We start from the raw sequence: 57,671 nt of genomic DNA, 5'->3' as shown, positions 1-57,671 counted from the left end.
CAACACCGTCAAATTCACCCTGACTCGCCGTGAAGCACCGTTCCTGGCGGACGTTGCCATGGCCTTCTCCTCGATCTACTCGGCCGAATACGCCGATCAACTGCTCAAGAGCAACAAGCTAGAAGGCCTGAACAGCCAGCCGATCGGCACCGGCCCGTTTGTATTCCAGCGCTACGCCAAGGATGCACAGGTGCGTTTCAAGGCCAACCCGGATTACTTCCGTGGCAAACCGCCAGCGGACACCCTGATTCTGGCCATCGCCACCGACAACAACGTGCGCCTGCAAAAGCTCAAGGCCAACGAGTGTCAGGTCGCGCTGTACCCCAAGCCAGATGACATTCCGAGCATCAAGAACGACGCGAACCTGAAGGTCGACGAGCTGAACGCGATGACCACCTCCTACATCGCGATGAACACCACCCACAAGTACATGAGCGACGTGCGGGTGCGTAAGGCCATCGACATCGCCTTCGACAAGGAAGCCTACGTCAACGCGTTGTTCGGCAAGGGCAATGCCACGGTCGGGGTCAACCCGTACCCGGACACCCTGCTGGGCTACAACAAAACCTTGAAGAATCCGGCCCACGATCTGGACAAGGCACGTGCCTTGCTTAAGGAAGCAGGCGTCCCGGGCGGCACGGTGCTGACCCTGTTCACGCGCAACGGTGGCGGTCCAACCAACCCGAACCCGATGCTGGGCGCGCAGATGATGCAGTCGGATTTGGCGAAAGTCGGCATTAAGTTAGATATTCGCGTCATGGAATGGGGCGAAATGCTCAAACGTGCCAAAAACGGCGAGCACGACATGGTGTCGGCGGGCTGGGCAGGCGACAATGGCGACCCTGATAACTTCCTGACGCCGAACCTCAGCTGCGAAGCCGCCAAAAACGGCGAAAACTACGCCCGCTGGTGCAATGAGAAGTTCCAGACCCTGATCGATCAGGCACGGGAAAAAACCGACCCGGCCGAACGTGCTGCGCTCTATGAGCAGGCACAAGTGATCTTCAATCAGGATCAGCCATGGATCAGCATGGCGCACACCAAGATGTTCACCGCAATGCGCAAGAACGTTGAGGGTTATCACATTAGCCCTCTGACCACTAATAACTTCGCCACCACCCAGGTGAAGTAGAAGAAGAATCCGGCGGGTTCGCAACAATGAACCCCGCCGGAACACGCCTAACCGGCAGATGAGGTACACGAGAAGATGTTTAGTTTTATCGCTCGCCGAGTGGGGTTACTGATACCCACCTTCTTCGGCATCACCTTGCTGACCTTCGCACTGATTCGCCTGATTCCGGGCGACCCGGTCGAAGTCATGATGGGTGAACGCCGGGTCGATCCGGAAATGCACGCCCAAGCCATGGAACGTCTTGGCCTGAACAAGCCCCTTTATGCGCAATACATCGATTACGTCGGCAAGCTCGCCCATGGCGACCTCGGCGAATCGCTGCGGACGCGCACGAGCGTGTGGACCGAATTCACTTCGCTGTTCCCGGCGACGCTGGAACTGTCGATTGCGGCGCTGATATTCGCTGGCATCATCGGGCTTCTGGCCGGTGTCATCGCGGCCTTGCGACGAGGGTCCCTGTTCGATCATGGAGTGATGGGTATCTCCCTGGCGGGGTACTCGATGCCGATCTTCTGGTGGGGCCTGATCCTGATCATGTTCTTCTCGGTATCGCTGGGCTGGACCCCGGTATCGGGACGTATCGACCTGCTGTACGACATTCCGCCGAAAACCGGCTTCATGCTGATCGACACCCTGCTCAGCGATGAAGAAGGCTCGTTCATCGACGCCCTGCGTCACCTGATCCTGCCGGCCATCGTGCTGGGCACCATTCCGCTGGCGGTGATCGCCCGGATGACCCGCTCCTCGATGCTCGAAGTGCTGCGCGAAGACTACGTGCGTACGGCCCGCGCCAAAGGCCTGTCGCCTGCCCGCGTGGTGTTCGTCCACGGCCTGCGCAACGCGCTGATCCCTGTTCTGACCGTGTTCGGCCTGCAAGTGGGCACGCTGCTCGCCGGTGCAGTGCTGACCGAAACGATCTTCTCCTGGCCGGGTATCGGCAAATGGTTGATCGAAGCCATTGGCGCCCGTGACTACCCTGTCGTGCAGAACGGCATCCTGTTAATCGCCTGCCTGGTGATTCTGGTCAACTTCGTGGTGGACATCCTCTACGGCTTTGCCAACCCACGCATTCGTCACCAGCGCTGAGATCACTTTTTATGAGCACACCTACTCCCGTAGTAGCAGTCGATCAAAGCCTGCTCTACCCGTCCGTTTACAAAGAGTTCTGGCAGCATTTCTCAAAGAACAAAGGCGCCGTCGCGGGCCTGGCGTTCATGCTGCTGATCGTTTTCTGCGCCCTGTTCGCGCCCTGGGTGGCCCCTCACGATCCGAGCGAGCAATACCGTGACTTCCTGCTGACCCCACCGGTCTGGCTGGAAGGTGGTCAATGGCGATTCCTGCTGGGCACCGATGAACTGGGTCGCGACCTGCTGTCGCGTCTGATTCAGGGTTCGCGCCTGTCGCTGCTGATCGGTCTGTCGTCGGTGGTGATGTCGCTGATTCCGGGGATCCTCATGGGCCTGCTGGCCGGTTTCTTCCCGAGAATCCTCGGCCCGACCATCATGCGCCTGATGGACATCATGCTCGCCCTGCCATCGCTGCTGCTGGCTGTTGCCATTGTCGCGATCCTCGGCCCTGGCCTGATCAACACCGTGATCGCCATCGCCATCGTTTCGCTGCCGTCCTACGTGCGTCTGACCCGTGCTGCTGTCATGGGTGAGCTGAACCGCGACTACGTGACCGCTGCCCGTTTGGCTGGCGCGACCCTGCCGCGCCTGATGTTCATCACCGTGCTGCCGAACTGCATGGCACCGCTGATCGTTCAGGCGACCTTGAGTTTTTCCTCGGCGATTCTCGACGCTGCGGCGTTGGGCTTCCTCGGTCTGGGTGTACAACCGCCAACGCCTGAGTGGGGCACCATGCTCGCTTCGGCCCGCGACTACATCGAACGCGCCTGGTGGGTGGTGAGCCTTCCGGGTCTGACCATTTTGCTCAGCGTGCTGGCAATCAACCTGATGGGCGACGGTCTGCGCGATGCGCTGGACCCGAAACTCAAGAACGCCGCCTGAGGACGTCCGAATGCCACTTTTAGAAATCAAAAACCTCAACGTTCGCTTCGGTGACGCGACCGCGACCCCGGTCGTCGACGGCCTGGACCTGGCCGTGGACAAGGGCGAAGTGTTGGCCATTGTGGGCGAATCCGGCTCGGGCAAATCCGTGACCATGATGGCGCTGATGGGCCTGATCGATCACCCCGGCATCGTCACCGCCGACTCCCTGATTTTCGACGGCAAGGACATGCTCAAGTTGAGCCCGCGCCAGCGTCGGCAGATCGTCGGCAAAGACCTGTCGATGGTCTTCCAGGACCCGATGACCGCGCTGAACCCCAGCTACACCGTGGGTTTCCAGATCGAGGAAGTGCTGCGCGCCCACCTCGGTATGACGGGCCGCGCTGCGCGCCAACGTGCGCTGGAGCTGCTGCAAAAGGTTGAAATCCCGGGCGCCGCACAGCGTCTGGAGGCTTACCCGCACCAACTCTCGGGCGGTATGAGTCAACGTGTCGCGATTGCCATGGCGATTGCCGGGGAACCGAAACTGCTGATCGCCGACGAACCGACCACTGCGCTCGACGTGACCATTCAGGCCCAGATCATGGACCTGTTGCTGGCTCTGCAAAAAGAGCAGGACATGGGCCTGGTGCTCATTACTCACGACCTCGCCGTTGTGGCCGAAACCGCGCAGCGTGTGTGCGTGATGTATGCAGGGCAAGCGGTGGAAGTCGGTCAGGTGCCTGGTCTGTTCGACGTGCCTGCGCACCCGTACAGCGAAGCCCTGCTGGCCGCGATTCCCGAACACAGCATGGGCGCCGCGCGCCTCTCGACGCTGCCGGGCATCGTCCCTGGCCGTTACGACCGTCCGAGCGGCTGCCTGCTGTCGCCGCGCTGCCCGTACGTTCAAGAGACCTGCCGCCAACAGCGCCCTGCGCTGGACCCTAAAGCCAACAGCCTCGCCCGCTGCTTCTACCCGCTGAATCAGGAGGTGGCGTAATGAGCGAAATCGTATTGACCGCCCGTGACCTCACCCGTCACTACGATGTATCCCAGGGTTTCTTCAAACCCCACGCCACCGTGCGCGCCCTCAACGGCGTGTCGTTCGAACTGGAAGCCGGCAAGACGCTGGCGGTGGTCGGTGAATCCGGCTGCGGCAAATCCACCCTCGCCCGCGCCCTGACGCTGATCGAAGAGCCTTCATCGGGCTCGTTGAAAATCGCCGGGCAGGAAGTCAACGGCGCGACCAAGGAGCAACGCAAGCAACTGCGCAAAGACGTGCAGATGGTGTTCCAAAGCCCGTACGCCTCGCTGAACCCACGCCAGAAAATCGGCGATCAACTGGGCGAGCCGCTGCTGATCAACACCAAGCTGTCGGCGGCCGAACGCCGCGAGAAAGTGCAGGCGATGATGAAGCAGGTCGGTCTGCGCCCTGAGCATTACCAGCGCTACCCGCACATGTTCTCGGGCGGTCAACGTCAGCGTATCGCCCTGGCGCGCGCGATGATGCTGCAACCGAAAGTGCTGGTGGCAGACGAACCGACGTCAGCGCTGGACGTGTCGATTCAGGCACAAGTGCTGAACCTGTTCATGGATTTGCAGCAGGAATTCAACACCGGTTACGTGTTCATCTCCCACAACCTCGCGGTGGTGCGGCATGTGGCGGACACGGTGCTGGTGATGTACTTGGGTCGTCCTGCCGAGATGGGGCCGAAGGAGGAGATTTATAACCGCCCTCTGCACCCGTACACTCAGGCGCTGTTATCGGCGACTCCGACAATTCACCCGGACCCGCTGAAGCCGAAGATCAAGATCGTCGGCGAACTGCCCAACCCGCTCAACCCGCCATCAGGCTGCGCCTTCCACAAGCGCTGCCCGTACGCGACCGAACGCTGCAGCACCGAAGTTCCGGAACTGCGCACCGTGGATAACCGTCAAGTGGCTTGCCACTATGCGGAACAGTTCGTGGCGTGATCGACGCCTGAACTGAAAAGCCCCGCTTCGGCGGGGCTTTTTTGTGGCTGCTTGGCACTCATCCTCGATACGCACACCGGGCCCACAGGAGATTCAGCTGAGCCCCCATTTTCTCGTCAGCGCCACTGTCCCTGTGGGAGCGAATTTATTCGCGAAAGATGCTTTGAACGCTGGAGATGTGTCGGATGTACTCGCCCCTCGTCGGATGCTGCCCAGAATGAATTCGCTCCCACAGGAGATCCAAGGCGCACGGAAAATCTCTGTACGCCATCCACCCTCTGAAAACCGCTACCCCCCCTAGTAAACGTCCCGGCGATAGCGCCCCTGTTCGATCAGCGCCTGAACCGCCTGCTCTCCCAACAACGCCTTCAACGTCTCATCCACGCCCGTCGCCATGCCTTCCAGACTGCCGCAAATGTAAATCGCGGCGCCCTCGGCCAGCCAGACGCGCAGCTCGTCGGCGGCTTCCCGCAGGCGATCCTGCACGTAGACCTTCTGCGCCTGATCACGGGAAAACGCCAGGTCCAGCCGCGCCAGATCACCCGACGCCAGCCAGCCGTTCAGCTCGTCGCCACAATGGAAATCGTGAGCCAGATGACGCTCGCCAAACAGCAGCCAGTTGCGCGGTTCGCCTTGGGCAATGCGGGCCTTGAGCAAACTGCGCAGCCCCGCCAGCCCTGTTCCGTTGCCGATCAGAATCATGGGGACCGACTCGGCTGGCAAGTGGAAACCACTGTTGCGACGGACCCGCAGACTGATCGCATCACCGACGGCCGCGTGCTCGGTGAGCCAGCCGGAACCCAAGCCAAGGCTGCCGTCAGAATGAATCTCTTGACGAACGATCAGTTGCAGTGAGCCCTCTTCGGGGATCGACGCAATCGAGTATTCGCGCATGGCCAACGGCACCAGCGCGTCGACCAGCGCCTGCGCGTGCAGTCCGACCAAATGGCTGCGGTTGGCAGGCAACTGACGGCTGCTCAACGCCTGCGCCAGCGTTTCATTCAAACCATCGACCGTGACCGGCGTGTCCGCCGCGATGCCCAACCCGGCCAGAAATCGCTCGACCGCCAAGGGTGCGTTGCGTGGCAACACTTCGATCAGATCACCGGCCTGCCACCGCGTGTCGGAAGCTGAAATCAGACCGAGCAGAAACACCTTCGAACCAACGCTGCCAGGGTTCAGCCAATCCCGTTGCGCCAGCACCCAATTTTCGTACTCCGGCGCTGTCCACGCGTTGGCCGGTGTCGAGCCGGTCAGCTCTCCCAACTGTTGCTGCCAATGTTGCAGGGCCGCGCTGTCGCCGCTATCCACCTCAACGGGGGCAAACAACGTGTTGCCGCCACGTTCGGTCAACCAGTCGTGCAGGCGCTGAGCGAACCCGCAGAAATGTTGATATTGACGATCCCCCAATCCCAGGACTGCGTAGTTGAGGTTTTCCAGGTTCAGCGGGCGACCCAACAACTTGCGCTCGAACCCCCGTGCGCTGTCTGGCGCCTCCCCGTCGCCGAACGTACTGACCACGAACAAGGCGTTGCGACTTTGATTCAGGTCCTGCTCCGTCACGTCTGCGAGACGCTGGACGCGTACCGGCAAACCCGCCGACTGCAATTGCCCCGCCGTCTGCCACGCCAATTGCTCGGCGAAACCGCTCTGGCTGGCGAAGCCAATCAGCCACGCCGGGCCTTGACTGCCATAAGCGCCAGGTGTCGATACACCGACCTCGCCCCGAGCATTGCGGATGTCACGCTTCTTGCGACGTCGGTCGAGATACAACAACCAGCCGGTGATGAAAAACAGCGGCATCATCAGCGCAGCAAGAGTGATGACGAGGCGCCCGGTCAGGCCCCAGTAACTGCCCGTGTGCAGCGCATAGTTGCTCACCAACAGCTGCGCGCCATAGCCCTTGTCGGTGTAGCGCGTGTTGGCTTTCAGTTGGCCGGTTACCGGGTCAAGGGTGATCTGGTTCAGCGCACGCGGATGCGGCGCTGTTTTGAGAAGGTAGAAGACCGTTGCCATCTGACCCGGCGCCTGAGGCATGCGCAGGTTGTAAGTCTTCAGGTCCGGGCCAGCCGCTTTTTGGATCGTGTCCCACATGGCAGCGTAGTCCGGCGCCGGAGCATCGACAGGTGTCGCGTCTTTCGGGCCCGGCCCAGGTCGCGGCCCTCCCCCGCCACGGCGCTGTTCGCCGGCCACGGGAGGGTCGCCGATGAGTGTGTTCAGGCCATTGCTGACCCAGTCGTAGGACCAGTTGAGGCCCGTGATTGCCAGCAGCAGGTAAACAATCAGGCACCAGGTGCCGAACACCGAGTGCAAGTCCCAATTGAAACTGCGCCCCTTCTTAGCCCAGTCCAGCGTCAGCCAGACGCGCCAGTTCAACGCTTGGCGAGGCCAACGCAGGTACAAGCCGGACAGGCAGAAGAACAGCAGGATCAGTGTGCACGCGGCGGTGACTTGCTTGCCGTATTCACCGGCGGCCAGGAAGCGGTGCAGATTGAGGATGAAACCGAAGAAATCCTGACCGACCGCGTCTTCCTTGAACGCGCCGGTGAAGGGGTCGAAGTTGTGCATCACACCACGACGTTCGCCGGGGGCGGGTTTGAACCAGACCTGAGCGACCCGATTGCCCTCGGTTTCGATACGAAACATCGAGACCGTGTCATGGCCCTGTGCTTCGACCTTGCTGACCATCTCGGCCAGCGACAGGCGATGTTCGCCCGGCTGAACGAACAGCGTGTCGGGATTGAGCGCATCGATGATTTCCTCTTGAAAGGAATACAGCGCCCCGGTGATGCCCATCAGAGCCAACACCAGGCCCGCCGTGATTCCGAAGAACCAATGCACTTGAAACAGGACCTTCTTCAACACCCTCAATCACCTCGATAACCCGCTGCAACGCGCATTATGCGCACAAACGGAATGCATTCTCATGCGTGGCTGATTCTTTGTTCGGTTTCAGACTCGACACAAAATCTGTTTTTGATTCCGCCCGCAGACCGCACGCTCTGTTTTTGACTCTGGCCGTAGGCCGTAGGAGCTGGCTTGCCTGCGATCTGGCGCGCAGCGGCAGTAAAACCAGAGTCCTCGATCTGTCAGATGCAACGGGTTAGCAGGGTTTACTGCTGCTGCGCAGCAGATCGCAGGCAAGCCAGCTCCTACGGCCTGCGGCCAGAATCAGAAGCACAACCATGCTCTTCACACAAAAGCCCCACCCGCCAAAGGCAGGTGGGGCTTCTCGATTCCGCTTCTTTATCAGAAGTGGAAGTTGGCGCTCATCAGTGCTGTACGACCCGCCGCCATGTGCGCGTAGTGCGTCGTGAACACCTGATCGTAGTAACGCTTGTCGGTCAGGTTCTGCACGTTCAGCTGCAGATCAACGTTCTTGGTCAGGGCGTAAGTCGCCATGGCGTCGTAGCGCCAGTAGGACGGAACCTCGACCGAATTGGCTTCGTTGCCAAAGCGCGAATCCACGAAGGTCGCACCCGCGCCGACGGTCAGCTTCGGAACCAGTTCATACGTGGACCAGAAGTTGAAGTTGTTACGCGGCGTGCTCGGCATGTGATTGCCTTCGTCAGCCTTGTTGGTGGCCTTGACGATTTCGCTCTCCATGTAGGTGTAGCCGCCGTAGACCTTCCACTTGCGGGTGATGTTGCCGGCGTAGGTCAGCTCGAGGCCATCGACACGTTGCTCACCATCGAGCACCTGGAAAGTGGCGTTGTCAGGATCGGTGATTCGGGCGTTGGTTTTCTCGGTGCGAAACAGAGCGGCGGTCAGCGACAGGTTGTCGTCGAAGAAGTCCCACTTGGTGCCGATCTCGTAGTTGCGGTTCTTTTCCGGATCGAGATCAGTGTTGTTGGCAGCGAGTTCCAGACCGCCGTTACCGCTGGTTTCACCCGACGGGTTGCTGGAGGTCGACCAGGCGGCGTAGACGCTGCCGTTCGGCAACGGCTTGTACGTCAGGCCGACCTGGTAGTTCCAGAGCTGGCTGGTGTTTTCGCGCTTGAACGTCCCGGCCACCGTGCCACGACCACCCGTGCTGTAGCCGCTGGACTTGACCTCATAGTCGTCGTAGCGCAGCCCAAGGTTGAGCGACCATTGATCGTTGAACTTCAGCGTATCGAACACATAAGCGGCGCTGGTCTTGGTGTCTGTGTCGGTGAACGCCTGGCTGTCGGTAATGGTGCCGTTCCACGCGTCTTTAGGGCTTGGGTCATACAGGCTGGTGCAGTCGCCAGACCTCAACAACGCCGCATTGCACGTCGATCCGATAGTGCCTCCCGTCGCGCTCAATACGTTATAAGCGCGGTTGTGGGTGTCCTGGTACGAGAACTCGACGCCTGTCACCAAACTGTGCTCAACAAAACCGGTGCTGAATTTCGCTTGCAGGTCGGTCTGGTTGACGAAGCCACTGGACGTCGAGTTACGGCTCTTCGCCGAGCGCGACACCAGGCCATTGGCGACGTTGCCGCGGCTGTCATCGGGGTTGGTGACGATGTAATCCAGAGTCGAACGCGACATCCGGAAGCTGTTGGACAGGGTCAGGTTGTCGTTCAGGTCATGCTCGACCCGGAACGTACCGCTGTCATTGACGCTCTTGCGGTAATCGCGTCCGGTGAGGCCGTAGAAATTGTTCTCGTTGACGTGCGCCGGCTTGTCGACGACGTACTTGCTGCGCCCAGTCGTGCTGGTCAACGGGATGCCGTAGTCAGGCATGTCATCGGTGGACAAATGGTAGTAGTCAACCTTGACGCGCGTATCAGTGCCCAGGCCGAACGCGAAGGACGGCGCGAACCCCCAGCGGCTGACATCGACGTCGTTACGGCCAGCGACATTGGCGTCATGCTTCATGAGGTTCAGGCGTACCGCCGAGGTGTCGGTCATCTGCTGGTTGACGTCCAGCGTGTAGCGTTGGGTCTGATCCGAGCCAAAGGTGTAGCCGCCGTTGTAGGCATTGCCCAGATGCGCACCTTTGGTGATCAGGTTCAGGCTGCCGCCCGTGGAACCTGCACCCGTGAACGCAGAGCCCGGCCCCTTGCTGATCTCGACGGATTCGACGTTGAAGATCTCGCGGCTTTGGGCCGCCACGTCGCGCATTCCGTCGATGAACACATCACTCTCAGCGTTGAAACCGCGAATGATCGGGCGGTCGGCGTTCGGGTTGCCGCCTTCGCCAGCACCGAACGTAATGCCTGGGGTGGTGCGCAGGGCGTCCGCCAGGCTGGTGGCGGCGGTGTCGCGAATCACTTGCTGCGGGATGACCGTGACGCTCTTTGGCGTGTCGCGCAAAGGCGCGGTGTACTTCTTGGACGTCGACTCCTCGGTCTTGTACGCCGTGTCGACCGCCTCGCCATCGATCGTAGTGGCACCCAGATTCAGCGCTTTATCCGAAGTGGCTTCAGCAGCGTGTACCCACTGACTGGCAGACATGGCAGCGATAGCGACGCCCACAGCGCTTGCGATTGAGCGCTGCGCATGTGCGGATGACGGTTGTGATTGGCGCGACATTTTCCTTCCCCAAGGAATGTTGAGGCCGCGGAATATAGTTGGGAATCATTTGTATTCGCATAAAACTTACAATCTTTACAATTTAGCTTTACGGATTTACGTCGCTCATACGTCTTCGCGCGCTTGCAGGGTTTTACACAGCCAATAAGAATCACTACCATTCGCTACCTTTTTCTGTTCCCGAGTCCCTTCGCCATGCTTCTACACATTCCCGCCCTGTTCACCCGCGAGGAAGTGCTGCGCATCCGCGAAGCCCTGGAGCAGACCGAATGGGCGGACGGCAAGATCACGGCAGGTCACCAGTCGGCCAAGGCCAAGCACAATCTGCAATTGCCTGAAGGTCATCCGCTGGCCAAGGAAATCGGCGCCGCGATGCTTGAGCGGCTGTGGCAGAACCCGCTGTTCATGTCCGCCGCCCTGCCCCATAAAGTGTTTCCCCCATTGGTGAACTGCTACATCGGCGGGGGCAGCTTCGACTTTCACATCGACAATTCCGTGCGTCAGGCCAAAGGCAGCATCGAGCGCGTGCGCACTGATCTGTCGTCGACGCTGTTCTTCAGCGACCCCGACGACTATGACGGCGGCGAACTGGTGATTCAGGACACGTTCGGCACCCGCTCGGTCAAACTGCCTGCGGGCGACATGCTGCTCTACCCCGCCACCAGCCTGCACAAAGTCAACGCCGTGACACGGGGCGCTCGCTACGCATCGTTTTTCTGGACCCAAAGCCTGGTGCGCGACGACGGTCATCGCACGTTGTTGTTCGAAATGGACACGGCCATGCAACAGCTCAGTCGTGACGTGCCCGATCACCCGTCATTGATTCAACTCACAGGCACCTACCACAACCTGCTGCGCCAATGGGTCGAGGTCTGACATGAGCTGGACACTGCGACGGGAAGACGTGCTGAGCGGCCAACAACTGCGTGACATGCTTCAGGAAAACCCTGCAAGCGCAGCGCGGGCAATCCTGATTGCGGCTCAGGAGAACATGGTCGATGCCCAAGCGCTGCTAGGCCAGATCCTGCTGGACGGCACCGGCATCGAACAGGACGCGGCGCTGGCCCTGACCTGGTTTCAGATCGCCTCGCGCAACGGTCACGCGATGGCCACCAACATGGCCGGACGTTGCCACGAGCACGGCTGGGGCTGCGAACCCGATGCCACCAAGGCTGCCGAGTATTACCGGCAAGCCGCAGAAGTCGAACTGGATTGGGGCTTTTATAACTACGGCAACCTGCTGGCAACCGGCCGGGGCGTCAACAAGGATCAGGCCCGCGCGCTGGCGTGTTACCGCAAGGCTGCGCGCATGGGTCACGCCAAATCAATGAACCTGTTGGGCCGCTATCTCGAAGAAGGCGTGAGTTGTGAACAGGACGTGCAGGCCGCGCACGACTGGTATCGCCGCTCGGCAGAGGCTGGTGATTTTCGTGGGCAGTTCAGCCATGCCGCCGTGCTCGCCGATCATGGGCGAATCGAAGAAGCGGTCGTTTGGCTAAGAACAGCCCTTCAAATAGGCAACCTCAACTACTTGCGCGTGAGCCGCAAGACGCTGCTGCAAGCGTGGCACCCGGAGGTTCGCGCCTTGGCACTGGATTACCACCAACGTGCGGCAGAGATGGGCAATCAGGAAGACGCGGCGGAATATCGTGCACTTTTAAACGATTGTGGGGGAAATGTGTAACTCGGTTTGCCTGAATGAAATTTCAAAACACCTGCAATCACATCTTCCCCCCCTGATTTAATTGGGCGAGCTCGACTCTCTCTTTCACAATCCTGAATTGTCCTACAGGCACAGACTATTTTTCCGCTTTGACCTCTTCAAAAGCACAACTTAATCTCCTTCTCGTGCAGACACATTAACCAATCTGCATCTGAAGCATTTATTAACTTCAGAAAAGTAACGCGACATCATTAAAGGACTAATGATATGTCTCAATTCACAGAAAACCTTGCGACCGACGCAGCAAACGATCCTGCGAGACTGTTTGGCTCATCGGTAGCGACCCCGCAAAACGATGCCCGAGACACCGGGCTGATCCTGACCAAAGAGCAGGTCAAAAACCTCAAGAAATACGAGATTGCCGGCCTGGCACTCCCCACCGTTCTGAAAGACGTCATTGCCTATCTGGGTTACGAAAGGGGCGCGGGCCGTGGCCTGGAGGCTGCTGACTTTCAGCAGACGTTCAAAGTCATCAACGGCCACGCCCGACTGTGGAATCCTCTGCGCACAGACCTGCTGACCGTTAACACCAAACTCGTGGTGTTCGCCGGGTCCATTCAGGTCTATGGCGCAAGCATGCAAGAGGTCTTCGACGACATAAAGGCACTGGGTCTGATCGAAAAATACAACATCAAGACACTTGAAGATCTGCGCAAAGTCGAACTTGAGCTGGGCAAAAAATTCCCGGGCATTGAGGCCGAAGATCGCAATGACCTGGGTTATTACCTGGACCAAATTCTCAATAAAGTGAAAGAGCAGGAAACTGAAGCCCTTCGTATCAAACAGCGTCTTGACGCGTTTGGCAGACAATTGTCTGAACAAGTAGGCCCGGCCATCAAGCTCAAGCTGTCACTCATTGACAACAACAAGCTAGGTAGCGAAATCAAAACACTGCAAGTAAAAATCGATAACCGCGCACTGGCCATCGAAGAGAAAAACAAGGAATACAAAGAACTGGTCAAGCAGGCCATCGGTGCCGTCGCGGGCAATCTGGTCATGATGATTTACTCCAGTGTACAAGCCGAAAAGATCCGAAAAGAACGCAATAAGTTAACCGAAGAGCAGGAAAAGGACATCGCGCTGATGGCGCAAAAGAACCAGATCCTGGCGGCGCTTGGCCGGGTTCGGATGGACTTTCAGAACCTTGACCTCATCGTGATTGACGCTGACATCGCCACCAAGAACCTGATCAGTGTCTGGAACTCGCTGGGCACATTCATCGCCAGTTCCGCAGCCGAAGTCAAAGGTATCAACGACGCGCTGTCCATGCGCCGGTTCAAAAATCAATTCAACCTGGTGGTTAAACCGTGGGAAACCATCGAGGTGGACGCCGAAAAATTAAAACGCGTGTTTGCTGAAGCAGACCGCGAATTCAGAGAAGATTACGGAGTTTAAACCATGAGCACTATTGCCCGATTCCCGACCCGCGCCGATTACCCCGAATTGAACATCCACGCGCTGCAACAGGCGAAGACCAAAGCAGCGGACGCCACCCTCGAGGTGAAGCGGCTTTTCACTCAAACGCAGTACTTGCCCTCATTGCATGGCCGAATTTCTGATCTGGATCGTTCGCTGCGTGACGCGCACTCCAAGCTTCGCGACACCGCCCAATCGATGGATATCCTGTTGGACATGAACGTTGGCACACTCCGCGAACTTCATGAGGAATTCCAGAGCGCCCCCGAGTCCGACAAGGAAGAAATCGTTGAGGACATCGTTCATCGGGTTGAAACCATCCTGGGTATCGTCGGCAAGAAAGAGATGACGCTCAGCAATCTGATGACCGCCCTGGCAAGTCCCGTCGACCGCGCCGCCACCCAGTCGTACATCAAGCAACTCGAAGACGATCAAGTGCGTTTGCCGTCGGAAGTGCTGGAAATCAAGGAACGCCAGACTGCGCTGGAAGAAAAGCGAAAAGCGCTGACAGACGCAATGGCGGTGATCGAAGCCAAGGGTTTCAGCGCATTGGCGAAAGACACAGCGTTGACCGCGCAGGAGCTGGTGAAACTGGGCATGACGCCCCCGCAACTGATCGCCGTGGAAGGCGCCATCGAACTGGTGCAACAGATCCTGGAAAAAGCCGAAGGCCTGATCAATTACCTCGGCATGGTCGAAGCCCGCAACACCTTGCGCAAGCAGATCGATGCCCTGATCGCCAGCACTCAGGAAAAGGCCCATGAACTGGGTCTGGTCACGTCCAAAAAAGAGCTGATCGTCGCATGCCATGATTTCGACGATCACCGCGCGCAGTACATCGCCGAGTTCGAAAAAATCGTTGCAGCCAAGCGCTCTTTCCTGAGCACGCACAGCTCGGTCAATGCTGACAACCAGGACGCTATCGCTCAACTCATCGTGGACGCGCTGACACTGGCGAAACACCTGAAAGTGATCCCCTGACATTCATCTTCAGCGCTGAACAGCGCCGGCCGGGAAGAGCGAACCCTGTTCGTCCCGGCTTCTTACCTGAGGCCGCGGGACTCACACCAGCCCTGCCTCTCTCGCACTTCCTCTCATGACAGGATCAATATGATGAACCCTTCCAATGGACTGGATGACGCACCCCTTCGCACTGAGAAACTTGATCTGGCGCAGCGCCTGCCTGGCACATTGATCGCTGCGGCGGCGGGCACGGATGAAGAAGCCGTTCGCGCGCCCGGCCTCATTCTGACGAAAGAACAATTGATCAACTTGAAGCGCTATGAAACCTATGGCCTCGCGTTGCCGACGACGCTTAAAGAGGTTGTCGGGTATCTCGGGTACGAAAAAGGTGCGGGCCTTAATCTCGAAGCCTCGGATTTTCAGACAAGTTTCAGCCGCATTCATCGTCATGCATCGCAATGGAATCCGCTTCGCACCGACCTGATGAACGTCGGCAGTGAGTTGTGGGTATTCGCCGATCAGATGCAGGTGTATGGACAAGCTGCCCAACAGCTTTACGACGAAATCAAGGCCAAGTCTTCCGAATCATTGGCTCCGGAAGATCACGCGGATTTCCTGCACTACGTTCAAGAGGTGGCTACCCTCGTCCTGCACCGCCAGGATGCGACAGCGGCGCTCAAACGTCGCCTCGATACTTTCTCCGATCAATTGTCGGCAGACGTAATGCGTGATGTGAAGGGCAAGTTAAAAAGCATCGACACCCACTCGTTGCCTCAGGACATTCGTGACCTGAACAACGCCATCAATCGACGTGCCACTGATATCGAGGAAAAGCAGCGGGAATACCAGACCTTGGTCAAGAAATCGGTTGGCGCAAGTTTTGCGCTGGTTGGCCTGGGCATCTACTACGGCATCGATGCCGACAAAGTGCGCAAACAGATCAATGCGCTGCGCCTGCAACAAGAAAAAAGCATCGATCTGTTGTCGCAGAAAAACACTATCCACGCCTCATTGCAGCGGGTACGCAATGATTTGCAGGACCTCAATCTGGTCATTGGCGACGCCTACACTGCGACCACGAACTTAGCGTTCGCATGGGTGGCCCTGGACACGTATCTGAAACATTCGGTTCAAGAGGCAGGCAAGATCGACAGCACGCTGGCTCTTCGTCGTTTGCTGAACGCTTTCAAACAGGTCGCCAAGCCTTGGGAGCAAATCAAAAACCAAGCGGACCTGTTGCTCAAGGTGTTCAAAGACGCCGACCGTGAGTTCCGCAGAGATTACGGGCATCAATGACCATCTGTAACGCCAAGGAGGGCGCACTATGACAACGCATCTCATCGAATCCGAAGACGTCGCTTATCTTGGATTCAACATCGGCTATCTCGATAAGCTTCCTCAGTACATCGAAGCCTTCAAGATCAAACTCGATCTGGTGCCACAGGCCGAGTACGGCAAATACAAAGAGCCTGCGATGGATCAGACCGTTGCGACGGCGCGGCAGGGCGCTCCGCTCTGGCGCAACAGTGCGACGCAGATTCGCGCGATCCACCAGGACACCAAGAAGACACTGAGCGAGGTGATTTCACTGTTGGACAGCAACCCGTTCGACAGCCGGATCAGGCAAATCACGCAGGACCTGTCACGTCACGAAGAGGCATTCAGACGACAACAGGCAGAATGCGAGCGCATCATCGTTTGCGCCAAACAAACCATCCCCCGGTTCATGGACTTCATGAACATGAGGACGTACGAATACGCGAAACGAAAAGGGCTGCTGATCAAAGGAGCCTCCAGAACACTTCCCGAGACACTCAACAGCGCGCTAAGAGATGAGAGCCGTCTGGCCTCGGCAAGAAGCAGCCTTGAATGGCATCGACGCGCCTACAACACGACGATTCTCTCGGCAGGCAATATGGGCGCTTATTGCTCACGCCTGTCTGGCCTTCTGAACGCCACGGTTCGGGAAGTCCGGGGTTTGAAGGCGAATCAGTCGCCTCGGCGTATGACGGTGTCCTGTCAATCGGCTGCCAGTTCTGCCCGTGAGGCGCAACGTCTGGTGGACTACACGTTCGCCCATATCCTGCGATTCAGTTTTTGAAATGCAAAAAAAACGGCACTCCGATGGATGCCGTTTTTTTCATAAGCGCTGACGCTTAGATGTAGAACGATTTCAGCGGCGGGAAGCCGTTGAATTCAACAGCGCTGTAGCTGGTGGTGTACGCACCCGTGGACAGCCAGTACAAGCGGTCGCCGATGGCCAGGTTCAGTGGCAAGCCGTACTTGTAGTTCTCGTACATGATGTCGGCGCTGTCGCACGTTGGACCGGCGATCACGACTTCTTCGACTTCGCCTTTCTTCTCGGTCCAGATCGGGAACTTGATGGCTTCGTCCATGGTTTCGATCAGGCCGGAGAACTTGCCCACGTCGGTGTAGACCCAACGCTCGACGGCGGTACGCGACTTGCGCGCAACCAGTACGACTTCGCTGACCAGGATACCGGCGTTGGCGATCAACGAACGGCCCGGTTCCAGAATGATTTCCGGCAGGTCATCACCGAAGTCTTCCTTCAGGAAGCGGATGATTTCTTCAGCGTAGGTTTCCAGGCTGTTGGTACGGGTGATGTAGTTCGCCGGGAAGCCGCCACCCATGTTGATCAGCTTGAGTTCGATGCCGTCTTCTTCTTTCAGGCGCTCGAAGATCACCTTCACTTTGGCAATCGCGGCGTCCCACACGGAGATGTCGCGCTGTTGCGAACCCACGTGGAAGGAGATGCCGTAGGGCACCAGACCCAGGTCACGGGCCAAGATCAGCAGGTCCATCGCCATGTCGGTCTGGCAGCCGAATTTGCGCGACAGAGGCCAGTCAGCAGTGGTTGAGCCTTCGGTCAGAATACGCACGTAGACTTTCGAACCCGGCGCGGCCTTGGCGATGTTGCGCAGGTCGGCTTCGGAGTCGGTCGCGTACAGACGTACGCCCTTCTCATAGAAGTAGCGAATGTCCTTGGATTTCTTGATGGTGTTGCCGTAGCTGATGCGATCCGGGCCAACGCCACGGTCCATCACTTTGTCCAGCTCGTAGATCGAGGCGATGTCGAAGCTCGAACCTTTCTCTTTGAGCAGGTCGATGATTTCGACGGCCGGGTTGGCCTTGACCGCGTAGTAAACCTTGGCGAATTCGAAACCGGCACGCAGGTCATCGTAGGCCTGACTGATCATGGCCGTATCGATGAGCACGAACGGGGTTTCTTGCTTGTCGGCGAACGCCTTCATTTTAGCGAAGGTGCTTTTCTCGAAATAATCTTCGACCTGGATCGACATGCGGGGGACTCCTGTTGGCAAACGGAAAAAAACAATGGGTGCAAATGAACGTCCTCCGTATCCCCACTTTGGTTCGCCTACTTCCCAAGGCCGTTGACCGAAAGCAAAAAGGCCATCCGGTCATGTATCTCCGGTTGGCCTTGCTGTCTCGTCGTCAGTACTTGAGCCGGATGGATCGTTTCCAGCATGGACGTTCGGCGCGAACTTTAGGACCTGAAGGGCTGGAGATCAACAAAAAATGTCGCGTTTCTGCCCGTTTTTGCCAGACGGGCCTGCACGCTCGTTCAATCACCCTGTAGTAACCGACCGATGTGACAGGCTGATGTTCCCGGTGATCGAACAGGCAGACGAACGCACTGCAGCGGCACGACTTGCCAGCGGCTGTGATTTCAATGGCGCTGCCCCCGGCGAGCCAGGCGGCTAGCGAGGTGGGTCTCAGGCGAGAGAGAAGCGTTGTGGGTGCCATCCCCTCGCGAATGAATTCGCTCCTACAGGTCGATTGCATTTCAACCGTTAGAGGTGGCAAGTCGTGCCGCAATAGAGGCTGAACGCGGGCTGACGGTGGGAGCGAATTCATTCGCGAAGGCGTGGGATCAGGCGATGGGGCTGCGTCTGATCCCGTTACCTTAAACCGACGCCGCCTGCTCCGCCGCTTCTGCTGGCGAAACGATGTTGGTCTTCTTGCCGCGCGATTGCCCTGAACTCAGGTACGCCGCAATTGACTCCTGCGTCACTTCGCCCAGGAACACGTTCTCGGCGTCCAGCACCGGCAGCCATGCGCGGTTGAACTCGTACATGCGCGACAGCAGGATGCGCAGGTGTTCGTCGTAGGCGGCGGTTGCGTTGAATGGGCGCAGGTATTGCTCGCAGGTGCCGGTCTGGCGGTGCAGGTCGCGGCGACGCACGTAGCCCATGGCCTTGTTCGCGGCGTCGGTGACGACCACGTAGCGGCGGTCGTTTTCGTCCATCGCTTCCAGGGCATCGGCCACCGGCGTCTCCGGGCTGACGCTCGGCGCGTTGTCGGCGGCGTCTTCGGCTTTCACCAACAGCAGACGCTTGAGGGTGCTGTCCTGCCCGACGAAGTTGCTGACGAAATCGTCCGCCGGGTGCGCCAGCAGCGTGTCCGGGTGATCGATCTGCAGCAGCTTGCCTGCGCGGAAAATCGCGATCTTGTCACCCAGCTTGATGGCTTCGTCGATGTCATGGCTGACCATGATCACGGTCTTGTTCAGCGCACGCTGCATCTCGAAGAATTCGTTCTGGATCATCTCGCGGTTGATCGGGTCAACCGCACCGAACGGCTCGTCCATCAGCAGCAACGGCGCATCGGCCGCCAGTGCGCGAATCACGCCGATCCGCTGCTGCTGGCCACCCGACAATTCGCGCGGATAGCGATGCAAATACTGCTTCGGCTCCAGCTTGATCATGCTCATCAGCTCGCGAGCGCGGTCGTGGCATTTCTGTTTGTCCCAGCCCAGCAATTTGGGCACGACCACGATGTTCTCCTCGATGGTCATGTTGGGGAACAGGCCGATCTGTTGAATCACGTAGCCGATGTTGCGGCGCAGGGTCACCTCGTCGAGCTGAGTGGTGTCTTCGCCATTGATCAACACCTTGCCGGAGGTCGGCATGATCAGGCGGTTGATCATTTTCAGCGTCGTACTTTTGCCGCAACCCGATGGGCCAAGGAACACGCAGATTTCGCCTTCATTGACCGTCAGGCTCACGGAATCGACGGCTTTCACTTCCTTGCCGTTGCTCTGGAACGTCTTGGTGAGGTCTTGCAGTTCGATCATGGTCTTGGCAGTCATTTGAGCAATCCTTTTGGAGTCAGCGAGCGTTGCAGCCATTGCAGAAGCAGGTCAGCGAAGATGGCCAGAATGCTGACCAACACGGCGCCGACGATGAGCATCGACATGTCGCTGCGGCTGATGGAAGCGAGGATGAGGACGCCGAGGCCACCGGCACCGATGGTGGCGGCGATGGTCATGACGCCGATGTTCATGACCACGGCGGTGCGCACACCGGCGAGGATCACCGGCACGGCGATGGGCAGCTCGACCATGCGCAGACGCTGGCCGAAGGTCATGCCGATGCCGCGGGCGGCTTCGCGAATGCCGGGTTCGACGCCGGTCAGCGCCAGGTAGGTATTGCGCATGATCGGCAGCAGCGAATAAAGGAACACCGCCGTGATCGCAGGCAATGGCCCTAGGCCCTGGCCGAACTTGGAGTAGAACGGCAGCAACAACCCGAACAGGGCAATCGACGGCACGGTCAGCAGCACCGTCGCGCTGGCTTGCAGCGGACCGGCCAGCGCCGGAAAGCGGGTCATGACCACGCCCAGCGGTACGCCCACCAGAATCGCCAGCGTTACTGCGATGCCGACGAGGGTGATGTGTTGCAGGGTCAGGTGAAACACCTGATTCCAGTCCAGATGGGAGAAAGCGCTGAAGAAGCTCATAGTTTCTTCTCCTGTTGCTCTACCGGCGTCTGTTTGATCGGCACGCTGTCAGCGGAAGGATTGATCGGATGGCTGCGCAGGAAATCCGCCGCCACGACAGTAGGACTTTCGTGGTTGACGTCGATGCGCGCGTTGAGATCGATCATGGTCTGGTTATCCAGCAGCGCAGCCAGCGGCTTGAGCTGTTCGGCCAGTTGCGGGTGCTTGTCCAGGTACTCTTTGCGAATCACCGGCGCGGCGGTGTAGTCCGGGAAGTAGTGCTTGTCGTCGTCCAGCACCTTGAGCTTGAACGCATTCAAGCGACCATCGGTGGTGTAGACCAGACCGGCGAATACTTGCCCGTTCTTCAAGGCGGTGTACACCAGACCGGCGTCCATCTGGCGCGTGTTCTCGCGGCCCAAGTTCATATCGTAGTGCTTGACCAGCCCCACCAGCCCGTCGGAACGGTTAGCAAATTCAGTGTCGAGCGCGACGATATGACCCTGTTTGGCTTCGTCTTTAAGTACAGCCGTCAGGCCCGAAACATTGGTGATCTGCGGGTACTGCTGCGCGATCTTGTCCGGCAGCGCCAGCGCATAGGTGTTGTTGAACTTGGACGGCGACAGCCACACCAGGCCCTTCTTCGCGTCCAGTTCCTTGACCCGTTGATAGGTCTGCTCACTGTTCAGCTTTTCGTCGATGTGGTTGTACGAAACCAGCGACACCCCGGTGTATTCCCAGAGCATGTCGAGCTGACCGGATTCCTGGGCACTGCGCGCCAGGTTACTGCCCAAACCGCCGGTGATCTGGACCTGATAGCCCTTGTCGCGCAGGTATTGCGCGGTCAATTCGGCGAGAATCGTCTGTTCGGTAAAGACCCGTGCGCCGATGCGCAACACCGGCATCTCGGCCGCCTGGGCGAACCCGGACAGCAGCAGGCCCGCGCCCACTATTAATGTGCATAACTTCTTCATGCGAATTCCTTTCTCTGCGCGGCCCGTTAGCGAGCCAGGCCACGTTCCAGCCAAAGACGACTCGCCAGGGTCACGGCGCCATCGAGCAACAGGGCCAGCAGCGCGGTACACGCGGCGCCCAGCACGAGTTGCGGCTGATTGTTCAGGGCGATGCCCGGGAAGATCAGGCTGCCAAGGCTGTTGGCGCCGATCAGGAACGCCAGTGGCGCGGTCCCGACGTTGATCGCCAGCGCGACCCGCACGCCGCCGATGATGATCGGCACGGCATTGGGCAGCTCGACGCGCCACAACACCTGACGCGGTGTCATGCCGATGCCGGTGGCGGCTTCTTTAAGAGAACCCTGAACGTTTTTCAGGCCTTCGTAAGTGTTGCGCACGATGGGCAACAGTGAGGCGAGGAACAGCGCGAAGATCGCAGGTCCGCTGCCAATACCCAGGACGCCCAGGGCGATGGCCAGCACTGCAAGAGGGGGAACGGTGTTACCGATGTTGAAGATCTGCATGAAACGTTCGGCGCGGCCAACCATGTTCGGTCGGCTAAGCACAATGCCGGTCGGGATTCCGACCACCAGTGCCGCCACCATGGACGCCAGCACCAACATGACGTGGGCTTGCAGGTAGAACAGCAGATCATCCTGATACTGCTTGAGTGTATCGATGCCGATCCAGTGGATCAGCAGGGCCAGGAGTACGACAGCGGTCGCACCTCCCATCAGCCCCTTGCCATAGCGATTAGCCACGGGCGGACTCCTTATTTCAGTCGGCGAACGCCTCGCGTGAACGGCCATTTCTGACCATCTGCGAACGTTCGCGAAGAGCAGCGGGTGGGTCGCCGGAAAGGGTTGAACCTCGGCGAAAACACGAGCCATGAGCGCAGCTTCGTCAAGCTAACTTGCTGATTTTGCGTCCCTTGGCGGTTTGCATTGCCAGGGAGTGGACGTCTCCGGAACCGCAAAGGTTCCCACGCGAGATGCTATTTGGCCACCCTTGATTGACTGAACGGTTCGGATATTGCTTTCGTTTGAGCTATAATCGCCGCCCTTTTTTGAATCACCTCTCGGGCGATTTCCCATGACCAGACAGGCCGCCGAAGTCGCGAAACGCCGCACTTTCGCCATTATTTCTCACCCTGACGCCGGTAAGACCACCATCACCGAAAAGCTGCTGCTGATGGGCAAGGCGATTGCCGTCGCCGGTACGGTGAAATCCCGCAAGTCCGACCGCCATGCCACCTCCGACTGGATGGAGATGGAAAAGCAACGGGGTATTTCCATTACCACGTCGGTCATGCAGTTCCCGTATCGCGAACACATGATCAACCTGCTCGACACCCCGGGCCACGAAGACTTCTCGGAAGACACCTATCGCACTCTGACCGCAGTGGACTCGGCGCTGATGGTGCTCGACGGCGGTAAGGGTGTAGAGCCGCGAACCATCGCCCTGATGGACGTCTGCCGTCTGCGCGACACGCCAATCGTCAGCTTCATCAACAAGCTCGACCGCGACATCCGCGACCCTATCGAACTGCTGGATGAAATCGAAGCGGTCCTGAAGATCAAAGCCGCCCCGATCACTTGGCCGATTGGCTGCTACCGTGACTTCAAGGGTGTTTATCACCTGGCCGACGACTACATCATCGTCTACACCGCCGGTCATGGTCATGAGCGTACCGAAACCAAAATCATCGAGAAGCTGGACTCCGACGAAGCCCGCGCCCACTTGGGCGACGAGTACGAGCGCTTCATCGAGCAACTGGAACTGGTGCAGGGCGCCTGCCACACCTTCGATCAACAGGAATTCCTCGATGGCCAGTTGACCCCGGTGTTCTTCGGGACCGCACTGGGCAACTTCGGTGTCGATCACGTGCTCGACGCCGTCGTGGACTGGGCGCCGAAGCCGTTGGCACGGGTGGCCAACGAGCGCACCGTCGAGCCGGTGGAAGAGAAGTTCTCGGGCTTCGTGTTCAAGATTCAGGCGAACATGGACCCCAAGCACCGCGACCGTATCGCGTTCATGCGCATCTGTTCGGGCAAGTACGACAAGGGCATGAAAATGCGCCACGTGCGGACCGGCAAGGACGTGCGCATCGGCGACGCGCTGACGTTCTTCTCCAGCGAGCGTGAACAGTTGGAAGAAGCCTACGCGGGCGACATCATCGGTCTGCACAACCACGGCACGATCCAGATTGGCGACACCTTCACCGAAGGCGAGGGGCTGGGCTTCACCGGCATTCCGCACTTCGCCCCGGAACTGTTCCGCCGCGTACGTCTGCGTGATCCGCTGAAATCCAAGCAACTGCGTCAGGGTTTGCAGCAACTGGCCGAAGAAGGCGCCACCCAGGTGTTCTTCCCGCAGCGCAGCAACGACATTATTCTCGGCGCCGTCGGTGTGCTGCAGTTCGACGTGGTCGCGAGCCGCCTGAAGGAAGAGTACAAGGTGGAATGCTCCTACGAGCCGATCACCGTGTGGTCTGCGCGCTGGATCGATTCGAGCGACAAGAAGAAGCTCGAAGAATTCGAGAACAAGGCGGTGGAAAACCTGGCACTGGACGGCGGCGGTCACCTGACCTACCTCGCGCCAACGCGGGTCAACCTGAGCCTGATGGAAGAGCGCTGGCCAGACGTGAAATTCCGTGCGACGCGTGAGCATCACTAAGCAAATGACCTGAAGGCCTGATGGTTCTCACACTGTGGGAGCGAATTCATTCGCAAGACTCACGCTCAGACGATAATTTTCTGTCGTCTGTACCGGCGTCTCGCGGATGAATCCGCTCCCACAGTGGTTGGCGGGGCTGACTGGCTCTGCTCAAAGCACAAAACCATAAGACCGCGCTGATCCTGCCCTACTTCACAACCTTCCCTACGCCTCGCCCTCTCGGGTCCGACGCAGTTTCGACTTTCGTGCCGTCGATCTTGATCGCCTGAATGTTGCCCATCGACCAGCCCTGATCTTTCAGCGTGTAGCCCATTGCCTTGAGTTCGTCGGCGACTTTCTCGTTCAGCGGCGCAAATTTCTCGGTGTAGATCGTGTCTTTCGGCAGCAGTTGATGGTGAACCCGCTCCGCAGCGACGGCGTCTTTCAGGGGCATGTGGAAGTCATACAGGTTGTTCAACACCTGAAACACGGTGGTGAAAATCCGTGAGCCGCCCGGCGTGCCCAACACCAGTGTCACGGCGCCGTCCCGGGTCACCAGACTCGGGCTCATGGACGACAGCATGCGCTTGCCCGGTTCGATGGCGTTGGCGTCACCACCGACTACGCCGAACGCATTCGCCACACCCGGTTTGGAACTGAAATCGTCCATCTCGTCGTTCATCAAAAAGCCCGCACCCTTGACCACCACGCCGCTGCCGTAATCCCAGTTCAGGGTGTAGGTGTTGCTGACGGCGTTGCCCTTGGCATCGACGATGGAGAAGTGGGTAGTCTGGTGCGATTCAAGCCCGGCCTTCACGTTCTCGGTGGGGGAAATGGCGGTCGGGTTGATCTCGCGAGCACGATCGGCCAGGTACACGTGATCAATCAGCTCGTTGACCGGTGCCTTCGAAAAGTCCGGATCGCCCAGGTAGTTCGCTCGGTCGGCGAACACGCGTTTCTCGATTTCTGCGAGCAAGTGAATGTAGCGTGCCGAGTTGAGGGGCACGCCCTTGAAGTCATCGGCCAACTGCTCTTTTATGCCGATCAACTGCGCCAGCGCCACGCCGCCCGAGCTGGGCAGCGGCGCGGTGTAGAGGGTGTTGCCGTTGAAATTGACGTGCAGCGGCTTGCGCCACACGGCTTTGTAGTCGGCCAGGTCCTGTTTGGTGATCAGGCCGTTGTCGGCTTGCATTTGCGCAACGAGCAGGTCGGCGGTCTGGCCCTTGTAGAACTCGTCTGCGCCCTTATCGGCGATGCGCTCCAGGGTTTTGGCGAGTTCGGGCTGACGGAAGGTTTCGCCTTTTTTCATGCTGCCGAAATAGTCACCGAAGTTGGTCTTGCCGTTGAGTTGCTTGATCGCCTCGGCGCCGTACATGTTCTGTTTCTCGGCGACGGTGAAGCCGTTTTTCGCATAGCCGATGGCGGGCGTCAGCAGCTCAGCCCACGGCAATTTGCCGAATTTCTGGTGCGCCTCCCACAACCCCATGACCGTGCCCGGCACGCCGGAAGCACGGGCGCCGATCAGGCTCATGCCGGGAATCACGTTGCCCTTGTCGTCCAGGTACATGTCGCGGCTGGCGGCCTTGGGCGCGGTTTCGCGGTAGTCGATGAAGTACGGTTTGCCATTCATGAAGAGGGTCATGAAGCCCCCGCCACCGATGTTGCCCGCTTCGGGGTAGGTCACGGCCAGGGTGAACGCCGTGGCGACTGCGGCATCGACGGCGTTGCCGCCTTTTTTCAGGATTTGCGCGGCCACTTCAGCGCCGTACTGGTCAGGTGAGGCCACGGCGCCGCCCTCCAGTGCAATGGCGTACACCGGGGAACTGACGGCGAAAATCACCGACAAGGCGAGGGTTTTGAACGTCGCGACTCGCATGGGGCTTCCTTGTGAATGAACAAAGGTCTCAGCTTGTTACAGACGCGCTGTCTGAATGCTGACCAGACTAGCGCTCTGTTGTGTGCGATGTGCGGTAAATATTGCTCAAACGCAAACGGCCACCCGTAGGTGGCCGCTAAACATTGTTGGAGCGCGCTCATTCAAGCGCGGATCATTTCATTGCGAATCCAATCGACCACCGACGTGGTTTTCGGCACCCAGCCCAGCAGCTCACGCGCGTGTTTGCCGCGCACCCGGCTGTTAGAGCCAAGGCCGTAGTTGGCCATTTCATAACCCCACTCGGCTTCGGCGTCTTTCAGCGGCCAGTCCTGCGCTTTGCCCAGCCTCATGGCGTCAGCAATGGCGTTGCTCATGTCGAGGAAGGACGCTTCGCCACTTTCGACAAAGTAGAAAGTCCCGGCCGGGGTCTTCTCCAGCGCCAGTGCGTACAGCTCGACCACGTCATTGATGTGCACGTTGGACCAGATGTTGCCGCCGGTGCCGACGTGACGCACGACGCCGCTCTTGCGCGCCTGCTTGACCAATCGCGGCAACTGCACGCTGTCGCGGTTCACGCCCAGGCTGTGGCCGTAGATCAGCGTGTTGCAGAGGACCGCCGAACGCACACCGTCTTTCGCGGCGGCGAGCACCAGGTTGTCGATGGCCACGCGGGCGGCCTTGTCCGGTGTCGCGGCAGGCAACTGGTCTTCGTAGTAAATCTTGTCGGTGCCTTTGCCGCCCGATGCGTCGCCGACGATGCTCGATCCGCTGGTATGCAAGAAAGGTTTGTTCGAACCTTTCAGGCCTTCGATCAACGCTTCGACGGCACCGCGATGATCGCTGCTGGCCGCGTTGATCACGCCGTCCGCCTGGCGGGCTTGCTCACTAAGCAGGGCGTTATCGTCAAGTGTGCCAATGACCGGGACGATGCCCAGCGCCTTGAGTTCTTCCGCCTGTTCCGCGCTGCGCACCAGACCGGTGACATGATGGCCCTTCCGGACCAGACCCGTTGCGATGGAGCCACCGATAAAACCTGCGGCGCCGGTAATGAAAATGTTCATGAGGTGACTCCCGTGCGTTATTAACGATGGGGCCAGTATCGGCCTGTGGTTCGTTGCGAAAAAGACAGGCCAGCCCAAATGACTTTTGAATTTAACGCACGAATCATCGCGATAAGCCCGACGCGTTTGATTTCGAATCGATCAGTTGGCGGCAGGTTGACGTGGCTAAGGTAAAGAGACGCATGGCTGCGAATACCGTTGCACGGAGCATTGTTCATGAAAGTGATTTCAACCCTGATGGCGATCCTGGTGATCACCCTCGCCGCGCTTTTCCTCCGAAACCTGACAGGCGAGCCCTTTCTCGGCACAGCGCCCGAATCGGTACAGGGGGATGAGGCGTTCCAGGCAGCGCTGAATACGCTACGGGCCTTTCCCGCCACACAATCCGTGCAGGAAGTGAGCGTCGACCCACACGCGATCACCCTGAATCAGAAGATGCTGAAGCTCTCCCTGATCGACCACCCGATCACCGCCACGAAGGTGCGGAGCGAAGAGGTGACGAATCCCGATGGCTCGCAAAGCATCCTGTGGTTCGGCAACCTGGAGCCTCACGCCAGCGTTCAACCCGAGATCCCGCAATGGCAGGACCCGCTTAATTTCATCACCTTGGTTAAATCCGGACAAACTATCACCGGCACGATCAGGCAGGGTTCGCAGCTGTTTGAAATCCGTCCGGTCGGACCAGATCGCCATGTGGTGGTCGTCCTGGACAGCACAAAGATGCCGCCCGAACTGGACAACATCGAGCATGGGAAATCCGCCTCTGATCAGAAGCCCGGCCACACACCCCGCTCCCTCACTCCAACTGCGGACCCTACGCTCACCACCTTCGACGTGATGACGGTCGTGCCACAAAAAACGGTGTCCGACTATCAGGGCGACATGGTGGCATTGGTGCAACTCGCCGTGGCGCTTGCCAATCAGAGCTACATTAACAGCAGGATCGGCATCAAGTTGCGGCTGGTGGCTTATCAGGCCACGTCCTACGCGCCGAACGCCGCGCTCCCGGGCCTTGACCTCGTTCGCCTACAGAACCCGAAGGACGGATACATGGACGACGCGATCACGTTGCGCAATGAAACCCGCGCAGACATTGTCGTTTACCTCTATCACGCCTCCGCTGCCGGTGATGGATCGCTGAGTTGCGGTCAGGCACTGCAAAACGGTTCAGCCGCCGACACCGCGTTCGCCATGGTGAACTACGAATGCATCGCCAACCTCACCTTTACCCATGAGGTCGAGCGGCTGCAATCGCTTCGCTAGACAGGGGCAAACATTGACCGGGCTTCACGCCGCATAATTCGCCAGCTTCTCCTGAATGAAATCCAGAAAGCACTGAATCCTCAGCGCGAGTTGCGAGTTGCGGTAATAGACCGCGTGGATCGGCTGGCGATAGCCGCTGTTGGCCTGTGACAGGACAACTTTCAAACGGCCTAGGCGGATGTCTTCGTGGGTCATGAAGTGCGACAGGCAGACAATGCCCTCCCCCGCCAACGCCAACTGACGCAAGGTCTCGCCACTGGATGCAGAGACCGTCGGCTGAATGAACAGCCGGTCACCCTCGCTGTGCCGCAAAGGCCAGTGATTCAGGGTTTCGGTCTGTGTGAAGCCCAGCAACGAATGCCCGCTCAACGCTTCGACTGTCTTGGGCGTGCCGTGCTTTTTCAGGTAATCGGGGCTGGCGAGGATATTCAGCGGGCTGGAACCGAGTGATCGCGCATGCAGCGTCGAATCGGCCAACGTGCCGATGCGGATGGCGACATCGGTGCTCTGCTCCAGCAGGTCGATGATCAGGTCGTTGCTGTTCAATTCCAGCTGGATGTCCGGGTAGAGCGTCCGGAATTCGGCCACGTAAGGCACGATGGAGTGCAGCATGAACGGCGACGCGGCGTTGATTCGCAGGCGTCCGGACGGTGTCTGTTGGCGCAGCGACATGCGCTCTTCCAGCTCTTCCATTTGCCCGAGGATCTGCTTGGCGCGTTCGAGGAAAAACTTGCCCTCTTCGGTCAGGTCCATGCGCCGCGTGGTGCGGTTGATCAGCGTGGTGCCGAGCTTGGCTTCGAGCCGTGACAAGGTGCGGCTGATAGCCGAAGGCGTCTGACCGATCTGTTCGGCGGCGGCGGAAATCGAGCCGCTTTCGATCACTGAAACGAAGACCTGCAGCTCATCGGACCGGGCCTTCATGGCAGCAGACCCGCCGCGCGGTAGGCCAGGATGGTGGTGTCGAACACGCCGATGTCGCCCCTTCCACGCGCCACCAATTGCGCGCCTTCCACTGCCGCGTAAATCGCCATCGCCTGCTGCTGCGCTTCGTCTTCGGACAGCTGCGGACGACAGGTGGCCAGCACTTCGCTCAGCCACTTCACATTGACGTCGGTGAAGTGATCAACCTCGACCCGCACTTCCGGCGGCAGGTCGTCGTATTCGGCGGCCATGATCCCGCACAGGCACATGCGGTTGTCGTTGACCAACGCCGCCCGAAATATCCCGGTGTAACCTTGTATCCACGTCTCCAGGTCGTCGGAATTGGCGCGCAAATCGCTCAGGTAGGCGAAACCGTCTTCGGTGTAGCGCTTGGCCAAGGCACTGCCAAGATCGCCCTTGGTGGGGAAGTGGTAGTGAATGCTCGCGCTCTTGATGCCGACTTCCTTGGCCAGTTCACGAAAGCTCAAGCCGTTGTAACCACGGGTCTGCACCATTTTGCGGGCGACCGTCATGATCGTTTCTCGGGTGTCCATGTTCATGTTCTGTTACCCCCTTGGCGTGCGATGCCCAACTCACGCCCGGCAAAAAAATTCTGCCTATCGATAGATAGGCATTGACAGCAAATTTCATCTGCGCGCATTGTATACCTACCGATAGATAGACAGCTATGGAGCACGCATGAAAGTTTTCGACATTCCCGGTTTCCCCAATCCCCTGCGCATCCGCATTGTGCTGGCCGAAAAAGGCCTGGCCTCCAATGTGGAGTTCGTAAAGATCGACCTGCCCGCAGCGGAACACAAGCAACCGGCGTTTCTGGCCATCAATCCGACGGGCACGGTACCCGTTTTGCAGCTGGATGATGGCACCTATATTTCCGAATGCACGGCCATCACTGAATACCTCGACAACCTCGACGGCAACCCGACCCTGACCGGCAAGACGCCGAAGGAAAAGGCCGTCATCCACATGATGCAGAAACGTGCGGAATCCGAACTCGCCGACCCGGTGGGCTTTTACTTCCACCACGCCACTCCCGGTCTGGGCGCAGGCTTGCAGCCGTACAAGAGCCCGGATTGGGAAGGCCGCGTGGACTGGGGCAATCGTCAGCGGGACAAAGCCGTCGCCGGCATGAAGTATTTCAACCAGGTCCTGAGCAGCCAGCCATACGTGGCAGGCGATGCGTTTTCCATGGCCGACATTACCGTGCTTGCAGGTCTCGTATTTGCCGGCTTCGCCAGCATCGACATCCCTGAAGAATGCACAGCGCTGAAGTCCTGGCAAGCCAACGTGCAGCAGCGCGCCAGCGTCAGAAGCCCGGCCTGACCACGTGTGCGCCCCGGCCTGCAAAGGGTCGGGGCATTCCTCTAATCCACTGATCTTTCAGCTCTTTTCGAGTACACCCACATGACCGTTTTCAACACCCATTGGGCGTTGCGCCAGACCCTGGCCATCGCCGCGCTGAGCGCTGCCTGTTCGTTTCTGCCCGCTCACGCGAGCACCACCCCGGCAGGCCATCAGGCCGCGCACAGCTACACCCATCAAACCGCGCCGAGCCAATTCGTCGACGTGAACGGCGCACACCTGGCCTACCGTCGTTTCGGCAAAACCGGGGGCGTACCGCTGGTGTTTCTTCAGCACTTTGTCGGCAACCTCGACAGCTGGGACCCGAAGGTCATCGACGGTTTTGCCAAGGACCGCGAGGTCATCCTCTTCGATAACGCAGGCGTCGCCAGTTCGAGCGGTGAAGTGCCGAACAACATCCAGGACATGGCCAAGTACGCTGCCGGTCTGCTCCAGGCGCTGGGTGTGAAGAAGGCTGACTTGTTGGGCTTCTCGATGGGCAGCCTGATTGCTCAGCAAGTGGCACTCGACCATCCAGACGTGGTGCGTCGCCTGATTCTGGTGGGCTCGTCGCCACAGGGCGGTGTGGGCATGGCGTCGCTGACACCTGAATTCCAGGGCTATCTGGCGAAGAAACGCGACGTGCCGGACGAGTTGCTGCTGGACGTGTTCTTCACCCAGAGCGCTGAAAGCCAGGCTTCCGGTCGCGAGTTCCTGACCCGTCTGCGTGCCCGCAAGGTCAACCGGGATGTAGACGTCAACGGCAAGACGGCCCCCGCGCAAGCCGCCGCCATCGCGGGTTGGGGTGCGCCGTCGGACCACGCCAACGACTACCTGAAAAACATCAAGCAACCGACGCTGGTGGTCGCGGGCAGCCACGACATCGTGTTCTACACCGCCAACGACGTGACCCTGCAACAGAACCTGCCGAACGCCCAGCTGGAGATCTACCCCGATTCGAACCACGGGGCGATCTACCAATACCCGGACTTGTTCGTCAAACACGCCACGCTGTTTCTCAACGGCGTGAAGTGATCCCCAAACGCTGCGTTGTCTTCCGACACGCAGCGTTGTTCAGACGCCGAACACCGACGCCAGATGCGCTTCGTAGCGTTTCACGTCAGCCTCGATGTTCGGCACTTTCATCACGTCCACCGCCAGGAAGGTCGGCAGGCCGGTCATGCCGAGGAACTGATTGGCCTTGTGGAACGGGAAGTACACCGCATCCACGCCTTTGCCTTCGAAGAAATCGGTCGGGTCATCGAATGCTTGCTGCGGCGCATTCCACGTCGCCGAAATCATGTACTGCTTGCCCTGCAACAGACCGCCGCTGCCGTATTTCTGCGAGGCGTCGGAACGGGTGCGGCCGTCGTTGGCGTACAGGCTGCCGTAGCCTTCGGTGAAGACTTCGTCGATGTACTTTTTCACGGTCCACGGCGCGCCCATCCACCAGCCTGGCATCTGCCAGACGATCACGTCAGCCCAAAGGAATTTCTGCACTTCTTCAGCGACGTCGTAACCACCGTCGATGAACGTCTGCTGCACGTCGAAACCGGCGCGGTCCATGAAGGCCAGCGCAACGTCGTGCAGGGTGGCGTTGTAGCGGCCGTCGGAATGCGCGAATTGCTTGCCACCGTTGATGAACAGAACCTTCTTCATTGAAAACCTCGTCGTGACTCGATATTGGACCGCTTGCGAAGAAAGGCCGCTGTCGAGCATTGATAAGTGGGATGGGGTGTTGGAATAGAGCGTTGGAATGGACGGCAGACTACCGATCCCGCAGCCGTTGACCAAGCCATGACGAGGCAAAACGCTTTTGCCGTAGACGCACAAATGGACTGCTTATTGTTGACTTAGAATGCCGCCACTTTCATTCAGGAGGCATTATGAGCGACATGCACGGTTTCATCCTTCATGCCCAGACCAAGCCGGAAAAAGCGGCTGAGTTCGAAGCGCTGTTCAGCGGGTATGTGGCGGCAAGCCGCAGCGAAGAAGGCTGCATCGAGTACCACATGCTGCGCGATCAGGAGGACCCGACGCTGTTCATTTTCTATGAGATCTGGCAATCCAAGACGCACCTGGACGCGCATTCAGCGCTGCCACATATGGCCGCGTTTTTCGAGAAGCGCATGGAGTATCTGGAGCGGGATTTCGACGTTCGTCGCGTGGACATGCTCAGCCCGTCGTCTGCGGTTCGCTGATTTCACACACTCAACCGGCGATCATCAGGTGCAGCCCGAGCAGCGCCATGCCGATGAAGAACACGCGCTTGAAGGTCACGGCGCTGATGCGCTGCCGCAGCCATTGGCCGATCATCATGCCCAGCAACGCCGGAATGACCGCCAGCAACGAGGCGCTCATTTCAGCGCTGCCCAGAGCACCGTTCCAGAACAGGCCCGCGCCCAGTGAGAGGCTAGACACGGTGAACGACAACCCCAGCGCCTGCACCAGCTGATTGCGATCCAGCCCGAGGCCTTGAAGATAAGGCACGGCCGGAATCACGAACACGCCGGTGGCCGACGTGATCAGGCCGGTGATCAGCCCACACGCAGGCCCCAGCCAGACTTCCGCGCGGGGCGGCACCTTGAGCGTCGGCAGAAACAGCCCGCACAGCGCGTAGACGAACAGCGCGCCACCCAGCGCCCGACCCATGCTGTGCGCGCCGCCCATACCCAGCACATACGAACCCAACCCCGTGCCGACGGCAATCATCGCCAACAGTGGCCACAGCCGTTTGCAGATATCGCGCAGATGCCCGCCCGTCGCCAGTTGCCAAACGTTGGTGAAGGTCGAGGGAATCAGCAACAGCGCCGCAGCCTGCGTCGGCAACATAGCCACGCCCAATAACCCCATGGCGACCGTCGGCAGCCCCATGCCGATCACCCCTTTGACGGTGCCTGCCAGCAGAAAGGCGAGAAGCACGAGAGCGGTCAGGCTCCAGCCGATGTTTTGATAGAGCGAGAAGAAAGTATTCATGGGGGGATGATGAGCCGATCAGGCAGGGTTTTGAATCTGCGATATATTGAATCAGCCTTCGTCTGCAACAGAGCCTTATGTGACTCGGTTGCCATGCCTGGCGGCGATCACCTGTGGGAGCGAACTCGTTCGCGAAAGAGGGTTCAGGCATCAGAGGTGTATCGCCTGTACGTCTGCTTCGCGAATGTATTCGCTCCCACAGGGGATCTGCGTCAGGCCAGGAAATCCCGTTCGATTCGGAAAAACAAGCAACCATGCACTTCGACCTGATCGACCTGAAGCTTTTCCTCAACGTGACCGAAGCCGGCAATATCACTGCCGGGGCCACTCGCAGTCATTTGTCGCTGCCGTCGGCCAGTGCGCGAATTCGTGGGCTGGAGTCGTCGTTGGGCATCGTGCTGCTGGAACGCGGGCGACGGGGGGTTACGCCGACGGCAGCGGGGAAGGCGCTGGCGCAGCATGCGCGGCTGATTCTGCAACAGGTCGAGCGCCTGCAAGCCGACCTCACCGATTACGCCCAAGGCTTCAAAGGCCAGATCCGCCTGCTGTGCAATACCTCGGCGCTGAGTGAATACCTCCCGGAAAAGCTGGCCGATTTTCTCGCCCGCCACCCGAACATCGACATCAGCCTCGAAGAACACCCTAGCCTGCGCATCCTTCACGCCGTGCGCCACGGCACAGCGGACATCGGCATCATCTCCAATGCCGTCGATGCCAGTGATCTGCAGACCTTGCCGTTTTGCGCCGACCCGCTGACCCTGATCATGCCGCTCGATCATCCCCTTACCGAACAAATCGATGATTCGCTTGAGGGCCTGCGATTCAGCCAGGCGCTCGCCCACGAGTTCGTCGGGCTGGGGGTCAACAGCGCCATGGCGATTTACCTTGAAGAACAGGCGTTGCATTTGGGCCGACGCATCAAGACCCGCGTGCGCGCCGAGAGCTTCGACGGGGTGTTGCGCATGGTCTTGCGCGGGGCGGGTCTAGGGGTCGTGCCCCAAGCCGCGGTCGAACGCTTTCAACAGGCGGGCCAGCTGAAAAACGTGCCGCTGATCGACCCGTGGGCAGACCGCAAACTGCTGCTGTGCGCGCCTGACTTTGCCGTGCTGCCGGAATACGCCAAGGCGCTGGTGCGTCATTTGGCCGGAGAAACTGCGTTTCTGGACACCTCGATGTCGAGCCCAGACAACTGACCCGCCTCAGACACCCCTAAGGTGGGCGAGCGCAATTCCCGCCACCCCTTTCTGGAGCTGTCATGAGCGACTCGATCATCCTTCTTCGCGACACCACCCCACTGCCCGTCGTCGACGCCTGCAAATGGGAACGCATCGGCGGCGACCCACACACTGTCAACCTGAACGCCTACACCAGCGCCGACGGCGAAAAGATCATGGGCACCTGGATCTGCACGCCGGGCAAATGGTACGTCGAGTACACGAAGTGGGAATACTGCGACTTCCAGGAAGGCTATTGCATCATCACCCCTGAAGGCAAAGAGCCGATCCACCTGAAAGCCGGCGACAAATTCATCATCGAGCCGGGCATGAAAGGCACGTGGGAAGTGGTCGAAACCGTGCGTAAATATTTCGTTTTTGCGTGATCGCTGACGTCGTCAACGACATGAGGAGCTGCCCGTCGCAGCTCCTTTTTTTTTTGCGAAAACGGCAGACGGGGAGCAGTAAATGCAGCGAACGATTCAGACGATCTATCGACCCCATAGCGTGAATTCGCGCGGACATTTCCAGAAACAGGAATAGTATTGCGTCCGTCATGAATGGTCCTGCCAAGCATCGAGCCATTCGAATATTCCTCCAGGGCTGCCACACAAGGCCCGACCACGGAGTTCTTTACCATGTCTGAAGTCACTCTCTACACCACCAACAGCTGCCCCTACTGCGTCGCCGCCAAGAATCTGCTCAAAGGCAAGGGCGTGGAATACAACGAGATCAACGTTCAGGCCTCGATGGAACAGCGCACCATCATGATGGAGCGCAGCGGCCGTCGCACCGTGCCGCAGATTTTCATCGGTGACATTCATGTCGGCGGCTTTGACGACATGGCGCTGCTGGAACGCAAGGGCGAGTTGAACGCGCTGTTGGCCGGTTCGCCTGCCTGATTGATAACCGACCACGCCTTACTTTGTTTCGGTCCGGTCGTTACCCACTGTAGGGGCGAATTCATTCTGGGCGGCATTCAGACGAAGAGGGTTCAGGCGCTGGAGATGTGTCGGCAATACCGGCCTCTCACGAATGAATTCACTCCTACAGAGGGATCGCGGTTGTCATCGCGAATCCCGAGCTGACGATCCGGACAGCTTTCCATTTCTGCCAAGTCCACTTGCCATTTGTAACATTCCCCTGATCCCGGCTATTTCCTAGGATTCCTCGACGTCTGGCTTGCCAGCAATCAACGTACCCGAGGGAAATGGCTTATGTCTGATGCTACTGAGCGCCTGTGGGGCGCGCGATTCAAATCCGGGCCCGCTGCGGCCATGGCCAACCTGTCGCGCTCGCCTGCCGTCTACTTCCGCATGACGCCGTACGACATCGCCGGTTCCAAGGCCCATGCCCATGAGCTCGAACGTGCAGGCCTGCTGACCGCTGACGAAACCCGCGACATCATCGCCACCCTCGAAGCGATCAACGATGACTTCGCCGCCGGGCAGATCCAGCCCATTCCAGCCGACGAGGACGTGCACACCTTCATCGAGCGCCTGCTGACCGAACGCCTCGGCGCACTGGGCGGCAAGCTGCGCGCCGGTCGCTCGCGCAACGACCAGACCGCCAACGACATGCGCCTGTTTCTGCGCGATCAGATTCGCCTGCTCACCCTGTCGATCCTTGACCTGCAGGATGCGCTCGTGACCCAGGCCGAGCAGCACGTGAACACCATCGCGCCCGGGTTCACCCATTTGCAGCAGGCCCAGCCCATCGTCTTCGCTCATCATTTGATGGCCCACGCCCAAGCGATTCATCGCGACATTCTGCGGCTTCAGGATTGGGACAAGCGCTTCAACCTGTCGCCGCTGGGTGCCGCCGCCATGGCGGGTTCGGCGATTGCCCGCGACCTGCAAAGCTCCGCCGCGGAACTGGGCTACGCAGGGCCATGCGAGAACTCCATCGACGCCGTCGCCAGCCGCGATCACGTCGCCGAATTCCTGTTCTGCGCCAGCATGCTCGGCATCAACATTTCGCGCATGGCCGAAGAATTCTGCATCTGGACGTCGCGGCAGTTTCGCTGGGTGGAGCTGGATGATGCCTATGCCACTGGCAGCTCGATCATGCCGCAGAAGAAAAACCCGGACATCGCGGAGCTGGCGCGAGGCAAATCGGGGCGCTTGATCGGTTCGCTGACGGCGATTCTGTCAGTCCTCAAGGCGCAGCCGCTGTCCTACAACCGCGATTTGAGCGAAGACAAACACGCGATTTTCGACGCCGTCGACACGCTGAATCTGGTGTTGCCCGCGTTTGCGGGGATGGTGCGAACGATGACGGTGCGCAAGGATGAATTGTTGCGTCAGGCGCCCTTGGGTTTCACCCTCGCCACCGAAGTCGCAGACTGGCTCGCCGTGCGTGGCGTGCCGTTCAAGGAAGCCCACGAAATCACCGGGCAACTGGTGCAACTGTGTGAAGCGCAGGAGATCGGGCTGGAAGAACTGACCCCGGCCATGCTCGCGCAAACCGATGCGCGGCTGACGCCGGATGTACTGGAGGCTTTGACGCTCGACGCAGCCTTGGCGGCGCGCAGCGGTTGGGGTGGGACATCGCCGACGCGTGTGGCTGAGCAGATTACGCGGTTCAAGCAGCACTTGGTCACGCAGGAGAAATGGGCGAAGGATTACAGCGGGCCAAGGGGGGTAATCCCTGGAGCCCGAAGCGCAGATTAAACCTGTGGGAGCCGGCTTGCTGGCGAAGGTGGTGGGTCAATGGCATTCATGTCGTCTGACACACCGGGTTCGCCAGCAAGCCGGCTCCTACAGCTGCGTCATACCTCACTCCTTTTTCAAATACCCTTCCACCACCGCCGAGAAGTCCTTCCCGCCATCGCCCCGCAAGCTCATCGCCTGATACAGCTGATGCGCCAGCGCGCCAAGGATCACCGGCTGACGCGCCACTTTCGCGGCTTCGGTCGCCAGCCCCAAATCCTTGAGCATCAAATCCGCACCGAACCCACCGGTGTAGCCACGAGAAGCAGGCGCGGTATCGACGACGCCCGGCCACGGGTTGTACATTTCAGAACTCCAGCAACGGCCTGTCGAGCTGTTGATGATGTTGGCGAGCACGCCGGTATCGATCCCCAACGTGTTGCCCAAAGCCATCGCCTCAGCCACGCCGATCATGGAAATCCCCAGCAGCATGTTGTTGCAGATTTTGGCGATTTGCCCGGTGCCGACATCGCCGCAATGTACGATGTTGCGGCCCATCTGCGCCAGGATCGGTTTGAGTACATTGAAGTGCTCGACACTGGCGCCCACCATGAACGTCAACGTGCCCTGCTGAGCACCGCCCGTCCCTCCGGACACCGGCGCATCACCCAGAGTCACGCCCTGTTTGGTGGCCGCTCCCGCCACGTCACGGATGGTCTGCGGGTCGATGGTGCTGCAATCCACGGCTGGCACGCCCGCCCGGATGCCGGCCAGCACACCGTCTTCGTTCAGGTAGACCGCACGCACGTGGGCGGCGGCCGGCAGCATGGTGATGACCAGCTCGGCTTCTTGCGCCGCGTGTTTGGGCGAGTCGCTGATGAGGCCGCCCTGTTCGGCGAGTTCGGCCAGCACTTGCTGGTTGAGGTCGAACAGGTGCAACTGATGCCCGGCGCGAATCAGGTTGCGCGCCATCGGCGCCCCCATGTTGCCCAGACCGATGAATGCGATTTTCATTGTTGTTCTCCTTGTCAGATTCAGATCCGCTTGGGCAGACGACGCAGCTCATTATTGTGGTGAGCCCCTGTGGGAGCGAATTCATTCGCGAAGAGCCGGTACAGACGACGCATCTCCATCGTCGGCACGTTCTTTCGCGAATGAATTCGCTCCCACAGGGTTTATCCGTGGTCAGCCCCTGCTCGGCTCAACGCAAATTGATCGTCGTGTTCACCCCGTCATTCACGCTGTCGTCGTCGAACCAGCGACTGGTGACGGTCTTGGTCTGAGTGTAGAACTGCACCACTTGTTTGCCGTACGGGCCAAGATCGCCGAGCTTGGAGCCGCGCGAACCGGTGAAGCTGAAGTACGGGACCGGCACCGGGATCGGGATGTTGATGCCGACTTGGCCGATGTCGATGGCGTTCTGGAATTTGCGCGCCGCCGCCCCGCTCTGGGTGAACAGGCCCACGCCGTTGCCGAACGGGTTGCTGTTGACCAGCTCGATGGCCTGATCCAGCGTGTCGACTTCCAGCACCACCAGCACCGGGCCGAAGATTTCCTGAGTGTAAATCTGCATTTGCGTCGTCACGCCGGTGAACAGGGTCGGGCCGACGAAGTTGCCTTCTTCATACCCCGGCACTGTCACGCCACGGCCGTCCAGCTCCAGCGTTGCCCCTTCTTTCACGCCGCTTTCGATGAGGTCGAGAATTCGCTGCTTGGCGCGCTTGGAGATGACCGGGCCGACATCGGTGCCAGCCTCGCTGCCCGCGTTGACTTTGAGCTTTTGCGCCAGCGCTTTCAAATCAGGCACCCACTGCTTCGCGGCACCCACCAGCACCACCACCGACGTGGCCATGCAACGTTGCCCGGCCGCACCAAAACCTGCGCCGACCAGCGCGTTGAGCGTCTGCTCACGGTTGGCATCCGGTAACACCACGGCGTGGTTTTTCGCGCCCATCATCGATTGCACGCGTTTGCCGTGCTTGCCTGCCAGGTCGTACACGTGAGTGCCGACGGCGGTCGAACCGACAAACGAAATGGCCTTGATGTCTTTGTGCGTGCAGATCGCGTCCACCACGTCCTTGCCGCCGTGCACGACGTTGAGCACGCCCGCTGGCACGCCCGCCTCCACTGCGAGCTCGACCAGCAGCATCGTGGACATCGGGTCCTGCTCGGACGGTTTCAGAACGAACGTGTTGCCGCAGGCGATGGCCATCGGGAACATCCAGAGCGGAATCATCGCCGGGAAGTTGAACGGCGTGATGCCCGCGCACACGCCGATCGGCTGACGCAGGGTGTAGGTGTCAACGCCGCCTGCGACGTTCTCCGCGAACTCGCCCATTTGCAGTGTGCCGATGGAGCAGGCGTGCTCGACCACTTCCAGACCGCGAAAAATATCGCCTTCGGCGTCAGCAATGGTCTTGCCCTGTTCGGCGCTGAGGACAGTGGCGATGCGCTTCGAGTGTTCGCGAATCAGCGCTTGCAGCTTGAGCATGATGCGCAGACGGGCGCCGATCGGCGTGTCGCGCCAGGTCTTGAACGCGGTCTGTGCGGCAGCGACGGCAGCGTCCACCTCAGCGGCAGTGGCCAGCGGCACTTTGGCCAGCACTTCCTGGGTCGCTGGGTTGACGACATCCAGCCACTCGCTGGTTTGCGAATCGACCCATTCACCGTTAATCAGCAGTTTCACGTGAGCGACAGCGGTGTTGTTTTTATTCAGTGACGCGTTCATTACAGGACTCTCCGTTCAGTTGGCGATCTTGCACGACCGCCGAAAAAAGCAGCACTCAGGCGGACGTACGGCGCGACGGATCGCGCTTCATCAACGCCGTACATACCAGCGCAATCAACGCCATGCCGATCAGGTACACGATCACGTAATGCGGATTGCCATCGCCCATGGCCAGCAGTTGCGTGGCGATCATCGGTGCGAAACCGCCCCCCAGCACACCCGCCAACTGGACCGACACCGAGATGCCGCTGTAGCGGATTTCGGCGGGGAACTGCCGGGCGAACAGCAGCGATTCAGGGGCGTACAGAATCGGGAACACCACGCCCACCGCCAGCACCATCGCCCACCACACCAGCACCGGATCGCGGGTGCCTAGCATCGCGAAGAACGGGTAGATGAAAGCGCAAAGCAACAGCAGGCCTGCGAAGTAAAGACGCTTTTGGCCGACCAGATCGGAGATATGCCCGCACAGCGGCATCGTTACCAGCGACAGGGCCGCGCCTGCGGTGATCGCGCCCAACACATCGGCGCGAGGGATCTGCAACTGGTTGGCGGCGTAGGCCAGGGCGAACGTCACCGACATGTAGAACCACGCGTTCTCCGCCGTGCGCGCGCCGATGATGGTCAGTGTTTCGCGAGGGTGATCACGGAACACCTTGAACAGCGGCACTTTGACGGCGATCTTTTCCTTCTTCAGCTTCTCGAAATCAGGCGACTCGGGCACCTTCAGACGGATCAGCCAGCCCACGCCCAGCAACAGGACGCTCGCCAGGAACGGAATGCGCCAGCCCCAGCTGAGCATGTCGGCTTCCGGCAATTTGGCGACGAGGGCCATCGCCAGCGACGCCAGCACCAGACCCGCGCCGACGCCGGTTTGCGGCAGGCTGCCGTAGAAGCCTTTCCTGCCTTCAGGGGCGTGCTCGACGGCCATCAACACCGCGCCGCCCCACTCGCCACCGACCGCCATGCCCTGCAAAAAGCGCATGCCGACCAGAATGACCGCGGCCCAGTAGCCAATCTGTTGGTACGTGGGAATCAGACCGATGATGATCGTCGGCACACCCATCAACATCAGGGTGACGAGCAGCATGGATTTGCGGCCGATCTTGTCACCGAAGTGACCGAACACGATGCCGCCCAACGGACGCCCGAGAAAGCCAACCGCGTAGGTGGCGAACGCCGCCAGCACGCCGATGATCGGGTCCAGCGCAGGAAAGAAGATTTTGTTGAAGATCAGTGCGGCAGCCGTGCCGTAGAGAAAAAAGTCGTACCACTCAATGGTCGTACCCGCCATGCTCGCCGCCCCGGCAAGCCGATAGGCCTTGGTCTTGGTCTTCGCAGCGCTGGCGTCAGGTACACCGGCGTCCGCTGTGAAAGCGTCCTTCATAAACTCCTCCGCTTATTATTTTTGTGCAGGGTGTTCGGGATGTAGGTGGTGCGGTTTGAACGGCATGACCTCGGCTTTGAAACTGTGCGCGACCTTGTGGGATTCGGTTAGCTCGCCAAGGCGTCGTGTCAGTCACCACCGATTTGTCAGGTCCGCCCTCTTCGCCAGCAAGCCGGCTCCCACAAGGTTGTGTTCGGTCCATGACACGGTTGGATTCTCGCCGTGCTTCGGAGTATAGATGTGCAAACTTCTAATAAGAACGCACATAAAAGCAGGTCTATCATGCAAAAACACATCACTTCCCTGAGCGCATTGAACTGGGATGACCTGAAGTTTTTTCTTGAAGTCGCGCGCACACGCAAGGCGAGTTCGGCGGCCAAACGGCTGGCGGTGGACTACACCACCGTGTCGCGGCGGATCAATTCGCTGGAGGCCTCGCTGGGGACGTTGCTGTTCGAAAAGTCGCGCAACAACGGCTTTGTGCTGACGGCAGAAGGTCAGCGTTTGCTGAGTTCGGCGGAGTCCATCGAAAGCACCTTGCACATTGCCTGCGAACAAGTCTCAGGGTCCGGCGTCGCGTTATCGGGCCATGTGCGCATGGGCTGCACCGAAGGTTTCGGCAGTTTCTTCGTGACCCCGCAACTGAGCCACTTCACCGATACCTACCCCGCCATCTCGGTGGACATCCTGCCCCTGCCGCACTTCATCAGCCTGTCCAAACGCGAGGCCGACATTGTCATCGCCCTGGAGCGCCCGGAACATGGCCCGTATGTCGTCTGCAAACTGTGCGATTACAGCTTGCGACTGTACGCGACACAGGAATATCTGGACCAACGTTCACCGATCCGCAAGACCGATGACCTGATCGGCCACCCCTTCATCAGCTACGTCGACGACCTGGCCTTCAGCCCGGAATTGCTCTATCTGAACAACCTGCTGCCCGACGTCCACGCCCACCTGCGCAGCACCAGCGTGGTCGCCCAATACGTCGCGGCGTTGCAGGGTCGGGCGTTGGCGATTCTGCCCTGCTTCCTTGCCGCCCAGGATCCACGGCTGCTGCCGGTGTTGCCCGAAGAGGTGAACATCACCCGGCAGTTCTGGATGTATTGCCGCGAGGACCTGCGCAAGCTTAAGCGCATCACTCTGTTGTGGGATTACATCCGCCAGACCACCGAGCAGAATCAGGCATTTTTGTTGGGGGAGACGCGGGTGATGAGTTTTGTTGACTGACCAGGTTCGGCGTCACACCGCTTTCGCCACTGTCGTAACCTGCAGAAGCCCCCACCGGATCGTGGTTTGCCACAAAATATTGAGTTGTCTGGATGTCTGTGGGAGACGCCGGAAGTTACGACGGCAGCGAAAGCGGTAGATCAGTCGCCCACGCTGCCGTCGAAGGCCAAAACGTCTAAATCGCCCCTCGCCACCATAGTTTAGAAATCTCTGAACTATGCATTTGAGCTTTCCTATTCTTTCCGTTCATCGGCCGAACCTAAGATCGGCTCCAATAAAGGAGCCCGTCCAGTAGAGACCCGGCCCGAAGATTGCCTTTTCTGATGTGACTGCCGCTGTACCCCGTTCCGGCTCGCGCCGTGGCGGAGCCATGTCTGAGGTCACGTGTCAGTCGCAAGACGCAATCTTTGGGGACGTTCGATGAAACTGGAAATCTTCCGCACGATGTGGGGCTACGCTGCGAGCAAGGCTCAGGCGCTGGATGAATTGCTTGAGGCCGGGTTCGACGGCATGGAAGCGCGCTTGCCGCTGACGCCGGTCGAGCGTGCCGAGTTCGGTGCGTTTCTGCGCGCCAATCACCTGCCCTATATCGCCACGGTCTTCACCGCCTACGACGTTCTCCCCGAACAATCGGCGACCCTCGCTGAGCATCTGACCGACCTCGAAAAGAAGCTCTCTTGGTCCACCGAACTGGCGCCGCGCTTCGTTAACGTGCTGGCCGGGAACGACCGCTGGCAGTTGCCGCAGCAGGTGGAATTCTTCGGTCAAGCGCTGGAACTGGCACGCAAGCATGGCCAGACCGTCACCTTCGAAACCCACCGCGCCCGCTCGCTGTTCAACCCGTGGGTGACACTGGAGCTGATCCGCCAGTTGCCGGACCTGCGTTTCACCAGCGACATCAGCCACTGGGTCGTCACCTGCGAGCGCCTGCTCAATGACCCGGAAGACGACCTCAGTGCCTTCGTCGAGCGCGTTCACCACATCCAGGCTCGGGTCGGTTATGACCAGGGTCCGCAAGTCCCGCACCCCGCCGCGCCGGAGCGCGCCGTCGAACTGGCGTTCCATCAGCAGCACTGGGAAGCGGTCTGGACATCCCAACAGGCGCGCGGCTATCAGGTCACGACGCTGACCCCGGAATTCGGTGCGGACGGCTACCTGCATCACCTGCCCTTCACCAACGTTCCGGTGGCCGATCTGTGGTCGCTGAACGTGTGCATGGCCCAGATCGAACGTGAACATTTCCAGCGCTTCACCCACACAACAAGCCGATAAGGAGCGTTTCGCCATGCCTGATCAGTCTCAAGCGGCCGCCGTCTCGACCGAGCCAAGAGTGGCCAACTTCAGCAGCATTCCGGTGGTGGACATCGCCGGTCTGTTCAGCGCCGACATCACCGACCGTCAGGCCGTGGCCGACGAACTCGGCAAGGCCGCGCGTGAGGTGGGCTTTCTGTACGTCAAAAACCACGGCATCGAGCCCGCGCTGATCGCGGGTTTGCGCCAGGCGGCCAAGGACCTGTTTGCCCAGTCCCTCGACTACAAGATGCAGCATTACATCGGCACGTCCCGCAGCCACAAAGGCTTCGTTCCGGAAGGTGAAGAGGTGTACGCCAAGGGCAAGCCCGATCACAAGGAAGCCTTCGACATCGGCTTCGAAGTGGGCGACGAAGACCCGCTGGTGATCGCCAAGACCCCACTGATCGGCGCCAACGAATGGCCGGACTTGCCCGGTTTCCGCGCCGCCGTCGAAGCCTATTACGCCGCCGTGTTCGCCTTGGGTCGTCGCCTGTTCGACGGTTTCGCGTTGGCCCTGGGCCTTGAGGAGGGCTACTTCGAGGCGATGGTCACCCGTCCGCCGTCCAAGCTGCGCCTGATCCATTACCCCTTCGACGGCGACGCGCAGGATGCGCCCGGTATTGGTGCGCACACCGACTACGAGTGCTTCACCATGCTGCTGGCCGACAAGCCGGGGCTGGAAGTGATGAACGACCTGGGCCAGTGGATCGACGCGCCACCAGTGGAAGGCGCGTTCGTGGTCAATATCGGGGACATGCTGGAGGTGATGACCGCTGGTACGTTCGTTGCTACGGCTCATCGGGTACGCACGGTCAGCGAGGAGCGTTATTCCTTCCCGCTGTTCTTCGCCTGCGACTTCCACACCCAGATCAAACCGCTGCCTCAATTCGAGAAAGAGGGCACGGAGTACGAAGCGATCACCATCGGCGAACACATGTTCGGCCAGGCTTTGCAGACGTATCAGTACCTGCGTCGCAAGGTCGAGAACGGCGAACTCAAGCTGTACGAAAAGGCGCGCAAGCCTTCGAGCTTCGGCCATTTGAAGCATCAGGCACAGGACGCATCCTGATGCCCCACACCCCATCCCAACACACCGTGCCTTACCTTCCTGACGTGGAGTCACCGACGATGCGCAACACTTTGAACACTGCTGTTCGCTTGACCGTTCTTGCCACCGCCGTGCTCGGCAGCTCTTTGTTACAGGCTACGGTTGCCCACGCTGCCACCACTGTGACACCTGGCCAGTTCAAGGTCGGCATGGAGATTACCTACCCGCCGTTCGAATCCTACGACGAGAAGAAAAACGTCGTCGGCTCCGACCCTGACCTGTCGCGCCTGCTGGCCAAGCACATGGACCTGAAGGCCGAGTTCGTCGACACCAAGTTCTCCAGCTTGATCCTGAGCCTGAACGCCGGTCACTACGATGCGATCATCTCGGGCATGTACATCACCCCTGAGCGTCAGACCCAGGCCCAGACCATTGCCTACGCCAAGACCGGCGCGGCGATCATGGTGCTCAAAGACAGCACGATCAAACCCAAGGTGCCGGAAGACCTCTGCGGCCTGAAAGTCGGCCTGGAGAAAGGCACGACGTGGGTCGCCCAATTCAACAAGCTCTCCACCGATTACTGCGTGCCGAACAACAAAGGCGCGATCGCCGTGAGCGAATTCCCGTCCGCACCGGAAGTGACCCAGGCGCTGCTGTCGGGCAACGTTCAGGCTCAGGTCGAAATCGACGGCGCGGCGGGCATGATCGCCGAACGCACCAAAGGTCGTGTGGTGGTCAGCACCGAGCACTCGATCTACCAGCAGACCCTCGGCATCTACGTGAAGAAAGGCAACGACGAGTTGTATCAGGCGTTGCTCAAGGCCTTCGACGAAACCAAGAAATCCGGTGAGTACGCAGCACTGCTGAAGAAGTACAACCTGGAAGAGCCGAGTAATTAAAGGCTGATGCTCTACCCCTGTAGGAGTCAGCGTGCTCACTCCTACAGGATTCAGATTCGGCAGAGGTACATATGCAATTCGAATGGTCCTACTTTTTTTCGCTGTTCTCGGTCTCGGACTTTTGGGAATCCTGCATCACGGTGATCGAACTCAGCGCCTTGGGCTGGTTCATCGGCATGCTGCTGGGGTTTCTGCTGGCCTCGGCCAAGCTCTCGACCGCGCGCTGGATCAGCGTGCCTGCGTCGATTTATATCTGGTTCTTCCGCAGCGTCCCACTGCTGGTGCTGGTGGTGTTCACCTACAACCTGCCGCAGATGTTCCCGATCACCCGCGAAGTGCTGTCCAACCCCTTCTACTCCGGCCTGTTGGCGTTGGTCGTCACCGAAGCGGCGTACATGGCCGAGATCCACCGGGGCGGCCTGATTTCCGTGGCCAAGGGTCAGAAGGAAGCCGGTCGAGCATTGGGCGTAGGATTGATCGGCATGCAGCGTCTGATCGTCATCCCTCAGGCCTTCCGCATTTCCCTGCCAACGCTGATCAACGAATACATCACCGTGGTGAAACTGACCTCGCTGGTGTCAGTGATTTCCCTGACCGAGCTGCTCACCGTCGGCCAGCGGCTGTACGCACAAAACTTCCTGGTGATGGAAACCCTGTCAGCGGTCGCGGTGTATTACGTGATGATCGTGACCGTGTTCGGCTGGCTGTTTCACTGGCTCGAACAGCACCTGGAACTGAACAACCGCAAGCCGCAAACCCTCGACGACAGCGCCCTCGCCCGCCTGCGCACGACGCTGATCGCACAGCCTGCCAGGGCTCGTCAGCCCGACGCAGGACCGGGGTCGGCCCCTGCCTTGCAGTTGGTGAATATTCATAAAAGCTACGGTCATCACGAAGTGCTCAAAGGCATCAGTCTGGACGTGAATCCGGGGCAGGTGATCTCGATCATCGGGCCTTCAGGGTCGGGTAAAACCTCGCTGATCCGCACCGTGAACAGCCTGGAAAGCATCGACAAGGGCGAGATCATTCTTTTCGGCGAAGGCTTCATCCATGCCGGTGACAGCCCCAACGCGCCGCAGATTCGCCGTGGTGTGCAGCGCATCGGCATGGTGTTCCAGAACTTCAATCTGTTCCCCCACCGCACGATCCTGGACAACGTGACCCTCGCGCCGCGCTACCACGGCCGCGACAAGGCCATCAGCGAACAGCGCGCCTATGCCCTGCTCGACAAGGTGGGCCTGCTGGCCCACGCGCACAAATACCCGCACCAGCTTTCCGGCGGCCAGCAGCAGCGTGTGGCGATTGCCCGTGCGCTGGCGATGGACCCGCAGATCATGCTGTTCGACGAACCGACGTCCGCGCTCGATCCTGAGCTGGTCAGCGAGGTGTTGAAAGTCATCGGCGACCTGGCGAAAGAAGGCATGACCATGCTCATCGTCACCCACGAAATGGACTTTGCGCTGTCGATTTCCGACCGTGTGATTTTCATGGAAAACGGCGTGGTGCAGGTCGATGCCTCGCCGCAGACCATCCTCGCTGACCAGTGCGGCGATCGGGTGCGCCAGTTCATGGGGCTGGACAGCCCGGCCACTCAACCGGAGCCCGTGCGCAAGGAAGCCTGAGCGGCTATCGTGGAGCGACATGATCCCTGCATCACGTTACCCCGGAGCCTGAAATGGACAACTACACCCCGCTGAGCTGCGATCTCTACGACTACCTGGAGATCGCCTGCATGCACGGTTATCGCCTGAAGGTCGAAATGGTCGACGGCACAACCTTCGAAGGCCTGCCCGTCACCACCCGCACTGCGCCGAGCAAGGAAGAATTCCTGCAATTCGCCGACGGCCTCGACGAAGTGCGGCTGGACCAGATGCTGGCCATCACCCCGCTGGACGACGGCGCCAGTTTTGGTCGGGTGGAGTTGGGCAATTCGTTTTGCACGACGTGAGGGAATTCAATCAGGAGGACGCCTCAATCCCTGTAGGAGCGAATTCATTCGCGAAGCGTTGGTACAGCCGATACACCCTCATCGCCTGATAACTCTTTCGCGAATGAATTCGCTCCTACAGGTGGACCCGCGCCAAGCCCACATTCTCAGGCGCCTCGGTTTCTGTGGGAGCGAATTCATTCGCGAAACGTTGGTACAGCCGACACACTTGCTACGTCTGATGCATAGTCCACACGTATCCAGATCCGTAGCGACCGCTATAACGCCAACATCAACCCGCTCAACCGCTTCACCTTGCGCCGCAGCGCTTCTTCGAAAACGCCCTGTCGCGGTTCGATGAGGCTGAACCAGTTTTTCGCGCGCGTGATGCCGGTGTAGATCAGCTCTTTAGTCAGCACCGGGTTCAGCGCTTCGGGGAGGATCAATGCCGTGTGCGCAAACTCCGAGCCCTGGGATTTGTGGACGGTCATGGCATACACCGTTTCCACATCATTGAGCCGACTCGGCAGCACGAAACGCACGCCTCCCTCGCCGTCGTTGCGTGGAAACGCCACGCGCAGCGCCGTGCGGTTTTCCTCGACCGGGCCTTCCGGCAAACGCAGGGCAATGCCGATGTCGCCGTTCATCAAACCCAGCCCGTAATCGTTGCGGGTCATCAGCACCGGGCGGCCTTCGTACCATTGCTGATCGCTCTCGATCAGCTCGGCAGCGAAGAGCGTCTGAGTGATGCGCTGATTCAACCCCTCAACGCCCCACGGCCCTTTGCGCACGGCACACAACAGCTGGAACTCATCGAACGCGTTCAGCACCTTGCGCGCCCACTCGACGCAGCGCGGATCTTCGATAGACGTGAGCCCTTGTGGCCGCTCGCTGCGCATCAGGGTCAGATAATGCCGATACCCCTGAGGGCCGCCGCCGTGGCCGTCGAGCAACAGACGCGACAACGCCCGATCCTGCTCGCCCTTGAGCGCCAATGAATACAAATCCGCATAACCGCCGTTGACCAACAGCGCTCGGGCGTCCTGGTCCTGCTGCTGATTGACCCGTTTCGCTAGTTGCCCAATGCCGCTGCCCGCCACGAAACGCCGCGAGTGACGCAACATCACCACCTGCTGCGCCAGAGCATGTTGCTGCGGGTCGCCCTGTTGCAGCCCGCTTTTGCTCAAGTCCTCGCCGCTGACCGACTCCAGCCACGCCTGCGTGTCGGCGCTGTACATCCCCGCTTCGGCATCGCGACACAGATCGCCCAACACTGCCCCCGCTTCCACCGACGCCAGCTGATCCTTGTCGCCCAGCAACACCATCCGCGCGTGAGGCGGCAAGGCGTCCAGCAGATTGGCCATCATCTCAAGGTCGATCATCGACGCCTCGTCCACCACCAGCACGTCCAGTGGCAACGGGTTGCCTGCGTGATGGCGGAAGTGCCGCGTGCCGGGCCGACTGCCGAGCAAGCGGTGCACAGTGGTCACGTCACTGGGGATTTTCTGCCGCACGTCTTCGGGTACGTCGAGGGTTTGCACCTGATGACTGATGGATTCGGTGAGTCGCGCCGCTGCCTTGCCCGTCGGCGCCGCGAGACGAATGCGCAGCGGTTTGCCGCGCTCCACCGCGGGGGATTGCAGCAGCGCCAGGAGACGCACGACCGTGGTGGTTTTGCCCGTGCCGGGACCGCCGGTGATGATGCTGAACGCACCGCGCGTGGCAATGGCACAGGCGAGTTTCTGCCAGTCGATCAGCGCATCCGGTGCAGTGCTTGGGTTCCCGAACAAAGCGTCCAGACGCTGGGCCAGGTCGCTCGACGCGGGTTCGGTTTGGCCGAGACGACGATGCAGCGCGGCGTCGATCCTGCGCTCATACGCCCAATACCGCCGCAGGTACAGGCGACGGTCTGACAACACCAACGGCTTCTGTCCTGCCGTCGTGCTGCTGTCGCCCGCCTTCGCGACAAGCGGGCTGTCCGCCAACGCCTGACACCAGGTCGCGCCGTCCAACGCCTTCAGCAGTGTGGAGGGCAGCAACATCGGCGTTTGCAGCACGTCGCCTTCGGGCGGCAGCGACAGCGCGAAGTCTGGCTCTTTGAGGGTCTCAAAGAGATCGAGACAGACATGACCGTGACCGAGCTGATGGCTGGTCAACGCTGCCGCAAGCAGCACCAGCGAATCGGCCGCTGGATCGAGGTCTGCCAAAAAACCCACAAAGGCCTTGTCCAGCGCTCGCAACCAGCCGCGCTCGACCCAGCGCTCCAGCAGCAATAACAAATCGTCTACGCGGCTCAGGGGCTTGAGCGCGGCCAGGCTCTCGGCGTCCAGCGGCGTGGGCAGCAAATGCGCGAAGGTGCGGTTCATGCGAGGTCTCCTGACAGCGTTTCTTCCTCAACCAAAGCTCGACCCTGAAACAGCAAATCGAGGCTTTCGATCAACTCACGGGGCGGCCGGGTAAACCATGCGCCCTGGCTGGCCGCACGACTGCCGCGCACGAACAGGTACACCGCGCCGCCCATGTGGCGGTCGTAGTCATAATCGGCCAGCCGCGCCTTGAGTTGGCGATGCAAGGCCAGCAGATAAAGCACGTATTGCAGGTCGTAGCGGTTTTCCAGAATCGCGTTTTCCATCGCCATTTCTGTGTAGGCATCGTCGTCGACGCCGAGCCAGTTGGATTTGTAATCGGCCACGTAATAGCGGCCCTGATGCTCGAACGTCAGGTCGATGAATCCTTTGAACATGCCGTTCAGTGAGACGGTTTCCGCCGCCGCACGGGGCGCGCCGCTGTGGGTGTAGCGACGCACCAATGCGTCCATTTGCGCCACGTCGACTTTCGAACAAGCGAACCAGAATTCCATCTCGACGCGGTACTGATTGGGCTGATCCAGCGCGCTCAGGGCCACCGGCGGCACGTCAGCGCCGAGACGCAATGGCAGGCTCAACAGGTGAGACAGCCAGTCCGTCAGCGTGTTGATCCAGCCCTTCCAGTCGCGACGATTGCAGCGCTGGGCGACGACTTTTTCCAGTGCCACGGGATCGCTGGCGGCAACCGCAAAGCCCTTTTCCCCTGCCCACTCCAGCAAGCCGTGAAGGAAGGTGCCGGGGTTCGGGCCACGGGGGAATCGGTGAATGTCGCCGCCGCTGACCAGGGTCTCGCGGGGCGCATCCGGGTCGAGGCGTTCGTCGTCGAACAGCTTCTGCGCCTGCGGGCTGTCCGGGGATTGGTCGCCGCTGTCGGTGATCGTGTCGCCGATGCGCAAGGCGCTGTAGGACGCAATCCACCAATTCTCCCGCGCACTACGACGCGGCATGCGCGGCTTGCTCAACGCGACCTCGCTGCGCGGGGCGCTGAAGGTGTCTTCAGTCGGCGCAGGTACGGCTTCGACGTGCACGGTCGGCTGGTCGCTGGCCAGCGCGTGAAGCCATTGAACGAGCTGCGTCGACTCCGCCAATACGTTGCCGCCGCCGAGGAGGTAGCCCAGCGCCGAACGGTGCAGAATCGAGCCTTTGGTGTTGCCGCGCTTGAGGTCGGCGACGCCCAGCCAGCAGGCGTGTTGCGCACGGGTCAGGGCGACGTACAGCAGGCGCAAGTCCTCGGCCAGACGTTCGTCATCCGCTTGTTCGATGAGCGCTGCCGTCGGCTTGAGGCTGATCTGCGCGTGCCCTTCGGCGTCATGGAAATGCAACGGCAAACGGCTGCCATCGACCGGTTTGGTCGAGCAAATGAACGGCAGAAAGACCAACGGGTATTCCAGCCCTTTGGACTTGTGAATGGTCACGACCTTGACCAGTTGCTCGTCGCTTTCCAGCCGCAAAATCTGCTCTTCGCCGGCTTGGCCGGACAACGCCAGATGCTCGCTCAGATGACGGATCAACGCCTGCTCGCCATCGAGTTCAGCAGCGGCCTGCTGCATCAATTCAGAGAGGTGCAACAGGTTGGTCAGCACCCGCTCGCCATCGCTGCGCTGGATCAGCGTCTGCGGCAGTTTGAAGTCGTGCAGTAAGCGACGGAGCATCGGCAGCACGCCTTGAGTGCGCCAGATGCGACGATAATCACGGAACTGCATGACGCGGTTTTCCCACGCCAATTCGTCCTGATTCAGACGTTCCAATTCAGCCAATGGCAGGTCGAGCGTGATGCAGGCCAAGGCCGCGCGCAGCGTGCGTTCTGCGTCGGGTTCTGCACACGCCTTGAGCCAGGCCAACAGGTCGTGAGCCTCTTGCGCGGCGAACACCGAATCCTTGTCCGACAGATACACACTGCGCACGCCACGGACCGACAACTCGCCGCGCACGGCTTGGGCTTCCTTGCCGTCGCGCACCAGAATCGCGATGTCCGACGGCATCACGCCTTTCAGCGTCTCCCCCGGTTTGGCGAAGCCCGCGCGGCCCTGTTGACCGGCATTGAGCACGCGCACGATTTCACTCGCGCAACTGGCGGCCAACTGCTGCCGATACAACGTGCCGGACACCGGCTGATCGCTTTCCAGTTGCCAGACATTCAGCGCTGGAATGGCCTGGCCGTCGAGCTGAAACACTTCCTTGCGGCCCTGTGAATTAACAGGCTGGAACGGCACAGGATTATGATCGGCGCTGCGAAACAGAAACGCGCCGCGCCCGATGGGATTGTTCTCTGCACGCACGAACACGTGGTTCACGGCCTCGACCACCCCGTGGCTGGAGCGGAAGTTGGTGCCCAATGTGTGCAGGCGTCCGGTGGTCGCGGTACGGGCGCGCAGATAGGTGTAGATGTCGGCGCCGCGGAAGGCGTAGATCGCCTGCTTGGGGTCGCCGATCAGGAACAGGCCGGTGCTTTCGTCATGGGCTTCGAGGCGATAAATGCTGTCGAAAATCCGGTACTGGACCGGGTCGGTGTCCTGGAATTCATCGATCAACGCAACTGGAAACTGCTCGCGAATCAGGGTCGCCAGGCGCTCACCGCCATTTCCTCGCAACGCTGCGTCCAGACGCAACAGCATGTCGTCAAAACCCATTTCGGCGCGACGACGTTTCTCTTCTTCAAAGCGCGCACCGACCCATTGCGCGGCGTGTTCGAGTACGGCCGCGTCGGGCGTTGGCAGTGTGTCGAGAGCGACTTTCAGCTCGACCATCGCCTCGAAGGCCGGGTGCGACGGCGGATTGCTTTTCCAGGCCTCAGCAATGCCATCGGGGGTCAGACGGGTGAAACCGGTGCCCAGATCGAGCTGCTCCTGTTCGTCATCGTTGGCCCAGGCGATCAACTTGTCGAACCAGGGTCTGAAGTAGCGTTCCTGCATCTTGCGACCGTCGACAATTTTGCAGTTCACACCGTCTATGCAGATCGCGTGCAGCTCGGCGGCCCAGTTCGCCCACGGTGACTTGAGTGTCTTCAGGGTTTCGCGGCGCTCATGAATCGAGGCTTCGATCAGTTGCGTCGGGGTTTGCGTGACCGGGACGCGATCGCTGCCGAACATCGCGCGAACCCGAGGCAGCAACGCCGCCGGGCCACCCCAGTGTTCACGCACCCAATTGAGCGCATCGCCGGTCATGGGGTAGCAGAACTTGCGCCAGTAATCGCGCAGCACTTCGCCCAGCAAATCGCTGTGATCGGTTTCCAGGCTTTGAGTGAACAGGCTGCCGCTGTCGAAGGCGTGCTCGCGCAGCATGCGCTGACACCAACTGTGAATGGTCGAAACCGCCGCTTCGTCCATCCATTGCGCCGCAATGTCGAGACGGCTCGCACAACCGGCCCACTGCTCCGGCGCGAAGTCGTTGCGCAGGTCGTCGATCAAGGCGTCAGGGGCTTCGATCTCTTGACGGAAGAAGCGCGCCGCTTCGGCCAAACGTGTACGGATGCGGTCGCGCAGCTCTTTGGTCGCGGCGTCGGTGAAAGTCACCACCAGAATCTGGGGCGGCAGCAACTCGCGACCGAAGCCTGAAAGGTCATCGCCGTGGCCAAGGACCAAACGCAGGTACAGCGCGGAAATGGTGAACGTCTTGCCCGTGCCCGCGCTGGCCTCGATCAGTTGGCTGCCCTTGAGTGGGAAGCGCAGGGCCAGAGGTTTTTGAACGTCGATCATGCTCCGGCCTCCTCGCTGGACAGGGACTGCCAGGGCGCGTCGAAAATCGGTTTGTACAGCGACTCACACCAGCCAACGAATTCTTCGCTGTCGAGCAGCGCATCGAACATGGGGAATTGTCGAGCGAGCGCTGTGCTTTCGGCGTGCTCGCCCGCGATGTTCTGGCCGTCGCCGTCGTAGGTTTTGCGGGCGGCGGCTTCGGCTTTGACTTCGTCCGCTTCACCCAGCCAGGCAAACGCAGTCTTCACGGCGACAGGCAACGGGCGCTGCATGCCGTGTTGCCAGGCGAGCAGCAGATCGTTGAGGGTGCTTGTGGCTTTTGCCTTGTCCAACGGGGGCAAAAGCAGGGTTTCATCGCTGGCCACCAACGCGGTCGTCAGCGGCAAATCGCAGGCGCACGCCACCAGATGATTGACCCACGGCTTGGTCAGGCGATGCCACTTCCGAGATTTCCTACCGCCGATGGCATTGGGAATGGCCGTCACAGCCAGCAACTCGCCTTGCGTATTTTGATAGAGGCCATCGAGCCAGCCGTCGAGGGCGACGTTTTGATGTTCGTGGCTCACGGGTAATGCGCTCTGTACGCGCTCGGGCCATTTGAACAGCAGGTCGTGATAGCGCTGCACCAAATCCGGCAGCGGCTCGATCAACTCGTCCTGTAGGAGCGCGCCGAATCCAGCCATCGGCAACAGCCCGCTGGCTTGTAGGCGAATGGCCTGGGCTTTGAGGGATTCATCAGGGCTCTCAGGGTCCATAAGCGCCGCTTGCAGCAGGCTATCGCTCAATCCATAGCGCTCAAGAGCATCGAGCACAAACGGCTCTTCGTCGGCCAACGGCGCTTCGGCCACTTCGAAGAAAATTTTCAGACGCTGGCTGAAGAAGTGCTTGACCGGGTTGCGCAAGAAATCCTGCAGTTGCATCAGGCTCAACGGCTCTTCCTGCTCGTGCCTTTCCAGCGCTGTGATTTCGCCCGACTGGACCGCTGCTTCATGCAAGACCTGCCATTCACGGGCAAAGCTGAAGTACTCCAGATTCTCCTGGAAGTATTTGGCGCTGAACGGTTGCAGCGGGTGTTCAAGGGTCAGCTTGTGCAGCAGTTGCTGACCTGGGTCGCGCCTCTTCGCGTCCTCGGGTTCGACAGCGTCTACCAACCGCCAACCGCTGGCCAGGTGATCACGCAACTGGCCAATGAGCACCGAAGCCGGGCGTTCGGAGTTGTCACGAATGCTGCGTCCGACCCAACTGATGTAGAGCTGATCACAGGCAGACAGAAGCGCTTCGAGCAGCAGATAGCGATCGTCCTCGCGACGGGAACGGTCGCCGGGGCGGTAATCGCTGCCCATCAAGTCAAAGTCCAGCGGCGGTTGTGCGCGGGGGTAATCACCGTCGTTCATGCCCAACAGGCAGACCACTTTGAACGGGATCGCACGCATCGGCATCAAGGTGCAGAAGTTGACGGAGCCGGCGAGGAAGCGCTGCGAAAGTTTTCCCTGATCCAGCCCGGCGAGCCACGCCTCACGCACAACCGTCAGCGGCAATTCTTCCAGCAGGCCGACCGTTTCGCAGGTCTCCAGCCAGGTTTCGCGCAGGGTTTCGAGCTGGCTGAGCAGATAGTCGTCGTGCTCGCTGTCCGCCGTGAAAAACAGTTGCATCAGCGCTTGTAGACGCATGCCCCAAACCGGCGGGGTTGTGGGCTGCGACAGTTCGGCGTGGGCGACTTGAAGGGCGTCGATCAAGGCGACCAACGGGCCGATGAGCGCGGCGTCCAGGCCGCCGATTTCATCATAGGGTTCGATGTCATCGTAGGCAATGCCTGCCCCCACGGCGTACCCCAACAGCATGCGCCGCAGACCGAAATGCCAGCTGTTCTGTTCGAGGGCCTCGGGGAGCCCCAAACCCTCGCGTTGCTTGGCATTCAACCCCCAGCGAACGCCTGCGCCTTCGATCCAGCGATGCAGGGTTGGCAGGTCGCGTTCGTCGATGCCGAAACGTGCGCGCAGGGCGGGAACGTCCAGCAGGTCGAGGATCTCGCTGACCGGGAACCGACTGTCAGGGATCTTCAACAAGTGCTCAACGGCAATCAGTAAAGGGTCACGACCGCGCTGGCCCTGGTCTGCCAACGTGAAGGGGATGAAGCGGCGATCATCACGGTCCAGTTGCCCAAACACGGCGCGAATGTGCGGGGCGTAGCTGTCGATGTCCGGGACCATCACGATCACATCGCGAGGGCGCAGATCAGGATTGGCGCTGAACCGCGCGAGCAACTGGTCGTGCAGCACTTCTACTTCGCGCTGGGCGCTGTGGGCCACGTGGAAGCGAATAGAGCGATCTTTCTTGATATCGACGGCGGGCCACAACTCGCGGGTTTCACTCAACGGTCTCAGCTCGAGGATGTCGTCTTGGAGCTGGCTGAGAATGGTCTGGGGGTCGCTGTCGCTGAACAGATCGATACGCCCGTCGCGGAAGATCGAGCGGTAGCTGTTAGGGTCGTCGTGGCTGTCGAGCAGATTGATGTAATCGCGGCCCTGCTTGCCCCATGCGGCGAGCAGTGGATGAGCATGCTGGTGCAAGGCGTCCGGGTTGAGTACCACCGGCATTCCAGCCTTGCGCGATTGACGTTTGTACTCGTGCCGTAGCAAGTCTTTGTCAGCAACGATATCCGCCCAATGGTGACGGCAGGGGTTGTGCACGCAGAGCAGCACTTGGCTGAAACGTGACAGACCGGCGAGGGCTTCAAGCGCTTGGGCAGGCAATGAGGAGATACCAAACACAATGACCCGGGCGGGCAAGCCAGCGGGGGCCTCGGTCAGAGTATTAATCCGCTCCATATAGCGCTGATGCACCCCGGCACGGCTCTGAGCCATGCCCTCGGCACCGACATCATGAAGCAACGCTCGCCACAACTCGGCTTGCCAGCAGTTTTCAGGTTTGAGCGGTTTGGCCTCTCCCCTGACGTTCTTGAGTTGATGCCGTCCAGCGGCCCAGTCTTCAAGCCAGTCAGCGCGGTACACCTGGTATTGGTCGAACAGGTCGGCCAGTCGCTCGGACAACTGATAGCGCTTGCGCAGATCGGTATCAGCCGTGAGAAAGCGTTGCAGCGGCTCAAAATGCGGTTGGTCGATCAATGCGGGTAACAACCGCATCAAACGCCACGTGAGTGGGGCTTTGTCGAGCAGCGAGGTTTCAGGGATTTCGTCCTTCCCCAGCACTGCGCGGTAAAGCTGCCACATGAAACTGCCGGGGAGTTGAACGTCGATGGCGGCAGCAATGCCACACCCGCCTTGATCATCGTCCTGTGCATCCTCTGCCAAGGCAAGCTTCAGCCACTGGGCGATGCCGTTGCTCTGTACCAGAGCGACTTCGTTTTCCAGCGGGGTCAGCGGGTAACGCCGCATCCACGACACCACGAGGCTACGCAGTTCATCCAGGCGATTGCCATGAACCACCATGAACCCAGGGTTAAGGTTGGATGTCACCGGCATGGCTGCTTCCTTGGCGTTTGGAGAGGGAGAAGACTAACAGAGGGGGCACTTGACCTGTAGCCGTTCGACTTGCCGGCACTGCCGTAGGCAAGATCGCAGTCATAGGTAGAGCGCGATCTTTTTCCGCGCGCAAAAACAAAACCCCATCTGCTTTCGCAAATGGGGTTCTGGAATTTAATCTTGACGATGACCTACTCTCACATGGGGAAACCCCACACTACCATCG

Annotated in this window: 45 protein-coding genes (1 of these 45 running past the window's edge); 26 read left to right on the top strand and 19 right to left on the bottom strand. The window is 59.9% G+C overall.

Annotation, left to right across the window (positions count from 1 at the left end; translation table 11 throughout):
• From ACIQAL_RS00225 to ACIQAL_RS00205, 5 genes are all read left to right on the top strand, one after another.
• Window positions 1-1,132, top strand: the 3' portion of a protein-coding gene (locus ACIQAL_RS00225; protein ID WP_401142353.1) for an ABC transporter substrate-binding protein. Its footprint begins 437 nt before the window's first position; the window shows 1,132 of its 1,569 coding nt (coding positions 438-1,569); its start codon lies off the left edge, out of view; it ends in the stop codon at window positions 1,130-1,132.
• 75 nt (window positions 1,133-1,207) lie between these two features.
• The gene (locus ACIQAL_RS00220) at window positions 1,208-2,218 is read left to right on the top strand and encodes an ABC transporter permease subunit (protein ID WP_166593749.1); all 1,011 of its coding nucleotides are present in this window, start codon (window positions 1,208-1,210) and stop codon (window positions 2,216-2,218) included.
• A gap of 11 nt (window positions 2,219-2,229) precedes the next feature.
• Window positions 2,230-3,141, top strand: a complete 912-nt coding sequence (locus ACIQAL_RS00215; protein WP_166593750.1) for an ABC transporter permease subunit — start codon at window positions 2,230-2,232, stop codon at window positions 3,139-3,141.
• 10 nt (window positions 3,142-3,151) lie between these two features.
• A complete protein-coding gene (locus tag ACIQAL_RS00210; protein ID WP_401141216.1) occupies window positions 3,152-4,120 on the top strand; it encodes an ABC transporter ATP-binding protein in 969 nt (322 codons plus the stop codon).
• Window positions 4,120-5,094 (top strand): peptide ABC transporter ATP-binding protein, encoded by a 975-nt coding sequence (locus tag ACIQAL_RS00205; RefSeq protein ID WP_401141213.1) that lies wholly within the window; start codon window positions 4,120-4,122, stop codon window positions 5,092-5,094. Before ACIQAL_RS00210 ends, ACIQAL_RS00205 begins: the two co-directional genes overlap by 1 nt.
• A 297-nt stretch (window positions 5,095-5,391) precedes the next feature.
• On the opposite strand, the gene ACIQAL_RS00200 is transcribed toward ACIQAL_RS00205, so the two are convergent.
• Together ACIQAL_RS00200 and ACIQAL_RS00195 are read right to left on the bottom strand one after the other, a co-directional pair.
• Window positions 5,392-7,956 (bottom strand): PepSY domain-containing protein, encoded by a 2,565-nt coding sequence (locus tag ACIQAL_RS00200; protein WP_401142350.1) that lies wholly within the window; start codon window positions 7,954-7,956, stop codon window positions 5,392-5,394.
• 387 nt (window positions 7,957-8,343) lie between these two features.
• The gene (locus ACIQAL_RS00195) at window positions 8,344-10,596 is read right to left on the bottom strand and encodes a TonB-dependent receptor (RefSeq protein WP_401141210.1); all 2,253 of its coding nucleotides are present in this window, start codon (window positions 10,594-10,596) and stop codon (window positions 8,344-8,346) included.
• 195 nt (window positions 10,597-10,791) lie between these two features.
• Between ACIQAL_RS00195 and ACIQAL_RS00190 the strand changes: the two genes are divergently transcribed.
• From ACIQAL_RS00190 to ACIQAL_RS00165, 6 genes are all read left to right on the top strand, one after another.
• Window positions 10,792-11,472, top strand: coding sequence for a Fe2+-dependent dioxygenase (locus ACIQAL_RS00190; protein ID WP_401141209.1), 681 nt, complete (start codon window positions 10,792-10,794; stop codon window positions 11,470-11,472).
• 1 nt (window position 11,473) lies between these two features.
• A complete protein-coding gene (locus tag ACIQAL_RS00185; protein WP_401141206.1) occupies window positions 11,474-12,280 on the top strand; it encodes a tetratricopeptide repeat protein in 807 nt (268 codons plus the stop codon).
• Window positions 12,281-12,526: 246 nt separating this feature from the next.
• A complete protein-coding gene (locus ACIQAL_RS00180; protein WP_401141203.1) occupies window positions 12,527-13,714 on the top strand; it encodes an alpha-xenorhabdolysin family binary toxin subunit A in 1,188 nt (395 codons plus the stop codon).
• A gap of 3 nt (window positions 13,715-13,717) precedes the next feature.
• Entirely contained in the window at window positions 13,718-14,716 is a 999-nt protein-coding gene (locus ACIQAL_RS00175) for an alpha-xenorhabdolysin family binary toxin subunit B (protein WP_401141200.1), read from the top strand.
• Window positions 14,717-14,926: 210 nt separating this feature from the next.
• Window positions 14,927-15,994, top strand: coding sequence for an alpha-xenorhabdolysin family binary toxin subunit A (locus tag ACIQAL_RS00170; protein ID WP_401141197.1), 1,068 nt, complete (start codon window positions 14,927-14,929; stop codon window positions 15,992-15,994).
• Window positions 15,995-16,022: 28 nt separating this feature from the next.
• A complete protein-coding gene (locus ACIQAL_RS00165) occupies window positions 16,023-16,799 on the top strand; it encodes a hypothetical protein (RefSeq protein WP_401141194.1) in 777 nt (258 codons plus the stop codon).
• Window positions 16,800-16,854: 55 nt separating this feature from the next.
• Here ACIQAL_RS00165 and ACIQAL_RS00160 read toward each other — a convergent pair whose 3' ends face one another.
• The 5 genes from ACIQAL_RS00160 to ACIQAL_RS00140 all read right to left on the bottom strand — a co-directional run bounded on the left by ACIQAL_RS00160 (window position 16,855) and on the right by ACIQAL_RS00140 (window position 22,172).
• Window positions 16,855-18,018, bottom strand: a complete 1,164-nt coding sequence (locus ACIQAL_RS00160) for a type III PLP-dependent enzyme (RefSeq protein ID WP_166593760.1) — start codon at window positions 18,016-18,018, stop codon at window positions 16,855-16,857.
• 626 nt (window positions 18,019-18,644) lie between these two features.
• On the bottom strand, window positions 18,645-19,814 hold the full coding sequence (locus ACIQAL_RS00155; protein ID WP_166593823.1) for a betaine/proline/choline family ABC transporter ATP-binding protein: 1,170 nt from the start codon (window positions 19,812-19,814) through the stop codon (window positions 18,645-18,647).
• Between the two features lie 11 nt (window positions 19,815-19,825).
• Complete coding sequence (locus ACIQAL_RS00150; RefSeq protein ID WP_166593761.1) at window positions 19,826-20,479, bottom strand: ABC transporter permease; 654 nt, start codon at window positions 20,477-20,479, stop codon at window positions 19,826-19,828.
• On the bottom strand, window positions 20,476-21,432 hold the full coding sequence (locus tag ACIQAL_RS00145; protein ID WP_401141190.1) for a glycine betaine ABC transporter substrate-binding protein: 957 nt from the start codon (window positions 21,430-21,432) through the stop codon (window positions 20,476-20,478). The genes ACIQAL_RS00150 and ACIQAL_RS00145 overlap by 4 nt, the downstream gene beginning before the upstream one ends.
• A 26-nt stretch (window positions 21,433-21,458) precedes the next feature.
• Window positions 21,459-22,172, bottom strand: coding sequence for an ABC transporter permease (locus ACIQAL_RS00140; RefSeq protein ID WP_401141187.1), 714 nt, complete (start codon window positions 22,170-22,172; stop codon window positions 21,459-21,461).
• A 331-nt stretch (window positions 22,173-22,503) separates the two neighbouring features.
• On the opposite strand from ACIQAL_RS00140, the gene ACIQAL_RS00135 reads away from it, so the two are divergent.
• A complete protein-coding gene (locus tag ACIQAL_RS00135; RefSeq protein ID WP_166593764.1) occupies window positions 22,504-24,087 on the top strand; it encodes a peptide chain release factor 3 in 1,584 nt (527 codons plus the stop codon).
• Between the two features lie 187 nt (window positions 24,088-24,274).
• Here ACIQAL_RS00135 and ggt read toward each other — a convergent pair whose 3' ends face one another.
• Entirely contained in the window at window positions 24,275-25,942 is a 1,668-nt protein-coding gene (gene ggt / locus ACIQAL_RS00130; protein WP_401141184.1) for a gamma-glutamyltransferase, read from the bottom strand.
• 161 nt (window positions 25,943-26,103) lie between these two features.
• Complete coding sequence (locus tag ACIQAL_RS00125; protein ID WP_401141181.1) at window positions 26,104-27,003, bottom strand: NAD-dependent epimerase/dehydratase family protein; 900 nt, start codon at window positions 27,001-27,003, stop codon at window positions 26,104-26,106.
• A gap of 216 nt (window positions 27,004-27,219) precedes the next feature.
• On the opposite strand from ACIQAL_RS00125, the gene ACIQAL_RS00120 reads away from it, so the two are divergent.
• Window positions 27,220-28,266 carry a zinc-dependent metalloprotease family protein gene (locus ACIQAL_RS00120; RefSeq protein ID WP_401141178.1) on the top strand — a complete coding sequence of 349 codons (1,047 nt, stop codon included), beginning with the start codon at window positions 27,220-27,222 and terminating at the stop codon, window positions 28,264-28,266.
• A 24-nt stretch (window positions 28,267-28,290) separates the two neighbouring features.
• Here the strand turns inward: ACIQAL_RS00120 and ACIQAL_RS00115 are convergent, their stop codons facing one another.
• Together ACIQAL_RS00115 and ACIQAL_RS00110 are read right to left on the bottom strand one after the other, a co-directional pair.
• Window positions 28,291-29,187 carry a LysR substrate-binding domain-containing protein gene (locus ACIQAL_RS00115; protein ID WP_401141177.1) on the bottom strand — a complete coding sequence of 299 codons (897 nt, stop codon included), beginning with the start codon at window positions 29,185-29,187 and terminating at the stop codon, window positions 28,291-28,293.
• Window positions 29,184-29,741 carry a TetR/AcrR family transcriptional regulator gene (locus ACIQAL_RS00110; protein WP_401141175.1) on the bottom strand — a complete coding sequence of 186 codons (558 nt, stop codon included), beginning with the start codon at window positions 29,739-29,741 and terminating at the stop codon, window positions 29,184-29,186. The genes ACIQAL_RS00115 and ACIQAL_RS00110 overlap by 4 nt, the downstream gene beginning before the upstream one ends.
• A 145-nt stretch (window positions 29,742-29,886) precedes the next feature.
• Here ACIQAL_RS00110 and ACIQAL_RS00105 point away from each other — a divergent pair, with 145 nt between their 5' ends.
• Window positions 29,887-30,531 (top strand): glutathione S-transferase family protein, encoded by a 645-nt coding sequence (locus tag ACIQAL_RS00105; protein WP_401141173.1) that lies wholly within the window; start codon window positions 29,887-29,889, stop codon window positions 30,529-30,531.
• 81 nt (window positions 30,532-30,612) lie between these two features.
• Complete coding sequence (locus ACIQAL_RS00100; protein ID WP_401141170.1) at window positions 30,613-31,584, top strand: alpha/beta fold hydrolase; 972 nt, start codon at window positions 30,613-30,615, stop codon at window positions 31,582-31,584.
• 39 nt (window positions 31,585-31,623) lie between these two features.
• On the opposite strand, the gene ACIQAL_RS00095 is transcribed toward ACIQAL_RS00100, so the two are convergent.
• Window positions 31,624-32,208, bottom strand: coding sequence for an NAD(P)H-dependent oxidoreductase (locus ACIQAL_RS00095; RefSeq protein ID WP_401141168.1), 585 nt, complete (start codon window positions 32,206-32,208; stop codon window positions 31,624-31,626).
• 227 nt (window positions 32,209-32,435) lie between these two features.
• On the opposite strand from ACIQAL_RS00095, the gene ACIQAL_RS00090 reads away from it, so the two are divergent.
• Window positions 32,436-32,750, top strand: a complete 315-nt coding sequence (locus ACIQAL_RS00090) for a putative quinol monooxygenase (protein WP_401141166.1) — start codon at window positions 32,436-32,438, stop codon at window positions 32,748-32,750.
• 10 nt (window positions 32,751-32,760) lie between these two features.
• Here ACIQAL_RS00090 and ACIQAL_RS00085 read toward each other — a convergent pair whose 3' ends face one another.
• Window positions 32,761-33,525 carry a sulfite exporter TauE/SafE family protein gene (locus ACIQAL_RS00085; RefSeq protein WP_401141163.1) on the bottom strand — a complete coding sequence of 255 codons (765 nt, stop codon included), beginning with the start codon at window positions 33,523-33,525 and terminating at the stop codon, window positions 32,761-32,763.
• A 254-nt stretch (window positions 33,526-33,779) separates the two neighbouring features.
• On the opposite strand from ACIQAL_RS00085, the gene ACIQAL_RS00080 reads away from it, so the two are divergent.
• The 4 genes from ACIQAL_RS00080 (at window position 33,780) to argH (ending at window position 37,411) form a co-directional block, all read left to right on the top strand.
• Window positions 33,780-34,718 (top strand): LysR substrate-binding domain-containing protein, encoded by a 939-nt coding sequence (locus tag ACIQAL_RS00080; protein WP_401141161.1) that lies wholly within the window; start codon window positions 33,780-33,782, stop codon window positions 34,716-34,718.
• 62 nt (window positions 34,719-34,780) lie between these two features.
• The gene (locus tag ACIQAL_RS00075) at window positions 34,781-35,125 is read left to right on the top strand and encodes a cupin domain-containing protein (RefSeq protein WP_166593775.1); all 345 of its coding nucleotides are present in this window, start codon (window positions 34,781-34,783) and stop codon (window positions 35,123-35,125) included.
• A gap of 252 nt (window positions 35,126-35,377) precedes the next feature.
• Window positions 35,378-35,641 carry a glutaredoxin 3 gene (gene grxC, locus ACIQAL_RS00070; RefSeq protein WP_401141158.1) on the top strand — a complete coding sequence of 88 codons (264 nt, stop codon included), beginning with the start codon at window positions 35,378-35,380 and terminating at the stop codon, window positions 35,639-35,641.
• A gap of 315 nt (window positions 35,642-35,956) precedes the next feature.
• The gene (gene argH / locus ACIQAL_RS00065; protein ID WP_401141156.1) at window positions 35,957-37,411 is read left to right on the top strand and encodes an argininosuccinate lyase; all 1,455 of its coding nucleotides are present in this window, start codon (window positions 35,957-35,959) and stop codon (window positions 37,409-37,411) included.
• 105 nt (window positions 37,412-37,516) lie between these two features.
• On the opposite strand, the gene mmsB is transcribed toward argH, so the two are convergent.
• The 3 genes from mmsB to ACIQAL_RS00050 form a co-directional block, all read right to left on the bottom strand.
• A complete protein-coding gene (gene mmsB, locus ACIQAL_RS00060; RefSeq protein ID WP_401141153.1) occupies window positions 37,517-38,404 on the bottom strand; it encodes a 3-hydroxyisobutyrate dehydrogenase in 888 nt (295 codons plus the stop codon).
• Between the two features lie 187 nt (window positions 38,405-38,591).
• Window positions 38,592-40,118 (bottom strand): CoA-acylating methylmalonate-semialdehyde dehydrogenase, encoded by a 1,527-nt coding sequence (locus tag ACIQAL_RS00055; protein WP_401141150.1) that lies wholly within the window; start codon window positions 40,116-40,118, stop codon window positions 38,592-38,594.
• A gap of 55 nt (window positions 40,119-40,173) precedes the next feature.
• Entirely contained in the window at window positions 40,174-41,505 is a 1,332-nt protein-coding gene (locus ACIQAL_RS00050) for an MFS transporter (protein ID WP_401141147.1), read from the bottom strand.
• Between the two features lie 282 nt (window positions 41,506-41,787).
• On the opposite strand from ACIQAL_RS00050, the gene ACIQAL_RS00045 reads away from it, so the two are divergent.
• From ACIQAL_RS00045 to ACIQAL_RS00020, 6 genes are all read left to right on the top strand, one after another.
• The gene (locus ACIQAL_RS00045) at window positions 41,788-42,735 is read left to right on the top strand and encodes a LysR family transcriptional regulator (RefSeq protein WP_401141145.1); all 948 of its coding nucleotides are present in this window, start codon (window positions 41,788-41,790) and stop codon (window positions 42,733-42,735) included.
• Window positions 42,736-43,155: 420 nt separating this feature from the next.
• A complete protein-coding gene (locus ACIQAL_RS00040) occupies window positions 43,156-44,007 on the top strand; it encodes a sugar phosphate isomerase/epimerase family protein (protein ID WP_401141142.1) in 852 nt (283 codons plus the stop codon).
• Between the two features lie 13 nt (window positions 44,008-44,020).
• Complete coding sequence (locus ACIQAL_RS00035) at window positions 44,021-45,097, top strand: isopenicillin N synthase family dioxygenase (protein WP_401141140.1); 1,077 nt, start codon at window positions 44,021-44,023, stop codon at window positions 45,095-45,097.
• A 59-nt stretch (window positions 45,098-45,156) separates the two neighbouring features.
• Window positions 45,157-45,975: an ABC transporter substrate-binding protein gene (locus tag ACIQAL_RS00030; RefSeq protein WP_401142347.1), complete on the top strand. Its 819-nt coding sequence runs from the start codon at window positions 45,157-45,159 to the stop codon at window positions 45,973-45,975.
• A gap of 71 nt (window positions 45,976-46,046) precedes the next feature.
• The gene (locus tag ACIQAL_RS00025; protein WP_401141137.1) at window positions 46,047-47,597 is read left to right on the top strand and encodes an amino acid ABC transporter permease/ATP-binding protein; all 1,551 of its coding nucleotides are present in this window, start codon (window positions 46,047-46,049) and stop codon (window positions 47,595-47,597) included.
• Window positions 47,598-47,650: 53 nt separating this feature from the next.
• On the top strand, window positions 47,651-47,923 hold the full coding sequence (locus ACIQAL_RS00020) for a Rho-binding antiterminator (RefSeq protein WP_401141136.1): 273 nt from the start codon (window positions 47,651-47,653) through the stop codon (window positions 47,921-47,923).
• 257 nt (window positions 47,924-48,180) lie between these two features.
• Here the strand turns inward: ACIQAL_RS00020 and recD are convergent, their stop codons facing one another.
• The 3 genes from recD to recC are packed head-to-tail and all read right to left on the bottom strand — an operon-like array spanning window position 48,181 to window position 57,445.
• On the bottom strand, window positions 48,181-50,268 hold the full coding sequence (gene recD, locus ACIQAL_RS00015; RefSeq protein ID WP_401141134.1) for an exodeoxyribonuclease V subunit alpha: 2,088 nt from the start codon (window positions 50,266-50,268) through the stop codon (window positions 48,181-48,183).
• Complete coding sequence (gene recB, locus ACIQAL_RS00010; protein WP_401141131.1) at window positions 50,265-53,963, bottom strand: exodeoxyribonuclease V subunit beta; 3,699 nt, start codon at window positions 53,961-53,963, stop codon at window positions 50,265-50,267. Before recB ends, recD begins: the two co-directional genes overlap by 4 nt.
• Complete coding sequence (recC, locus tag ACIQAL_RS00005) at window positions 53,960-57,445, bottom strand: exodeoxyribonuclease V subunit gamma (protein WP_401141128.1); 3,486 nt, start codon at window positions 57,443-57,445, stop codon at window positions 53,960-53,962. The genes recB and recC overlap by 4 nt, the downstream gene beginning before the upstream one ends.
• Window positions 57,446-57,671: the final 226 nt, after the last annotated feature.

The sequence above is a fragment of the Pseudomonas sp. NPDC088368 genome (assembly GCF_044753445.1).
Classification (GTDB): Bacteria; Pseudomonadota; Gammaproteobacteria; order Pseudomonadales; family Pseudomonadaceae; genus Aquipseudomonas; species Aquipseudomonas bambusae.
The sequence above is the reverse complement of the archived record's forward strand: the minus strand, read 5'-3'. Positions and strand labels throughout refer to the sequence as shown.

What these genes read in the sequence shown, in the direction of transcription:
- recD (WP_401141134.1), bottom strand. Translation starts at nt 50,268, where the DNA reads ATGAACCGCACCTTCGCGCATTTGCTGCCCACGCCGCTGGACGCCGAG.
- ACIQAL_RS00050 (WP_401141147.1), bottom strand. Translation starts at nt 41,505, where the DNA reads ATGAAGGACGCTTTCACAGCGGACGCCGGTGTACCTGACGCCAGCGCT.
- ACIQAL_RS00045 (WP_401141145.1), top strand. Translation starts at nt 41,788, where the DNA reads ATGCAAAAACACATCACTTCCCTGAGCGCATTGAACTGGGATGACCTG.
- ACIQAL_RS00035 (WP_401141140.1), top strand. Translation starts at nt 44,021, where the DNA reads ATGCCTGATCAGTCTCAAGCGGCCGCCGTCTCGACCGAGCCAAGAGTG.
- ACIQAL_RS00105 (WP_401141173.1), top strand. Translation starts at nt 29,887, where the DNA reads ATGAAAGTTTTCGACATTCCCGGTTTCCCCAATCCCCTGCGCATCCGC.
- ACIQAL_RS00115 (WP_401141177.1), bottom strand. Translation starts at nt 29,187, where the DNA reads ATGAAGGCCCGGTCCGATGAGCTGCAGGTCTTCGTTTCAGTGATCGAA.
- ACIQAL_RS00175 (WP_401141200.1), top strand. Translation starts at nt 13,718, where the DNA reads ATGAGCACTATTGCCCGATTCCCGACCCGCGCCGATTACCCCGAATTG.
- ACIQAL_RS00075 (WP_166593775.1), top strand. Translation starts at nt 34,781, where the DNA reads ATGAGCGACTCGATCATCCTTCTTCGCGACACCACCCCACTGCCCGTC.
- ACIQAL_RS00090 (WP_401141166.1), top strand. Translation starts at nt 32,436, where the DNA reads ATGAGCGACATGCACGGTTTCATCCTTCATGCCCAGACCAAGCCGGAA.
- ACIQAL_RS00095 (WP_401141168.1), bottom strand. Translation starts at nt 32,208, where the DNA reads ATGAAGAAGGTTCTGTTCATCAACGGTGGCAAGCAATTCGCGCATTCC.
- ACIQAL_RS00125 (WP_401141181.1), bottom strand. Translation starts at nt 27,003, where the DNA reads ATGAACATTTTCATTACCGGCGCCGCAGGTTTTATCGGTGGCTCCATC.
- argH (WP_401141156.1), top strand. Translation starts at nt 35,957, where the DNA reads ATGTCTGATGCTACTGAGCGCCTGTGGGGCGCGCGATTCAAATCCGGG.
- ACIQAL_RS00165 (WP_401141194.1), top strand. Translation starts at nt 16,023, where the DNA reads ATGACAACGCATCTCATCGAATCCGAAGACGTCGCTTATCTTGGATTC.
- ACIQAL_RS00110 (WP_401141175.1), bottom strand. Translation starts at nt 29,741, where the DNA reads ATGGACACCCGAGAAACGATCATGACGGTCGCCCGCAAAATGGTGCAG.
- ACIQAL_RS00155 (WP_166593823.1), bottom strand. Translation starts at nt 19,814, where the DNA reads ATGATCGAACTGCAAGACCTCACCAAGACGTTCCAGAGCAACGGCAAG.
- ACIQAL_RS00025 (WP_401141137.1), top strand. Translation starts at nt 46,047, where the DNA reads ATGCAATTCGAATGGTCCTACTTTTTTTCGCTGTTCTCGGTCTCGGAC.
- ACIQAL_RS00100 (WP_401141170.1), top strand. Translation starts at nt 30,613, where the DNA reads ATGACCGTTTTCAACACCCATTGGGCGTTGCGCCAGACCCTGGCCATC.
- ACIQAL_RS00190 (WP_401141209.1), top strand. Translation starts at nt 10,792, where the DNA reads ATGCTTCTACACATTCCCGCCCTGTTCACCCGCGAGGAAGTGCTGCGC.
- ACIQAL_RS00145 (WP_401141190.1), bottom strand. Translation starts at nt 21,432, where the DNA reads ATGAAGAAGTTATGCACATTAATAGTGGGCGCGGGCCTGCTGCTGTCC.
- ACIQAL_RS00150 (WP_166593761.1), bottom strand. Translation starts at nt 20,479, where the DNA reads ATGAGCTTCTTCAGCGCTTTCTCCCATCTGGACTGGAATCAGGTGTTT.
- ACIQAL_RS00215 (WP_166593750.1), top strand. Translation starts at nt 2,230, where the DNA reads ATGAGCACACCTACTCCCGTAGTAGCAGTCGATCAAAGCCTGCTCTAC.
- ACIQAL_RS00080 (WP_401141161.1), top strand. Translation starts at nt 33,780, where the DNA reads ATGCACTTCGACCTGATCGACCTGAAGCTTTTCCTCAACGTGACCGAA.
- mmsB (WP_401141153.1), bottom strand. Translation starts at nt 38,404, where the DNA reads ATGAAAATCGCATTCATCGGTCTGGGCAACATGGGGGCGCCGATGGCG.
- ACIQAL_RS00205 (WP_401141213.1), top strand. Translation starts at nt 4,120, where the DNA reads ATGAGCGAAATCGTATTGACCGCCCGTGACCTCACCCGTCACTACGAT.
- ACIQAL_RS00135 (WP_166593764.1), top strand. Translation starts at nt 22,504, where the DNA reads ATGACCAGACAGGCCGCCGAAGTCGCGAAACGCCGCACTTTCGCCATT.
- ACIQAL_RS00055 (WP_401141150.1), bottom strand. Translation starts at nt 40,118, where the DNA reads ATGAACGCGTCACTGAATAAAAACAACACCGCTGTCGCTCACGTGAAA.
- ACIQAL_RS00180 (WP_401141203.1), top strand. Translation starts at nt 12,527, where the DNA reads ATGTCTCAATTCACAGAAAACCTTGCGACCGACGCAGCAAACGATCCT.
- ACIQAL_RS00160 (WP_166593760.1), bottom strand. Translation starts at nt 18,018, where the DNA reads ATGTCGATCCAGGTCGAAGATTATTTCGAGAAAAGCACCTTCGCTAAA.
- ACIQAL_RS00020 (WP_401141136.1), top strand. Translation starts at nt 47,651, where the DNA reads ATGGACAACTACACCCCGCTGAGCTGCGATCTCTACGACTACCTGGAG.
- recC (WP_401141128.1), bottom strand. Translation starts at nt 57,445, where the DNA reads ATGCCGGTGACATCCAACCTTAACCCTGGGTTCATGGTGGTTCATGGC.
- ACIQAL_RS00030 (WP_401142347.1), top strand. Translation starts at nt 45,157, where the DNA reads ATGCGCAACACTTTGAACACTGCTGTTCGCTTGACCGTTCTTGCCACC.
- ACIQAL_RS00210 (WP_401141216.1), top strand. Translation starts at nt 3,152, where the DNA reads ATGCCACTTTTAGAAATCAAAAACCTCAACGTTCGCTTCGGTGACGCG.
- ACIQAL_RS00040 (WP_401141142.1), top strand. Translation starts at nt 43,156, where the DNA reads ATGAAACTGGAAATCTTCCGCACGATGTGGGGCTACGCTGCGAGCAAG.
- ACIQAL_RS00195 (WP_401141210.1), bottom strand. Translation starts at nt 10,596, where the DNA reads ATGTCGCGCCAATCACAACCGTCATCCGCACATGCGCAGCGCTCAATC.
- ACIQAL_RS00220 (WP_166593749.1), top strand. Translation starts at nt 1,208, where the DNA reads ATGTTTAGTTTTATCGCTCGCCGAGTGGGGTTACTGATACCCACCTTC.
- ggt (WP_401141184.1), bottom strand. Translation starts at nt 25,942, where the DNA reads ATGCGAGTCGCGACGTTCAAAACCCTCGCCTTGTCGGTGATTTTCGCC.
- ACIQAL_RS00120 (WP_401141178.1), top strand. Translation starts at nt 27,220, where the DNA reads ATGAAAGTGATTTCAACCCTGATGGCGATCCTGGTGATCACCCTCGCC.
- grxC (WP_401141158.1), top strand. Translation starts at nt 35,378, where the DNA reads ATGTCTGAAGTCACTCTCTACACCACCAACAGCTGCCCCTACTGCGTC.
- ACIQAL_RS00085 (WP_401141163.1), bottom strand. Translation starts at nt 33,525, where the DNA reads ATGAATACTTTCTTCTCGCTCTATCAAAACATCGGCTGGAGCCTGACC.
- ACIQAL_RS00185 (WP_401141206.1), top strand. Translation starts at nt 11,474, where the DNA reads ATGAGCTGGACACTGCGACGGGAAGACGTGCTGAGCGGCCAACAACTG.
- recB (WP_401141131.1), bottom strand. Translation starts at nt 53,963, where the DNA reads ATGATCGACGTTCAAAAACCTCTGGCCCTGCGCTTCCCACTCAAGGGC.